59 protein-coding genes (2 of these 59 only partly in view) are annotated in these 57,395 nt (G+C 41.5%); 30 read left to right on the forward strand and 29 right to left on the reverse strand.

What is annotated here, in order from left to right; translation table 11 throughout:
- The 8 genes from AHMF7605_RS02660 to AHMF7605_RS02695 all read left to right on the forward strand — a co-directional run.
- Nucleotides 1-265 carry the 3' portion of an SDR family oxidoreductase gene (locus tag AHMF7605_RS02660; protein ID WP_106926185.1) on the forward strand. Its footprint begins 473 nt before the window's first position, so the window shows 265 of its 738 coding nt (coding positions 474-738); the start codon falls outside the window, past its left edge; its stop codon occupies nt 263-265.
- Nucleotides 266-462: 197 nt separating this feature from the next.
- On the forward strand, nt 463-1,497 hold the full coding sequence (dacB, locus tag AHMF7605_RS02665) for a D-alanyl-D-alanine carboxypeptidase/D-alanyl-D-alanine endopeptidase (RefSeq protein ID WP_106926187.1): 1,035 nt from the start codon (nt 463-465) through the stop codon (nt 1,495-1,497).
- Nucleotides 1,498-1,550: 53 nt separating this feature from the next.
- Complete coding sequence (locus tag AHMF7605_RS30755; protein WP_262512379.1) at nt 1,551-1,865, forward strand: D-alanyl-D-alanine carboxypeptidase; 315 nt, start codon at nt 1,551-1,553, stop codon at nt 1,863-1,865.
- A gap of 129 nt (nt 1,866-1,994) precedes the next feature.
- The gene (locus AHMF7605_RS02675; protein ID WP_106926191.1) at nt 1,995-3,545 is read left to right on the forward strand and encodes a sulfatase family protein; all 1,551 of its coding nucleotides are present in this window, start codon (nt 1,995-1,997) and stop codon (nt 3,543-3,545) included.
- A 733-nt stretch (nt 3,546-4,278) separates the two neighbouring features.
- Entirely contained in the window at nt 4,279-4,650 is a 372-nt protein-coding gene (locus tag AHMF7605_RS02680; protein ID WP_106926193.1) for a DUF3140 domain-containing protein, read from the forward strand.
- A gap of 202 nt (nt 4,651-4,852) precedes the next feature.
- Nucleotides 4,853-7,348, forward strand: coding sequence for a PIG-L family deacetylase (locus AHMF7605_RS02685; RefSeq protein WP_106933321.1), 2,496 nt, complete (start codon nt 4,853-4,855; stop codon nt 7,346-7,348).
- Between the two features lie 232 nt (nt 7,349-7,580).
- Nucleotides 7,581-9,278, forward strand: a complete 1,698-nt coding sequence (locus AHMF7605_RS02690) for a sodium:solute symporter (protein WP_106926195.1) — start codon at nt 7,581-7,583, stop codon at nt 9,276-9,278.
- 284 nt (nt 9,279-9,562) lie between these two features.
- Nucleotides 9,563-10,297: an SDR family NAD(P)-dependent oxidoreductase gene (locus AHMF7605_RS02695; protein WP_106926197.1), complete on the forward strand. Its 735-nt coding sequence runs from the start codon at nt 9,563-9,565 to the stop codon at nt 10,295-10,297.
- A 79-nt stretch (nt 10,298-10,376) separates the two neighbouring features.
- On the opposite strand, the gene AHMF7605_RS02700 is transcribed toward AHMF7605_RS02695, so the two are convergent.
- A complete protein-coding gene (locus AHMF7605_RS02700) occupies nt 10,377-11,654 on the reverse strand; it encodes an MFS transporter (protein WP_106926199.1) in 1,278 nt (425 codons plus the stop codon).
- Between the two features lie 302 nt (nt 11,655-11,956).
- Entirely contained in the window at nt 11,957-12,448 is a 492-nt protein-coding gene (locus AHMF7605_RS02705; protein ID WP_199200182.1) for a hypothetical protein, read from the reverse strand.
- A gap of 411 nt (nt 12,449-12,859) precedes the next feature.
- On the opposite strand from AHMF7605_RS02705, the gene AHMF7605_RS02710 reads away from it, so the two are divergent.
- The 5 genes from AHMF7605_RS02710 to AHMF7605_RS02730 all read left to right on the forward strand — a co-directional run bounded on the left by AHMF7605_RS02710 (nt 12,860) and on the right by AHMF7605_RS02730 (nt 18,779).
- Nucleotides 12,860-14,284, forward strand: a complete 1,425-nt coding sequence (locus AHMF7605_RS02710; RefSeq protein ID WP_106926201.1) for an MATE family efflux transporter — start codon at nt 12,860-12,862, stop codon at nt 14,282-14,284.
- 246 nt (nt 14,285-14,530) lie between these two features.
- On the forward strand, nt 14,531-15,082 hold the full coding sequence (locus AHMF7605_RS02715; protein WP_106926203.1) for a DinB family protein: 552 nt from the start codon (nt 14,531-14,533) through the stop codon (nt 15,080-15,082).
- Between the two features lie 139 nt (nt 15,083-15,221).
- Nucleotides 15,222-15,737: a hypothetical protein gene (locus tag AHMF7605_RS02720; RefSeq protein WP_106926205.1), complete on the forward strand. Its 516-nt coding sequence runs from the start codon at nt 15,222-15,224 to the stop codon at nt 15,735-15,737.
- Between the two features lie 371 nt (nt 15,738-16,108).
- Nucleotides 16,109-17,476 carry a M16 family metallopeptidase gene (locus AHMF7605_RS02725; RefSeq protein WP_106926207.1) on the forward strand — a complete coding sequence of 456 codons (1,368 nt, stop codon included), beginning with the start codon at nt 16,109-16,111 and terminating at the stop codon, nt 17,474-17,476.
- Between the two features lie 13 nt (nt 17,477-17,489).
- Complete coding sequence (locus tag AHMF7605_RS02730; RefSeq protein ID WP_106926209.1) at nt 17,490-18,779, forward strand: M16 family metallopeptidase; 1,290 nt, start codon at nt 17,490-17,492, stop codon at nt 18,777-18,779.
- Between the two features lie 510 nt (nt 18,780-19,289).
- Here AHMF7605_RS02730 and AHMF7605_RS02740 read toward each other — a convergent pair.
- Nucleotides 19,290-20,519, reverse strand: coding sequence for an MFS transporter (locus AHMF7605_RS02740; RefSeq protein WP_106926213.1), 1,230 nt, complete (start codon nt 20,517-20,519; stop codon nt 19,290-19,292).
- A gap of 537 nt (nt 20,520-21,056) precedes the next feature.
- Here AHMF7605_RS02740 and AHMF7605_RS02745 point away from each other — a divergent pair.
- Both AHMF7605_RS02745 and AHMF7605_RS02750 read left to right on the forward strand, forming a co-directional pair.
- Nucleotides 21,057-21,608: a carboxymuconolactone decarboxylase family protein gene (locus AHMF7605_RS02745; RefSeq protein ID WP_106926215.1), complete on the forward strand. Its 552-nt coding sequence runs from the start codon at nt 21,057-21,059 to the stop codon at nt 21,606-21,608.
- Nucleotides 21,609-21,643: 35 nt separating this feature from the next.
- Nucleotides 21,644-22,264 (forward strand): GNAT family N-acetyltransferase, encoded by a 621-nt coding sequence (locus AHMF7605_RS02750; RefSeq protein WP_106926217.1) that lies wholly within the window; start codon nt 21,644-21,646, stop codon nt 22,262-22,264.
- Between the two features lie 302 nt (nt 22,265-22,566).
- On the opposite strand, the gene AHMF7605_RS29605 is transcribed toward AHMF7605_RS02750, so the two are convergent.
- The gene (locus AHMF7605_RS29605) at nt 22,567-22,722 is read right to left on the reverse strand and encodes a hypothetical protein (RefSeq protein WP_158267440.1); all 156 of its coding nucleotides are present in this window, start codon (nt 22,720-22,722) and stop codon (nt 22,567-22,569) included.
- A 488-nt stretch (nt 22,723-23,210) separates the two neighbouring features.
- On the opposite strand from AHMF7605_RS29605, the gene AHMF7605_RS31070 reads away from it, so the two are divergent.
- The 3 genes from AHMF7605_RS31070 (at nt 23,211) to AHMF7605_RS29425 (ending at nt 24,485) form a co-directional block, all read left to right on the forward strand.
- Nucleotides 23,211-23,351 carry a hypothetical protein gene (locus tag AHMF7605_RS31070; protein WP_394336181.1) on the forward strand — a complete coding sequence of 47 codons (141 nt, stop codon included), beginning with the start codon at nt 23,211-23,213 and terminating at the stop codon, nt 23,349-23,351.
- Nucleotides 23,352-23,597: 246 nt separating this feature from the next.
- Nucleotides 23,598-24,128: a DUF4126 family protein gene (locus AHMF7605_RS02760; RefSeq protein ID WP_106926221.1), complete on the forward strand. Its 531-nt coding sequence runs from the start codon at nt 23,598-23,600 to the stop codon at nt 24,126-24,128.
- Nucleotides 24,129-24,188: 60 nt separating this feature from the next.
- Nucleotides 24,189-24,485, forward strand: a complete 297-nt coding sequence (locus AHMF7605_RS29425; protein ID WP_146153498.1) for a hypothetical protein — start codon at nt 24,189-24,191, stop codon at nt 24,483-24,485.
- A gap of 200 nt (nt 24,486-24,685) precedes the next feature.
- Here the strand turns inward: AHMF7605_RS29425 and AHMF7605_RS02770 are convergent, their stop codons facing one another.
- Nucleotides 24,686-25,087, reverse strand: coding sequence for a GlcG/HbpS family heme-binding protein (locus AHMF7605_RS02770; RefSeq protein WP_106926225.1), 402 nt, complete (start codon nt 25,085-25,087; stop codon nt 24,686-24,688).
- Nucleotides 25,088-25,653: 566 nt separating this feature from the next.
- Between AHMF7605_RS02770 and AHMF7605_RS02775 the strand changes: the two genes are divergently transcribed.
- A complete protein-coding gene (locus AHMF7605_RS02775) occupies nt 25,654-26,061 on the forward strand; it encodes a cupin domain-containing protein (protein WP_106926227.1) in 408 nt (135 codons plus the stop codon).
- Between the two features lie 61 nt (nt 26,062-26,122).
- Here AHMF7605_RS02775 and AHMF7605_RS02780 read toward each other — a convergent pair whose 3' ends face one another.
- From AHMF7605_RS02780 to AHMF7605_RS02805, 6 genes are all read right to left on the reverse strand, one after another.
- Entirely contained in the window at nt 26,123-26,926 is an 804-nt protein-coding gene (locus AHMF7605_RS02780; RefSeq protein WP_106926229.1) for an alpha/beta hydrolase, read from the reverse strand.
- Between the two features lie 34 nt (nt 26,927-26,960).
- Nucleotides 26,961-27,404, reverse strand: coding sequence for a hypothetical protein (locus AHMF7605_RS02785; RefSeq protein ID WP_106926231.1), 444 nt, complete (start codon nt 27,402-27,404; stop codon nt 26,961-26,963).
- Between the two features lie 20 nt (nt 27,405-27,424).
- Entirely contained in the window at nt 27,425-27,685 is a 261-nt protein-coding gene (locus tag AHMF7605_RS02790) for a hypothetical protein (protein WP_106926233.1), read from the reverse strand.
- A 222-nt stretch (nt 27,686-27,907) separates the two neighbouring features.
- The gene (locus AHMF7605_RS02795; RefSeq protein WP_106926235.1) at nt 27,908-28,321 is read right to left on the reverse strand and encodes a GntR family transcriptional regulator; all 414 of its coding nucleotides are present in this window, start codon (nt 28,319-28,321) and stop codon (nt 27,908-27,910) included.
- Nucleotides 28,322-28,337: 16 nt separating this feature from the next.
- Nucleotides 28,338-29,114, reverse strand: a complete 777-nt coding sequence (locus AHMF7605_RS02800) for a hypothetical protein (protein ID WP_106926237.1) — start codon at nt 29,112-29,114, stop codon at nt 28,338-28,340.
- Complete coding sequence (locus AHMF7605_RS02805) at nt 29,098-29,952, reverse strand: ABC transporter ATP-binding protein (protein ID WP_106926239.1); 855 nt, start codon at nt 29,950-29,952, stop codon at nt 29,098-29,100. The genes AHMF7605_RS02800 and AHMF7605_RS02805 overlap by 17 nt, the downstream gene beginning before the upstream one ends.
- Nucleotides 29,953-30,129: 177 nt before the next feature.
- Between AHMF7605_RS02805 and AHMF7605_RS02810 the strand changes: the two genes are divergently transcribed.
- Complete coding sequence (locus AHMF7605_RS02810) at nt 30,130-33,069, forward strand: FAD-binding and (Fe-S)-binding domain-containing protein (RefSeq protein ID WP_106926241.1); 2,940 nt, start codon at nt 30,130-30,132, stop codon at nt 33,067-33,069.
- A gap of 56 nt (nt 33,070-33,125) precedes the next feature.
- Here AHMF7605_RS02810 and AHMF7605_RS02815 read toward each other — a convergent pair whose 3' ends face one another.
- From AHMF7605_RS02815 to AHMF7605_RS02825, 3 genes are all read right to left on the reverse strand, one after another.
- Nucleotides 33,126-33,557 carry a DUF5675 family protein gene (locus AHMF7605_RS02815; RefSeq protein WP_106926243.1) on the reverse strand — a complete coding sequence of 144 codons (432 nt, stop codon included), beginning with the start codon at nt 33,555-33,557 and terminating at the stop codon, nt 33,126-33,128.
- A 506-nt stretch (nt 33,558-34,063) separates the two neighbouring features.
- Nucleotides 34,064-34,510 (reverse strand): DoxX family protein, encoded by a 447-nt coding sequence (locus tag AHMF7605_RS02820; protein WP_106926245.1) that lies wholly within the window; start codon nt 34,508-34,510, stop codon nt 34,064-34,066.
- A gap of 168 nt (nt 34,511-34,678) precedes the next feature.
- Nucleotides 34,679-35,365 carry a hypothetical protein gene (locus AHMF7605_RS02825; protein WP_106926247.1) on the reverse strand — a complete coding sequence of 229 codons (687 nt, stop codon included), beginning with the start codon at nt 35,363-35,365 and terminating at the stop codon, nt 34,679-34,681.
- 200 nt (nt 35,366-35,565) lie between these two features.
- Here AHMF7605_RS02825 and surE point away from each other — a divergent pair, with 200 nt between their 5' ends.
- Nucleotides 35,566-36,384 (forward strand): 5'/3'-nucleotidase SurE, encoded by an 819-nt coding sequence (gene surE, locus AHMF7605_RS02830; protein WP_106926249.1) that lies wholly within the window; start codon nt 35,566-35,568, stop codon nt 36,382-36,384.
- A gap of 93 nt (nt 36,385-36,477) precedes the next feature.
- On the opposite strand, the gene AHMF7605_RS02835 is transcribed toward surE, so the two are convergent.
- From AHMF7605_RS02835 to AHMF7605_RS02845, 3 genes are all read right to left on the reverse strand, one after another.
- Nucleotides 36,478-37,065, reverse strand: coding sequence for an energy transducer TonB (locus AHMF7605_RS02835; RefSeq protein WP_106926251.1), 588 nt, complete (start codon nt 37,063-37,065; stop codon nt 36,478-36,480).
- Nucleotides 37,066-37,525: 460 nt separating this feature from the next.
- Complete coding sequence (locus AHMF7605_RS02840) at nt 37,526-39,211, reverse strand: M56 family metallopeptidase (protein ID WP_106926253.1); 1,686 nt, start codon at nt 39,209-39,211, stop codon at nt 37,526-37,528.
- Nucleotides 39,204-39,581, reverse strand: a complete 378-nt coding sequence (locus AHMF7605_RS02845) for a BlaI/MecI/CopY family transcriptional regulator (RefSeq protein WP_106926255.1) — start codon at nt 39,579-39,581, stop codon at nt 39,204-39,206. The genes AHMF7605_RS02840 and AHMF7605_RS02845 overlap by 8 nt, the downstream gene beginning before the upstream one ends.
- Nucleotides 39,582-39,835: 254 nt before the next feature.
- On the opposite strand from AHMF7605_RS02845, the gene AHMF7605_RS02850 reads away from it, so the two are divergent.
- Nucleotides 39,836-41,230, forward strand: a complete 1,395-nt coding sequence (locus AHMF7605_RS02850) for a M20/M25/M40 family metallo-hydrolase (protein WP_106933323.1) — start codon at nt 39,836-39,838, stop codon at nt 41,228-41,230.
- Nucleotides 41,231-41,352: 122 nt separating this feature from the next.
- Here the strand turns inward: AHMF7605_RS02850 and AHMF7605_RS29430 are convergent, their stop codons facing one another.
- From AHMF7605_RS29430 to AHMF7605_RS02865, 4 genes are all read right to left on the reverse strand, one after another.
- Nucleotides 41,353-41,532: a hypothetical protein gene (locus tag AHMF7605_RS29430; protein WP_146153499.1), complete on the reverse strand. Its 180-nt coding sequence runs from the start codon at nt 41,530-41,532 to the stop codon at nt 41,353-41,355.
- A 197-nt stretch (nt 41,533-41,729) separates the two neighbouring features.
- The gene (locus tag AHMF7605_RS02855; RefSeq protein WP_106926257.1) at nt 41,730-42,851 is read right to left on the reverse strand and encodes a chorismate mutase; all 1,122 of its coding nucleotides are present in this window, start codon (nt 42,849-42,851) and stop codon (nt 41,730-41,732) included.
- Complete coding sequence (locus AHMF7605_RS02860; RefSeq protein WP_106926259.1) at nt 42,848-44,023, reverse strand: pyridoxal phosphate-dependent aminotransferase; 1,176 nt, start codon at nt 44,021-44,023, stop codon at nt 42,848-42,850. Before AHMF7605_RS02860 ends, AHMF7605_RS02855 begins: the two co-directional genes overlap by 4 nt.
- Nucleotides 44,020-44,853: a prephenate dehydratase gene (locus AHMF7605_RS02865; RefSeq protein WP_106926261.1), complete on the reverse strand. Its 834-nt coding sequence runs from the start codon at nt 44,851-44,853 to the stop codon at nt 44,020-44,022. Before AHMF7605_RS02865 ends, AHMF7605_RS02860 begins: the two co-directional genes overlap by 4 nt.
- Before the next feature lie 751 nt (nt 44,854-45,604).
- On the opposite strand from AHMF7605_RS02865, the gene AHMF7605_RS02870 reads away from it, so the two are divergent.
- The gene (locus AHMF7605_RS02870; RefSeq protein ID WP_146153500.1) at nt 45,605-46,150 is read left to right on the forward strand and encodes a hypothetical protein; all 546 of its coding nucleotides are present in this window, start codon (nt 45,605-45,607) and stop codon (nt 46,148-46,150) included.
- 79 nt (nt 46,151-46,229) lie between these two features.
- Here the strand turns inward: AHMF7605_RS02870 and AHMF7605_RS02875 are convergent, their stop codons facing one another.
- From AHMF7605_RS02875 to AHMF7605_RS02900, 6 genes are all read right to left on the reverse strand, one after another.
- Nucleotides 46,230-47,135 carry a prohibitin family protein gene (locus AHMF7605_RS02875; protein WP_106926265.1) on the reverse strand — a complete coding sequence of 302 codons (906 nt, stop codon included), beginning with the start codon at nt 47,133-47,135 and terminating at the stop codon, nt 46,230-46,232.
- Nucleotides 47,136-47,344: 209 nt separating this feature from the next.
- Nucleotides 47,345-48,556, reverse strand: a complete 1,212-nt coding sequence (locus AHMF7605_RS02880) for an S-adenosylmethionine:tRNA ribosyltransferase-isomerase (protein WP_106926267.1) — start codon at nt 48,554-48,556, stop codon at nt 47,345-47,347.
- Nucleotides 48,557-48,811: 255 nt separating this feature from the next.
- The gene (locus AHMF7605_RS02885) at nt 48,812-50,167 is read right to left on the reverse strand and encodes a M23 family metallopeptidase (protein ID WP_106926269.1); all 1,356 of its coding nucleotides are present in this window, start codon (nt 50,165-50,167) and stop codon (nt 48,812-48,814) included.
- Nucleotides 50,168-50,233: 66 nt separating this feature from the next.
- Nucleotides 50,234-51,340, reverse strand: a complete 1,107-nt coding sequence (locus AHMF7605_RS02890) for a hypothetical protein (RefSeq protein ID WP_106926271.1) — start codon at nt 51,338-51,340, stop codon at nt 50,234-50,236.
- A 116-nt stretch (nt 51,341-51,456) separates the two neighbouring features.
- Nucleotides 51,457-52,089 carry an ABC transporter ATP-binding protein gene (locus tag AHMF7605_RS02895; protein ID WP_106926273.1) on the reverse strand — a complete coding sequence of 211 codons (633 nt, stop codon included), beginning with the start codon at nt 52,087-52,089 and terminating at the stop codon, nt 51,457-51,459.
- 61 nt (nt 52,090-52,150) lie between these two features.
- The gene (locus AHMF7605_RS02900; protein ID WP_106933324.1) at nt 52,151-52,576 is read right to left on the reverse strand and encodes a DUF2721 domain-containing protein; all 426 of its coding nucleotides are present in this window, start codon (nt 52,574-52,576) and stop codon (nt 52,151-52,153) included.
- A gap of 247 nt (nt 52,577-52,823) precedes the next feature.
- Here AHMF7605_RS02900 and AHMF7605_RS02905 point away from each other — a divergent pair, with 247 nt between their 5' ends.
- The 7 genes from AHMF7605_RS02905 (at nt 52,824) to AHMF7605_RS02935 (ending at nt 56,059) form a co-directional block, all read left to right on the forward strand.
- Complete coding sequence (locus AHMF7605_RS02905; protein ID WP_146153501.1) at nt 52,824-53,069, forward strand: hypothetical protein; 246 nt, start codon at nt 52,824-52,826, stop codon at nt 53,067-53,069.
- A 528-nt stretch (nt 53,070-53,597) separates the two neighbouring features.
- Nucleotides 53,598-53,981, forward strand: a complete 384-nt coding sequence (locus AHMF7605_RS02910) for a S8/S53 family peptidase (protein ID WP_106926277.1) — start codon at nt 53,598-53,600, stop codon at nt 53,979-53,981.
- A 65-nt stretch (nt 53,982-54,046) separates the two neighbouring features.
- Nucleotides 54,047-54,349, forward strand: a complete 303-nt coding sequence (locus AHMF7605_RS02915; RefSeq protein WP_106926279.1) for a hypothetical protein — start codon at nt 54,047-54,049, stop codon at nt 54,347-54,349.
- Nucleotides 54,331-54,777 carry a S8 family serine peptidase gene (locus AHMF7605_RS02920; RefSeq protein ID WP_158267441.1) on the forward strand — a complete coding sequence of 149 codons (447 nt, stop codon included), beginning with the start codon at nt 54,331-54,333 and terminating at the stop codon, nt 54,775-54,777. The genes AHMF7605_RS02915 and AHMF7605_RS02920 overlap by 19 nt, the downstream gene beginning before the upstream one ends.
- A gap of 21 nt (nt 54,778-54,798) precedes the next feature.
- Nucleotides 54,799-54,990, forward strand: a complete 192-nt coding sequence (locus AHMF7605_RS02925) for a hypothetical protein (protein WP_106926283.1) — start codon at nt 54,799-54,801, stop codon at nt 54,988-54,990.
- 91 nt (nt 54,991-55,081) lie between these two features.
- Nucleotides 55,082-55,852 carry a hypothetical protein gene (locus tag AHMF7605_RS02930; RefSeq protein ID WP_106926285.1) on the forward strand — a complete coding sequence of 257 codons (771 nt, stop codon included), beginning with the start codon at nt 55,082-55,084 and terminating at the stop codon, nt 55,850-55,852.
- 18 nt (nt 55,853-55,870) lie between these two features.
- Entirely contained in the window at nt 55,871-56,059 is a 189-nt protein-coding gene (locus tag AHMF7605_RS02935) for a T9SS type A sorting domain-containing protein (RefSeq protein WP_106926287.1), read from the forward strand.
- A 127-nt stretch (nt 56,060-56,186) separates the two neighbouring features.
- On the opposite strand, the gene AHMF7605_RS02940 is transcribed toward AHMF7605_RS02935, so the two are convergent.
- On the reverse strand, nt 56,187-56,699 hold the full coding sequence (locus AHMF7605_RS02940; protein WP_106926289.1) for a hypothetical protein: 513 nt from the start codon (nt 56,697-56,699) through the stop codon (nt 56,187-56,189).
- Nucleotides 56,696-57,395 carry the 3' end of a thiol protease/hemagglutinin PrtT gene (locus AHMF7605_RS02945; protein ID WP_106926291.1) on the reverse strand. Its footprint extends 1,901 nt past the window's final position, so 700 of the gene's 2,601 nt are visible here — the last part of the coding sequence; the start codon falls outside the window, past its right edge; its stop codon occupies nt 56,696-56,698. The genes AHMF7605_RS02940 and AHMF7605_RS02945 overlap by 4 nt, the downstream gene beginning before the upstream one ends.

The following is a 57,395-nucleotide window of genomic DNA, read 5'->3' on the forward strand; positions in this document are numbered from 1 at the left end:
GAAGCCGGCTTGTTATGTTTCCTCTAAAGCGGCGCTCAATGCTTACACCATTGTGCTGGCCCACGACCTACGCGATACCTCATTTAAAATTAACGCCGTTGACCCGGGCTATACCGCCACCGATTTTAATAATCACTCGGGCCCCGGAACTGTGGCAGATGCTGCGGCTAGGGTAGTAAAAGCAGCTGTACTAGGTCCCGACGGTCCGACAGGTCAGTTCTTCAGTGATGACAATGCGCCGGAAACGGGAATAAGCCCCTGGTAAAATGCATTAGATTCATTCTTTTAATAAAGTAAATAGAAAGGATATCCAGCCCTCATTTCTAATTCATGATTTCTAATTTGACCAAGCACTAAGATTCAATGACTGGAGAAAGTGCAAAGGCTAATTAAGTAAAAGAAGAAAGTTGCGGATAATTTTTATCTTGTAAAAACTTTCTTCTTTTATTTCTTTAAAGGTAAATGGTACTCTTTTTCCGCTTTAACCGTATCCTGATTTTCTTTTTCAGTGCCATATTGCCCACCTACACCCAAGCCCAAATTGTTTCCGAAAAACTTACCGTTGCTTTTAAAAGCTTTGCGAATGATGCCCAATTGCGAAACGCCACTACGTCGTTATATGTGGTTGATGCTACTTCGGGGAAGGTAATTTTTGATAAAAACGGAAAGGTGGGATTAGTGCCCGCTTCTACTCAGAAAGTAATTACCAGTATCAGCGCTTACGAATTATTAGGGAAAAACTTTCAGTACCAAACCCAATTTGCTTATTCTAAAAACAAAGACGTAGCTTCTCTTCTGATTATTCCCAGCGGCGATCCTACTCTGGGAAGTTGGCGGTGGCCAGGTACTACCGAGCAAGCGATATTCAAAAAAGTAAGTCAAGCAATTACTAAAGCAGGTGTTTCCCAGATCCGGGAAGTACTGGTAGACCACGCAGGTTGGGAGGAAGAAGCAATTCCGGACGGTTGGATTTGGCAGGATATCGGCAATTATTACGGTGCCGGACCGAGTAAATTGAACTGGCACGAAAACCAGTTTGATATATTTCTAAAATCCGGCAAAAATAAAGGTGATCCGGTAAGTATTGTAAGTATAAAGCCTGTTTTACATGGTTACACTTTGCAATCGGAGGTAAAAGCCGCCGGTCCCGAAACCGGCGATAAAGCTTTTATTTACTTTCCGTTAAATGCCCCTGCCGGGGTTATTAGAGGTACTATTCCCGTAGATCAGAATAAATTTAAAATTTCGGGCGCTCTGCCGCAACCAACGCCTCAATTCGTAAGGACTTTATTGGATTCACTCGGTAAAGAAAGTGGAAAAGATTACAGCAAAGTGCCGGTGAAAAGTACCCGTAAAGTTTCGGCAACCGATTATATTACTTTGTGTACTCTAGTCTCCCCTCCATTAGATAGCCTTATTTTTTGGTTAAACCGTAAGAGCATTAATTTATACAGCGAAGCTTTAGTAAAAACCCTGGCTTTTAGAAATAAAAAGTAGCCGCTACCGATATTGGTTTAGAAATTATTCGCGATTTCTGGCAAGAAAAAAACATTCCCGAAGCGGAGTTAAACATGGTAGATGGTTCCGGACTTTCGCCTTTAAACCGGATTACCACGCAGGCGCAGGTAAGTATTTTACGCTATGCCATCAAACAAAACTGGTTCAAAAGTTTTTACACTAGTTTACCCGAACTTAACCACCTAAAAATGAAAAGCGGCACTATTCGCGGGGTTAAAGGATTTTGCGGCTATCATACGGCGCCCAACGGACACCAGTATGTATTTTCTTTCCTGGTGAATAATTACACTGGCTCCTCAACAGATTTAGTCCAAAAAATGTATAAAGTCCTGAATTCTTTAAAATAGCAACTTCTGATATTCGGTTTGATCGGAATAAAAGAAAAAATATTTTGCCTACCAGAGTAACCCATGTAAAGAGTAATTCTAATCTAACTATTTTAAGTATAATTGCAGGAAAAACACCTTTAAACTAATATGAAGTACGGGCGCCGAGTATTTGATTGGTCTTTAGTATTCATTTTAATTTTCTTTAGCCAATTAGTTTGGGCGCAGCGAACCGCAAGTAAACCAACGGCTACGAAACCCGCTAATGTTATTTTTATTTTAGCGGATGACCATCGCTACGATTTTATGGGTTTCACCGGTAAGGTTCCCGGTCTGCAAACGCCCAACATGGATCGGCTGGCGAAAGAAGGCGCGCACCTCCAGAATGCGTATGTAAGTACCGCACTTTGTTCCCCCAGTCGCGCTTCTATCTTAACCGGTCAATATGCTCACACCCATACTATTGTCGATAACCAAGCGCCGTTACCAAAAGGATTAACTTTTTTTCCGCAATACTTGCAGGAAGCCGGCTATAAAACGGCATTTTTTGGCAAGTGGCACATGGGCAATACCGAAGACGAGCCGCAGCCCGGCTTTAACCACTGGGAAAGTTTCCGGGGGCAAGGGGTGTATTATAATCCTACCCTAAATATAAACGGGCGCCAGGTTGCTTATAAAGATAGTACTTATATTTCCGATTTATTAACCCAACACGCCATTGATTGGATGAAGCAGCATGATAAGCAACAGCCATTCTTTCTGTATTTATCTCATAAAGGCGTGCACGCCGAATTTGAACCCGCCCAACGGCATCGGGGTCGTTATAAGAACATGCCCATTCATTATCCGGCTTCCATGTTCCTGACCGCTTCCGATACCAGCAATACTTGGCCTTTGCGCAATAAAATAGCCGTCAACCCCGAAATAAAAACCGAAGTAAACCTGGCGGGCATACCGGAGTGGGTAAAAAAGCAGCGTTATAGCTGGCACGGCGTGGATTATATGTATCACGGACGGATTAACTTCGACGATTTTTACCGTCGTTACTGCGAAACGCTGTTGGGCATAGATGAAAGTATTGGGCAGGTGCTGGATTATTTGAAAAAAGCGGGGCTGGATAAAAATACCCTGGTTATTTACATGGGCGATAATGGCTTCTCATTCGGGGAACACGGCCTAATTGATAAGCGCCACGCCTACGAAGAATCGATGCGGGTACCATTGCTAATGCGCTATCCCGAGGTAATTAAGCCCGGTACTAAAATAACCCAAGTCATTCAGAACATTGATATAGCGCCTACTATTTTAGCGGTAGCAGGTAAAGTAACGCCGTCGCAGATGCAAGGTAAATCTTTTTTGCCGCTATTGCAGGGCCGCCAAATTCCATGGCGCGATAAAGCTTTTTACGAGTACTATTGGGAGTATGATTTTCCGCAAACTCCTACCGTTTTTGCCGTACGCAGTGGCCGTTACAAATACATCCGCTACCATGGCATCTGGGACACCAACGAATTATTTGATTTACAAAACGACCCGCAGGAAGTAAATAACCTTATAGCTAAACCCGAGCACCAGCCATTGGTAAAACAATTAGCCGGCGAACTCTACGATTGGCTCGAAAGTACCGGTGGCATGCAAGTACCCTTGAAACGTACCATTAAAATGCGCGACGGCGATTACCTGCATCCCAATCAGTATTAATTAAAATTTAGGTTGTATAGGTAACTAACGCGTAATGAAACTTCTGTTAATGAATAAGTTATTTAAAATAGAATGTTAATTACTTTTATAAAACTATTCATTTTGAATTATTTAAATTAAGTAAGACGAAGAAAGTAGCCGAACAAAAATAAAATAAGTTATAAAAAACTATTCCCAGTTATTCTGGAAATATCTGACTGCAGCTAAGTCCTTTAATAAGAATGAATCTAGTTCTTCTACAAAAAAGATTTTGGAATAGGTCTTAGGTAGGAAGTATAATGAATGAGTATTTGGTTTTTCTTTCTACTTCATAATTTCTAATTTTTAATTTGACCAAGCCTAGTTGTGTTATGCTTTTTAGCTTTTGCAACAGCTAGGTCTACCTACCCGTTACATTCTTTTAATAGGATACTTGTTTACTTTAATGGGGAACTACTAATTAATCTCTAACAACAGAATCAAATCCTATTTTCTACTATTAACTCTATTGTTGCCTAACTCGTAAAAATACTACAAAGGATTTTTTCGTAAAATTGAATATAATATAGATTATTAATATATTAGTGTTTTCTTTGAAATACGTAAATAATAAGGTTAATCCTTACTGTTGGTAGAAAAGCAAATTAAAATTTTGCCAGCAGAATTGAACTATTAAGTGAAAAATAGAATTTCCTCTATAACCTGATAGTTTTCTTTTACACAAATTTCTTTTAATCACATTAATCTATGTAATATGTTACATCTACTAAAACTTTCTAAAACGGTTGTTAAAACAAAAGAACAGATTTACGCAGAATTTCGCGAGTTAATTAATATGGGGTCAGGCGAATTGGGAAAATGGCTTTATTCCAAAGAATCGAAATTAGTAGATGCCGAACCACTGGAAACGGATATAACCGCTCGTAAAGCAGGTGATCGCACCATCAAGATTTTGCGCAAAAAAAGATTTGAGTTGACTAAAAGTAATTTCGACCACATGGAGCGGGTTATTGCTTATCTTCCGAAAAAGTTAGCGGAACGTCCGGAAGGCGATATTTCTACCTCTATCTGGCGTTATACCCTAATGAGTTGGGGGCATGATCCTTTAAAAACACCAAAATTATAAAAGCATGATAATAAAATTACTATAATAAAAGCCTGGAAATACTCCAGGCTTTTTTAATTTATAGCTTCTAGTTTTTTCATTTATTTAAGTAGTTTTACAGGAACCGGCAACCACAAGTTTAATCAAGGTAAATACTACGCTTTAAGAAATAAAGGTGGTCCGGCGTTCACAGTAAAACGGCTCTTTCTATTTCATGCTTTTTATGCGAAACCTTTATTCGTTGCGCTACCTATGTTCTGGTTTTATTTTTTATCTGATTTCCGGCATTGTTCGGGCCCAGGCACCTATCCAATATACCGGCTCCGACATTCAAAAAGAGATTGCTAAATTAAATGTGTTGGGTACGGCCCTTTATATGGCAGCCCATCCGGATGATGAAAATACCCGATTAATTGCCTGGCTGGCAAATGAAAAATTACTTAACACCGGTTATTTGTCTTTAACCCGCGGCGACGGGGGGCAGAATTTAATTGGGCCGGAAATACGGGAACAATTAGGCGTAATTCGCACGCAGGAACTTTTGCAAGCCCGCCGGATAGATGGCGGGAAGCAGTTCTTCTCTAGGGCTAATGATTTTGGGTTTTCTAAAGATTGGCAGGAAACGGTACGTATCTGGGACAAAGAACAGGTTTTAGCCGATATGGTTTGGACCATCCGCAAGTTTAAGCCCGATGTATTGATTACACGTTTTTCTCCTACTCCGGGCGGTACTCATGGGCACCATACCACTTCCGCCATTCTGGCCGTAGAAGCTTTTACCGCGGCCGGGGATAAAAACCGCTTTCCGGAGCAACTAAATACGGTAGAAGTATGGCAGCCGAAGCGAATACTTTGGAATACTTCTTCCTTTTTTTATGGACAAAATCAAAAGTTTGATGAAACCGGTAAAGTAATCGTGGATGTGGGCGGCTATAATGCTTTACTCGGAAAATCGTACGGGGAACTGGCCGCAGAAAGCCGCAGCATGCACAAAAGCCAAGGATTTGGTAGCGGTGGAGTTCGTGGCAGTTCGAAAGAATATTTCGAAAATTTAAAAGGAGATAAAGCCACTACTGATTTATTGGAAGGAGTTGATATTTCCTGGAAACGGGTAAAAGGCAGTGAAAAAGTAAGTAAATTACTAGCTAAAGTAACGGCTAGCTTTAACCCGGCTAAACCGGCGGCGAGCATCCCCGATTTATTGACCCTGCGAACCGCTTTACAAGCTTTACCCGCCTCGTATTACCGCGATTTAAAACTTACCGAGTTAGATACTATTATTAAAGCTTGCTTGGGCCTTTACCTGGAAGCGGTAGCTTCTGATCCTACTGGTATTCCGGGTACTCCTCTCGGGGTAAATATAGAAGGAATAAACCGGTCGGAGATTCCGGTGCAATGGCAGAAATTGAAATTTTTGCCGGTTGGCCAGGATTCTACTTTAAATGCGATATTACCTAATAATCAACCTTTCATTATAAAAAGTAAACTTGCCATTCCGGTTAATACCCCTTATTCTCAACCTTATTGGCTCCAGAAGCCGGGCACTACGGGTATGTTTACCGTAGAAGATCGTAACTTAATCGGACGTCCGGAAAACCCACCGGCGGTCTCGGTAATGTGTGATTTATTGATTAATAAACAAGCTTTTACCTTTACCATACCGGTTGTATATAAACGCACGGACCCAGTTGCCGGGGAGGTGTACCGGCCTTTTGAGATTACCCCACCGGTTTTTGTGAGTCTACGGGAAAAAGTATTTGTTTTTGCTGATGATCAACCTAAACCAGTTAATGTACGGGTAAAATCAGGTCAGGCAGCTATTTCCGGGGATGTTACGCTCTTGGTTCCGGCTGGTTGGCGGGTAGAACCGCAACGTATTCCTTTTGAACTAACTCAAAAAGGGGAAGAGGCAAGCTATACGTTTACGGTTTATCCCAGCAAAAACCAAAGCGAAGGGGAGTTAAAAGCTACGGCCATTGTGGACGGTAAAACCTATCAACAAAGTTTAATTTCTATCACGTATCCGCATATTCCGACGCAAACTTTATTGCCTCTTGCATCGGCTAGAGTAACCAAACTCGACTTAAAAATAAAAGGGCAGCAAATAGCTTACCTTATGGGTGCCGGCGATGAGGTAGCGGCCAGTTTAGCCCAGATTGGTTACCAGGTAACCATGCTCCAGGACCGGGATATTAACGCGAAAGACTTAGCTAAATTTGATGCGGTTGTAGTTGGAGTTCGGGCGTATAATACCCATGACCAGCTAAGGTTTTTACAAAATCAATTAATGGATTACGTTAAAAACGGCGGCACATTGGTAGTTCAGTATAACGTAAATAATGGTTTAGTTACTAATAAATTAGGGCCTTATCCGTTTAACCTTTCCCGCGATCGAATTACCGACGAAACGGCTCCCGTCCAATTCTTACATCCGGAACACCCGGTCTTAAATTCTCCGAATAAAATTACTACTAAAGATTTTGAAGGTTGGGTACAGGAAAGAGGGTTATATTTTCCGGATAAATGGGATAAAAACTACGAAGCTATTTTAGCGGCACATGATCCTGGCGAGCCTGCCCAAAACGGAGGTTTACTGGTAGCTAAATACGGCAAAGGGTATTACATCTATACGGGTTATGCCTGGTTCCGGCAATTACCGGCTGGAGTATCCGGTGCTTACCGGATATTTAGTAATATACTAGCCCTCGGGAAGAAATAAGCATTGCCCTTTAGGCGTTCTTCTAATAATTGCAAAAGTTCTCTATATTTTACTTAATTCAGTAACACGAATCATCTTCCAATATAAAATACTAAATGTCTGATTCAACCCCCGAAAAAATTACCATAGGAAGACCGCCTTTTTTTAAATCCTGGAATGGAATGTACTGGCTGGTAATTGTAAGTTTAGCGGGGCAGATTTTAGTATTTTACCTTATAACCCAAATGTATAAATGAGTTCTACGGATTGGTTAGTACTAATCGGAACCCTGGCGTTTATTGTTATTTACGGAGTTTGGAAAACCCGGCAAGCCGATAAGAATATAGAAGGTTACCTGAAAGGAGATAATAAGGAACGCTGGTGGATGATGGGGCTCTCCATAATGGCTACTCAAGCCAGTGCCATTACTTTTCTGTCTACCCCGGGGCAAGCCTACGAAGACGGTATGCGGTTTATTCAATTTTATTTAGGCTTGCCGCTCGCCATGATTATTATTGCCGCTACTATTATTCCTAATTATTACCGCTTAAAAGTTTATACCGCCTACGAATACCTGGAGAGCCGCTTCGATTTAAAGTGCCGTTTACTGGCGGCTTTTCTGTTTCTGGTGCAGCGGGGCTTGTCTACGGGGATAACTATTTATGCGCCTTCCATTATTTTATCTACCATATTGGGGTGGAGCCTGCAAATTACCATTCTGGTGATGGGGCTGCTGGTAACTATTTATACGGTTTCTGGGGGCACCCGGGCGGTAAGTGTTACCCACCAGCAGCAAATGGCAATAATGTTATGTGGGATGGTACTCGCCGGCATAACCGTCATGTACATGCTACCAGATACTATTTCTTTTGGCCAGGCGGTGCAGGTGGCGGGTAAAATGGGGAAACTCAACCTGATAGATTTTAAATTTAATTGGGATGACCGGTATAATTTCTGGTCCGGAATTTTAGGCGGATCGTTTGTGGCTTTGTCTTATTTCGGGGCCGATCAATCGCAGGTAGGCCGGTATTTATCCGGAGAATCTATTACCCAAAGCCGCTTGAGCGTATTATTTAATGGCTTGTTAAAAATACCCATGCAATTCCTAATCTTATTTATCGGGGTGCTGGTGTTTTTATTTTATCAGTTTCATCAACCACCTATATTTTTTAATCAGGTAGAGAAAAATAAACTAATCAGCTCCGAACATGCGCCGGTCTTACAACAACTGGAAGCAGAATATTCTACTAACTTCCGGCAAAAACAACAGCAAGTAAACCAATTGGTAGAAGCTCTAAAAACAAATAATGAACCGCAGGTAGCAGCCGTTCAACAAGCCCTAATTGCTACCGAAAAGCAAGGGAAAGACCTCCGCAAACAAGTTAGTAGCCTTTTACAGAAAGTGGACCCAAAAGGTGAAACCAGAGATACCGATTATGTTTTTATTAACTTTATTATTACCTACCTGCCCCACGGGCTTATTGGTTTATTAATTGCCGTTATTTTTAGTGCGGGTATGTCGTCTACAGCCGCCGGCCTTAATTCTTTAGGGTCTACCACCGTTATAGATTTTTATAAACGGACGATCCGGCCAGAGGCTACTTCTCAGCATTATGTTTTTATGTCGAAAGTTTTTACGGTGGGTTGGGCCATTACCGGAGTTTTGTTTGCGACCTTGGCTTCGCAGTTAGAAAACTTAATTCAGGCCGTTAACCTGCTAGGCTCTTACTTTTATGGACCTATACTCGGTATTTTTATTGTAGCTTTTTACGTAAAGTATATCCAGTCCCATGCTGCTTTCTGGGGAGCTATATTAGCCCAAGCCGCTGTAATCTTAGTTTCGGTAACTACTAAAATGGCTTATTTGTGGTGGAACCCCATTGGCTGCGGATTAGTAATAGTCTTCGGGTTAGTTATTCAGTTTTTACTTAATAAACAACCCAAAAGGTAAAAAAGTGTACTAATTACAAGCAGTAATGTGGTAGTTTTACGTAATTACCACTAGCATTTAGTAAAGCATATTCAGACTTTTACCTGGAGTTTAATTAAACAACTGTTTTTAAAAGCACTATGCCTGAGTCAATTTAAGGAGAGGCTTGCCAGAAAAAGCTTCCTGTCTCTTGATCGCATTGGGTTTAGCAGTGTTTGATTAGAAAGACTTCTGATGATTAAAAGTATGCTTAAAGCGGGTTAATTACTTATCTATACTTATGGTGTCGCTCCAAAAAAAATACTATGAACTACTACATCATTACAGGAACCAGTAAAGGAATTGGAAAAGCCTTGGCCGAGGCCTTATTGCAGGAAGAGCAAAATTACGTGTATGGTGTCTCGCGCAATTGTTCCATTACCCATTCCCGCTACCATCACCAGCCGTTAAACTTATCGGATATTGTGGCTCTGGAAAATAACCTGCACAAAGTATTCCCGGTTTTGAAAAATGCAGAAAGGATTGTACTAATAAACAATGCCGGGGTAGTAGGAGAAGTGGCTTACATGGGCAGTCAGGCCACGCATAATTTCTCGTACGTGTTTGATGTAAACGTAATGGCTCCGGCCATTCTAATAAATACCTTTCTGAGCGCGTACCATACGGAGAATTGCCCTAAAATTATTTTAAATATCTCTTCCGGTGCGGGTAAAAGGCCCGTCGATGGCTGGTCGGCGTATTGTGCATCTAAAGCCGCTCTGGATATGCTTTCGTTAACCGTGCAGCAAGAACAATTGCTCCTGAATAGTAATGTGCGGGTTTTTTCCATATCGCCGGGTGTGGTAGATACGGCTATGCAAGACCACATTCGAGACTTGGAAGAAAGTCAGTTCAGTGAAGTAGAAAAATTTAAGAAGTATAAAAACGACGGGGCTTTACGGCCACCGGAAGAGGTAGCCGAAAGAATGAAACGCTTCCTGGAGAATTATCAGCAATATAAAGACGTTGTATTCCGGATTGAGTCGATTGAGCAGCACTAGAACTAATCATTTTTTTACTCCCTAACTCAACTATTTTTCTTGGACCAGGATTTTTATTGTGGCTGTGTTTACTAAAGTTTTATACCGCCTGCTTAATTGGTTCAGGAGTTTTGGTGCGGGTGCCTCTTACTGCGTATAAGGTTATTAAAGCAGATAACAACAGCGAGCCTGCCATAAAGAGGTAAGAAGCGCCAAAGCTCTTGGTAGAGCTGTTTAAGTAACCCACAATATAGGCTCCGGCAAAAGAACCCAAAGCCCCCATACTATTTATTAAAGCCATGGCGCCACCCGCCACATTACGGGGTAAAAGTTCGGGGATAATAGCGAAGAAAGGACCGTAAGGAGCGTACATGGCCCCACCCGCCAAAATCAGTAAAACAAACGATAACCAAAAATTATCGGAACCAATGGCGTAGGAGCCATAAAAAGCCAAAGCCCCGATTAACAAAAACGGCCACACAAAAGCTTTGCGGTTTAAGGTTTTATCGGAGAAGTAAGAGGCGCTGAACATGCCAATTATAGCCAACACATAGGGCACCGACGAAAGCCAGCCGGTTTTAACAATATCCATGTTTGGGGCAGCTTTAATAATAGACGGTAACCACATTACAAAACCGTAAACGCCAATGCTCCAAAAGGCATATTGAAAACTTAATAAGATAACTGTTCGGGATTTAAATGCTTCGGCGTAATTTTTAACGGGTTTTATACCTTGTTGTTCGGCCTGTAATTGTTCGGCTAAGGCTCGTTTTTCCGGTTCAGTCAGCCAAGAGGCTTTGGTAGGTTTATCGTCAACCAATCGCCACCAGAAAAAGGCCCATACTACGGCCGGTAATCCTTCCAGAATAAACATCCAGCGCCAACCTACGGCATTTATTAAGTAACCTGATAATATGGACATCCAAAGAATAGTGGCCGGATTACCTAGAATTAAAAAAGTATTTGCCCGGGAACGTTCGGTTTTAGTAAACCAATTACTTAGTAAAATAAGCATGGCAGGCATTACAGCACTTTCTACTACCCCTAACATAAAACGAATTACAATCAATAAATTCACATTACTAACTAAGCCGGTAGCGGTGGCCAAACCTCCCCAAAGAATTAAAGACCAGAAAATTAACTTTTTTGCACTGTTATGAGCGGCGTAATGCGCACCCGGAACCTGGAAAAAGAAATAACCTAAAAAAAACAAAGAGCCTAACAACGAAGACGTGGCAGGAGTAATATTTAAATCGGTAGCCATGCTGCTGGCAGCGCCAAAGCCAAAATTTGCCCGGTCGAGGTAAGCCAGACTATACGTAATAAAAGCAACCGGAATTAAGCGATACCACCGCGAAGCAGCCAATGTTCTTTTCATGGTAAAATAATAAGGCAGTTGTTATTTTTGATTCTTAAATAAGCGAATCAAAATAAAGTATTTTTTGCCAAGCTGCAAGCAGTTGGTATTTTCCAGCGAAATAAGATGGCGGAACGAGGTTGTAACTTAACTAAGAGACAAGTTAAATTTGAATAAAATTAATAAGGAAGATGCGTTTTGCTGTTGTCCGGGTTTGTTTGGAAAGGTACAGTATACCAAATGGAAACAACGAATAGGTGTTTATTACATTAATGAATGATTTCTGGTAGAACATGCCTACCCAATTGCATCAAAAATTGGTTTTAAGGCTTTTTTCCAACTGTCCAGCCTGCACGAGGTACAGGTTCGCTGGCTGGACCGGCAATAAGCCGGTCGGCAACAATACCGGTAGTAAAGGCATATATTCCTTTGTGGATCAAATCAATTACTTGTTCATCTTTGGGCCAGGTCCAGGGTAAGGCGCCTACGCCCGTAACATTTTCCAGGGTTTGGTCACTCAGCAAACGGACATTCATGAATAAAAACGAACCTACCGGACCACGTACCCCTAACTCGGCCATAAGGCCACGAACAACACCCATCAGAATACCCTGACCCCAGTGCATTGTCCAATTTAAACCTAGACGTTCCTCGTCGGGTTTATGCGGTAATCCTAGTAAGCGCTCCAAAGTATGGGCGGGTACATAGGAGTCTGGTCGATGCGTAAATAATTGCTCTATTTTCTCGGCCAAAGTCATGGCGGCAACACCGGCTAAACCTGCTGCTAATCCATTTATAATTGCCTTGCTCGTCATAATAATTCTTTCCTCCTAAATCCTGAATAGATATGGTACTACTAAAAAATTTAATTAGGTATCTGCCTTCAGTATTTATAAATAAGTAAATAACTCCGGCAAAATGTTTCTGCTTTTACGATTGCCATACAGGATAGTTCTCCCGTTCTACCTGTATGGCTTTATAGAATTAGAGTTAAAAACAGAGAAGTAATTCGTTGGTTTTTGGTTTGTAGAAATACTCCAAAAATTTAAAAGAATTATCTTGCATGTTGATAATGAAGTAGTTTATATTTGTGCGTCAATTGCGAAGGTCCATGATTGTTTTAGCAGCCCCCACCTTTATTTAGGGCTCCATTCCTTTCTTAATAATTCTTTAGGCCATGCATCTGCATCGTGCCTCATTATTTTTTAATTTTTTTCTTTTTAATCATGTCGCAAACTGTCAAAACTCAGCGAAAGCAAGCTGCTTTCTTTTCATTACTTAAAGAATCCTTACACGGAGGCGAAATAGATTATACCGTTGGCAGTATCCGCCGGTCTGTTATTTTGCTGGCCATACCAATGGTGCTCGAAATGATACTGGAGTCGGTATTTGCTTTGGTTGATCTGTATTTTGTGGGCCATTTGCACAATAGTAGCTACGCCATTCAAACGGTAGGTTTAACCGAATCGGTTTTAACGGTTATTTACTCATTAGCCATTGGTATAAGCATGGCGGCTACGGCCGTAGTAGCCCGGCGCATCGGAGAAAAAGAGCCGGTAGCGGCGGCTAAGGCAGGGATGCAAGCCATTTTAATTTCGGTTGGGCTGAACATTCTCATCAGTATTCTAGGATTGGTGTTTGCCACTAACATATTGTTATGGATGGGTGCTTCGCCGGAAGTAGCGCAACGTGGTACACCTTTTATGCAGATTATGATGGGCAGCAGCATCTTTATTATGTTACTGTTCCTGATTAATGGCATTTTCCGAGGAGCGGGTAACGCGGCTATCGCCATGAAAAGTTTGTGGGTAGCCAATGCCACCAATATAATTTTATGCCCGGTTTTTATTAACGGTTTCGGACCGATACCCGCTTTTGGGCTTTCTGGAGCAGCTATTGCTACTACTTTGGGTCGCGGATTAGGCGTATTGTACCAGATATACCATTTAGTTAATGGTAAACATACCTTAAAAGTATTAGCCAGCCACTTTATTCCGGATTGGGCACAAATGAAAGCTTTAGTAAAAATTGCTTCACCGGCTGTTTTGCAATTCGTAATTGCTTCGTGCAGCTGGATTTTTCTGGCGCAGTTAGTGGCAACCACCGGTGGTGATCATGGTTCGGCGGGTTACCAGACGGCCTTACGACTCCTGATGTTTTTTATGCTACCCGCTTGGGGCCTGAGTAACGCAGCTTCTACGCTAGTCGGTCAGAATTTGGGTGCTAAAGAAATCCAGCGGGCCGAGGACTCCGTAATAAAAACGGCTAAATACAATGTGTTGTTTATGGCGGTTATTACGGTACTTAGTTTGGCTGGAGCGCGGGTATTTGTTTCTTTTTTTACGAACGATCTGCAAATTCAGGAAGTCGCTATTCAAGCCATCCAGATTATGAGCTTGGGCTATATTTTTTACGGAATGGGTATGGTATTAATCAATGCTTTTAACGGGGCCGGTGATACTTGGACACCCACTTGGGTAAATCTTTTTGGTTTCTGGTTTTTTCAGATTCCCCTGGCTTATTTACTGGCAAAGGTTTTTCAAATGGGACCAACCGGGGTATTTATTGCTATTCCGGTATCCGAAACAGCTATTACCTTAGCCAGCATTGTTCTTTTCCGGAGAGGCAAATGGAAAAAGATAAAAGTTTAACCCTCGGGATGAACGGTGTTTTTTAAGTATCTTATTAAAATTTGCGTTAGGTTGACCCGGTAGGTTTTAAACTTACCGGGTCTTTCTTATGATGCAAAATCAAATAAGAAACAGAGTATACCAAAAAGTTAATTTATCATAAGTATTTTGAAAGGCCTGATGCGTTCAATAAAAATAATAGTGCTTATTAGGGCAAAGTAGATTAGTGGAGTTTTTAGTAAATCGCCTTTATTACTCTTTAATTACATGGAACACCAGCAATACCCAATTGGCCGTTTTCAACCTAAATCAGATTATACCCGCCCGGAGATTTTAGCGCTGCTGCAATGGCTGGAACAAGCCCCTGCTCGTTACGAAGAGCTTTTAACTTGTCTTTCCGAAACCGACTTAGCTCAAACTTACCGGCCGGGTTCCTGGACAGTGCGGCAGTTAACCCATCACGTAGCAGATATTCATTCGCTTAACTTTTTGCGATTTAAAAAAGCACTCACCGAACTAAATTACGAGGCTACTCTCATACAAATGAACGATTGGGCTGCTTTGCCTGACTCCGAACAGGCGCCCATCCAAGGTTCTCTGCTAGTATTTAAGGGAGTAAACCAACGCCTGATATACCTGGTGAATGGCTTAGATGAATCTACCCTGGGTAAAACCATCTATCATCCCGCCCGACAAATTAATCTAAGCCTGAAACAATTGTTCTATATGGCAACTTGGCACGTAGCCCATCATTTTGGGCATATTGAATTGGCCTTAGGTAAGCAACCGCAAGAATTTAAGGTGAATTCTGACTCATAATTTCCCAGTACAAATCTAAAAGTGTGCTTATTGGAATAGATACAATTATAAAATATGAGGGCTGGGTTTTAATTTTCTGGATTGCTTTCTAATTCTTTTACAGACTATTAGTTGTAAGTTGTGCTTAATATTAGAAACATTGGAAAGAACAATATTTTACTTTAAAGAACTAAGAACTTGGGATATAGTAACAATCCTTCTTTATTCGTTTATTTCATTGGGTCTTTACTTTTTTTATACAAGTACAGAATCGGTAGTCCAAAAGAAAGATATTTTATTCTGGTATCCTTTAGGAACTCAAGTATTTTTCTATTTCTTAAACTACAAGTCTCTTAGAAATTTAACAGTTTATTTTATTTGGTTTTTCTTTAGCTTAATTCATTTCTATATCTATCTCCAACTAATTACTATTCCACTACTGGAAGGAGTGAAAGTTCATGCAGCTATTGGATTGAGAAATACAGCTCTTCTTCTTATATTATTTCAAATATTAAGGTTTATAAGTACAAAAGTTCAAGGAAAAGAATTAGTATGCCCTAGCAGAGGTGGAACGGACATATTGGAAGAAAGAAATGTAACCTTAGTAGATTTTGCCCTTTTTGTTATTTACCTGTTCTTTTTAGTTGTTCTTGGACTTAACTTCCATTTTAATTGATAAATCAGTTGAGATAAAAATACTCAGCACAACAAAAGTTAAATCCCATTAAAGTGCTCTTAGCTGAGCCGTTAAGCCAATAGAATTACAAATTGCTTTATAAGATTTGCAGGACATTCCATTAAGTAATGTAAAACATTACTTTTCAAAAAAATTGGGATTCTTCTTAATTATGGTCTGGAGAGTGAATTTTTGCTCACTTAAAAACCTTTTATATATCTCCTTTCTGACACAAAATATTGTCTAAGAGCATTGTTTGACCACCCGTGTTTAAATATTAAAAATAATATATGTATTCTTAAAGTTCGGAGCGTTTTTTGAAACGCATCGGCAAAACTTACTTCACCTCTAAAAATTACTAGTATTTGCTTATGCGTAAAATTTTTACTCTTAGTGTTATTTTCTGCTTGTTGATGGGAGCTGCCGAAGCCCAGCAAAAATTGCCACCCAACATGTTTTTTCAAAAGCTACCGAATGGCCTGGAAATTCTGGTTTTAGAAGACCATACGGTGCCGATGGTTACTATTGAAATTGCCTGCAAAAACGGCTCTTTTACCGAACCACCCGAGTTTAATGGCTTAAGCCACTTGTACGAACACTTATTTTTTAAAGCTAACAAACACTACCCCAATCAGGCGGCTTATCATAACCGGGTAAACGAACTGGATATTGATTATAACGGCACTACCCGCGAGGAACTGGTTAACTATTACTTTTCGCTCCCCAAAGAAAATTTAGTACAAGGCTTTAAGTTTATGAATTCGGCCATCCGCTATCCTAAATTTAAAAAGGAAGATATGCTGCAGGAAAATGAAATTGTAAATGCCGAATTCCAGCGGAAAGAATCCAACCCGTATTATGCTTTAAAAGATGCCGTGGATCATCATCTGTGGGGCGATTTATACTCCCGCAAGCACGTAATTGGTGATCATAATATTATTTTGTCGGCCACGCCCGATAAAATGGAAGCTATTAAAAGCAAATACTACTATCCCAACAATTCTATTTTAGTAGTAGCCGGTGATGTTAACCACGAAGAGGCCTTTACGGAAGCCGCCAAAGTTTTTGGCAGCTGGAATGCTTCTAAGTTTGACATTTTTCAGAAATGGCCGGTGCCGGAGTTTAGCCCATTAACCAAAACAGATTATTTTGTAATTGAATCAGACATTGCCCAGGTGCCCAGTATTATGTTTTCGTGGCAGGGACCTGATACGCGTAATGATGTAGCCGGTACTTTTGCCGCCGATGTTTTTTCTTTTATTGTAAATCAAAAAGCTTCGCGATTATTTGAAGCTCTCGAAGCCTCTGGTTTAGCCTTAAATACCGGAGTAAATTATTATACTCAGAAGTACGTGGGACCAATCAGTTTTTACGTAACGCCCAACCCCGATCGGATTCAGGAATGTTTGGCTGAAATGAAAAAGCAAATTGCCTTGTGGGATTCCGAAGATTACTTTACCGATAAGCAAATGGAACGGGCCAAACGTTTGCTAGCCATTGAGCAAGTTCAACGAAACGAAATTACGGAAGAATATGCGCATACCTTATCGTTCTGGTGGGCTTCGTCGTCGGTGGATTATTATACTACTTACCAGGAAAACCTGAACAAGGTAACCAAAGCCGATTTGCAGGCCTACGTGCGAAAATACATTAAAAATAAGCCTTATTGTGCCGGTTTGCTCATTAACAGCACGATGAACCGGGAGCTTAAATCAACCCAATTTTTTAAAGAAAATTAATACCCTAAAGGGCATGAAAAATATTTGTTTAATCCTTTTTATCAGCCTGCTTTCCTTTACCGCAGGCGCTCAATCGGCCACCACTACTTTCACCGTAAATGGCCTAAAAGTAATTTTTAAACCTACCCAGAAAGAAACCATTAGTGTAAGAATGTTTTACCGGGGTGGCGTTACCAACTTTTCTTTAGCGCAGGCCGGTTTAGAAAACTTAACCTTAGCTGCGGCTACTACTGGTGGCACGCAAAAATATAAGGAAGAAACTTTCCGGGATATGGCCGACGAATACGGCATTGACATATCGGGGTATTCGGAGTACGATTACGGCACGATTAACCTGGATTGCGTGGCTGATTATTTTAACGAAGGCTGGAATTTGTGGAGTCAGGCGATTTTAAAGCCCACTTTTGATTCAAAATGCTTTGCTATGCAACGGGATAAAATAATGGCCGCTATCCGGGAAAGAAGTGCCGATCCGGAAGATCGGCTGGAAGAATTAGCCATTGGTTTGAGTTTTGCCGGCACTCCTTACGCTAAAAGCCCGCTCGGCGAAGAAGAAACCCTCTCAAAATTTACCGCTGATAGTGTAAAAAATTATTATTACCACCACCTGTTAAATAAAAACCGCATGTTTCTGGTGGTAGCAGGTAAGATTTCGCGGGAAGATTTAGAGCGAAAAATCAAAGAATCATTTTCCGGGTTGCCAGATAAACCTTATACTCCTTTTGTTTATACCAACGCGTTATTCCAGGAGCAACGACTGGTTTGGGAACAACGCGAGCTAGCTACAAATTATATGTGCGGCTTAATTAATGCACCCGCCATGAACAGCCCGGATTTTCCGGCTTATTTGTTAACCATTAAAGCTTTGAGTGGCCGGATTTTTCAGGAAGTAAGAATGAAACAAAATCTTTCCTACGATCCGGGCGCAACGCTTACCATGCGCCAATTGCCTTATGCTACTCTTTACGCTAGTTCCACCAATCCTAAAGCTACCTTACTAACCATTGCCACCGAATACGTGCGCATGCGCCAGAACCAGGTATCAGCGGAGTTGCTAACTCTATTAAAGAAAAGTGTAAAACAAGGGTATTACCATACCCTGGAAAGCTCCCAGTCTTTAGTGGAAAGTTTAGGAGAAGCTGAAATTTTTGGCGATTGGAAACTGAGCGAAGACATGATTAACAAAATAAATAATGTTACTACCCAAGAAATGAACGCGGCTTTTCAAAAATACACCAAAGGTATCCGTTGGGCCTATTTAGGCGATAAACAACTAGCCCAAGAAGCTTTTAATCAAAAATAAAAATTTAAATTTAAATAGAAATGTAAAAGGCTGGCTTTAATCAAAAGTCAGCCTTTTTATTTAATTAAATGGTATAAAGCGTAAATTCAGTAGTTAATTTTTTATTCTCCCTCTTATGTTAATCTTCATAGTCTTTATAAAACTTAGATGCTTTATAATCTTTCCGGAAAATAATTCTGTCAAAGGTTATTAGGGGTAAATTGATTGAATTTAGTGTGGGAGAACAAAAGAAAAAGTAATTATATGGATACTGTGATTTTTTTGCTGAGTATTTTTTGGATTGCTGTTGGGTGGATAGCAATGGTAAAGCATAAATTTTGGAAGCTTGACACTAGCAATGCTTTTTTGGTCAGAGATAAATATCTTTGTGGGTGGTTTAATTTTTCTTCTCCTTGGCTGCTACTGTTTCGTTTCGGAAATACTAAAGCTTCTCAAATAGAATTTATCCGTATAAAATGAAGGTATTGCTCCGGCTCAATGTGAGTAATCTTAAAAAAAGGTATTCATTTATTAATGTTTAATTTTATTCTTCTCCAGATTTGGTAAAAAGAAGGTTAATAACCCGATTAACGGTAAGAAAGAGCAAATTTTAAAAACAAAATCAATACTGGTTTGGTCCGCCACTTTACCGAGTATGGCTGAACCAATACCGGCAATACCAAAGGCAAATCCGAAGAATAAGCCGGCAATTAGACCCACTTTACCTGGTACCAGTTCCTGGGCATATACTAAAATAGCCGAAAAAGCAGAAGAAAGAATAACGCCGATACACACAATTAAAACGGCGGTCCAGAATAAATTGGCGTAGGGCAGAAGCAAGGTAAACGGCGCTACTCCTAAAATAGAACCCCAAATAACGTATTTGCGCCCAAACCGGTCGCCAATTGGGCCACCAATAAAAGTACCCGCTGCCACCGAAAATAAAAACACAAACAGATACATCTGGGAGCTTTGTACCGACACGTGGAATTTATCGATCAGGTAAAAAGTAAAATAACTGGTCATGCTGGCTAGGTACACGTGTTTCGAAAATATTAATATAAGCAAAATTACCAGCGACATGATAACCTTGTTGCGCGATAAGGCTAGATGCGTTTCGGCGGGAACGGCTACTATTTTCTTTTTGATTAAAGCCGTATGATTTTTTTGCCAATTGCCCACCCAACCCAGTACCAACATAGCGAGTAAAGCAGCTAACGAAAACCATCCCAGATTCCCTTGACCGTAGGGTACAATAATTAAGGCCGCTAAAATAGGACCCAGTGAGCTGCCGGCGTTACCACCCAACTGAAACAAGGATTGCGCCATACCCCGCCGACCACCAGAAGCCAAATGGGCCATTCTGGAAGCTTCCGGATGAAAGATAGAAGAACCCACCCCCACTAAACCTACCGCCAGCAATATTAGCCCGAAGTTAGCCACCTGGGATAAAAGCAGCAAACCAATCAAAGTAAACCCCATACCAATTACCAAAGCGTATGGTTGTGGTTTTTTATCGGTATAAAGCCCCACAAAAGGTTGCAAAATAGAGGCCGTCAACTGGTTGGTGAGCGTTATTAAGCCAATCTGGGCAAAGTCTAAGCGAAAGGAAGATTTTAGGATCGGGTATATTGCCGGAATCAGCGATTGCATCGTATCGTTGAGCAAATGCGAGAAGCTAATGGCAAAAAGAATCGGGAAAACCGTTTGCTGCGCAATTTGTTTGGTCAAAGTGGTTTCTTCGGTAAGGGTATTCTTCATAGCAAAAAAATATTCTGGTTATACGGCAGGAAGAACCAATAGGGCAATTCATCCGGACTGGATATTAAATGTTTTCTTTAAGTTTAAGATGAATTTCTAACATCATGCATTAAAAAGAGCTGCAAAGTTATTATAAAAAAATACCCCAACTAAATTTTTCAGCCGGGGTAAGATAGGTAGTAAGTCAAAATCTAAATTAGGAAAAAACTTTGTCCGGGGTTATAGTAAAGGCCAGTAGAAAAGAAGCGTAACGCATGTTTTACTAATTTAAATTTTTCAATAGTTTAGGTCAGAACAAACAGGTAATTAAAAATTATCTATAACACCTTAAAAAATTATCTATAACACCTTAAACCGGCATACCAGACTTACCACTAAGTTGGACCTGCTTAAAACAAATAAAAGGGAGATTCAAAAGTTTTCGAGGAGTATAACTAAGCAGAGTAAAGAATAATATGTAAAGATTAAGAGCTTACTATTTTGATGTATTAGAATTAAAGACAGTGGTCTTTTCCCGTTATTAACTTCTAATAAGCCATGAAACTAAAGCCAGTTGATAAGCCTAAATCTATTTTGTTAAAGATTGCTTATTTCTTGAGTAAAAGAGAATTCGGGAAAGTAATTGCCCCTTTACGGTACATCTACGCCCGCAGCACGCCCATCATGATGGCTTCGTACAAAATTATTACCACCGAAAATAAGCTGCGCTTGCCCAAAGAAATCAAAATTTTAATCCGGTATTATACGGCGCACTTAAACGAATGTACGTTTTGCTCCAATGCGCAGGAATTCGGGGCCGCTAAGGAAAAACTGAAAATTCAGAAATTGAAAGAATTGTTCAACTTTCGGGAAAGCACAAATTTCACCCCTAAAGAAAAAAGCCTCTTACTGTACCTGGAAGAAGTGAATTTGACAAAAACCGCAAGTGAACAAACCTTCGAAAATCTAAGAAGCTATTTTAACGAAACCGAAATTGTAAAAATTACCTGGATAAATGCCACCGAGAATTATTTTAACTTAATGGCTAAACCGCTGAGGCTTACTTCCGACGAATTAAAATTCCCAAGTTCTAAAAAAATAAAAACCTAGAAAATATATTTGCTCCACGAAACAAAGCAAATTAAATGGATTTTAGTACGTTTTTTCCGCCTAATATTACCTTGGAAACGGACAAAGTAAAGCTCCGCATTCTGCAGCCAACGGATACTGTTAATTTTCATCCATTAACTCAGGACAAAGAACTTTGGCGTTATTTTACCAAAGAATTAAACGAACTACCCCAATTAAAAGCTTGGGTGGAAGAAGCCGAAACAGACTATGCCTCTGCCCGCCGCGTGCCTTTTACTATTATTCAGAAAGAAACGGGTTTGGTATGTGGCAGTACCAGCTATGGCAATATCTCTTTTTACGATAAACGCCTCGAAATAGGCTGGAGTTGGTTAGGTGCTACTTTTCGGGGTACTCAAATTAATCGGCATTGTAAATTTGCTTTGCTGCAATACGCTTTTGAAACCATGCAAATGGAACGGGTTGAAATTAAAACCGATAACTTAAACGAACGTGCCAAGGCCGCTCTGGTAAAAATTGGGGCTACCGCCGAAGGAGTGCTTCGTAGCCACATGCTGATGCCGGGTGGCCGGCGCCGCGATTCTATTTACTTCAGCATTATTAAAACCGAATGGCTGGCTATCCGGCAAACTATTTTTGCGGATGTTGCTCCGGTTAAGGTTTGTTTTGAAAGCTAACTATTTTTATCGAAAGTTAATGAAGTGTACTGGTTTTAGCCGGTTATAAGTAGAAATGGACTGATCAATTTGATTTAAGCGAACATTTACCACCGAGTTATTAGTAGAACCAAAGGTATAATTAATGCCTATTTGAGAATAATACGAAAACTTGGCGGGCAATTGGTGTTCGCCTAAAAAATGGCTTCTTCCAGAGCTCGTTTTTTAAATTTTAAGGTAATTTCATCGGCTAGTTCGATTCGGGCCAGATAGCAGATTAAACCTTGTTTGAGTTTTTGAATAAGTTGCTTTTGAATAATGGCTTAGGTGTCGGAAGCTTTGGTCGAAAACGTGAGCGTATCGTGAAGCTCCTGAAAATGATTCTGCCCAATAAAAGTTAAAGGATACAGCTTTCCGCCGCCAGCGTTATCGGCATCAATAATAAGTACTTGAATGTCGGCTTGGGCTTGGTCGCGCACCACATCAAACAGCGTAAGCTCGGTTTAACAAAATCCGGAAAGCAGTTGCCGGGGTAGTTGAGAAATAATTTAGGTGGATTCGTTTTAGAAGTATCGGCCGTTTGTGCCCACAAAGAATGTCCGTAAAATAAGGAAAGAAATACCAATAGTAATTTTTTGTTTCATACCCCCGTCTCCATCTGGCTCCAGCATGTAACGGTTTATCTTATAACTTGTTATAATAACTATCCTAACTTTTAAAAATGGTTTTAGGAAGCAAGATGAAAAAGATATTGGAAACAAACCGGTTAATTTTATTTCCTTTCGAACCGGAAGATGGAACAGTATTGCACCTTACTTTCACGAATCCGTTTGTCCGGGAATATTTGTGAGATAATCAGATTATTGCGCGGGAACAAACCGAAGCTATTTTATAAACCAACGAAGAATATTTTAAGCAAGACAATTGGGGGCTATGGAAAATAATTCGGAAGGAAGACCAAACTTACTTGGGTTTTGCGGGCTTGTGGTTCTTTTTTGAGGAAGACCAGCCGCATTTATTATATGGATTGTTACCGGAATACACTAAATCCGGTTTAGCTACGGAAGCGGCTCGGGCGGTTCGAGACCTTTACACAATTACATTTTAAGTACTTGGCTACTGCTTGCAATACCCCGCATCAGGCTTCTAAAAAGGTATGTGAGCGGTTGGATATGCAAATTGATGCTGAGAAAATTAGCAACGATCAGCCAACCATTTTTTACCGGATAGAAGCAAAAGGTAAGCGAAAGATCTTACCAGTTTAGATTTCAGATTTTCTTTTCTTATAATTTACCATTTTAAGTAGTCAAATTGTCTGGTTACCGTATACAAGCATCTGTAATCTTTATGAAACATGGCAACTAAAACATATACCGTTAATGGACAAGCTTTCGCTTGGGGAGTAATGGCGGGCATGCGTAGCTTATCGGCTCCTGCTTTTTCCAGTCATCTTTTTGCTCACATGCCGGATGCAGGTCTGTCAGGGTCCTTTTTAAGTTTTCTACAATCAAGTCGGGTGGCTACTACTTTAAAAATTTTGGCCGCTTCTGAAGTTGTTGGCGATAAATTACCGGGTGCCCCAAATAGAATTGCCGCGCCGGTATTAGTAGTAAGACTTTTATCGGGTGCTTTGGTAGGAACAGCCTGGAGTGAGCATAACGGCCAATCTAAAGAAGTGGGTGCTTTACTGGGCGGTGTGGGTGCATTGGCTGCCTCTTACGGTTTCTATTACCTTCGCACCAGATTAAGCCAGAAAACTCCCGTTCCCGATTTGGTTTGGGCTCTCCTGGAAGATGGACTTGTGGCAACTTTAGGCATAAGTCTGGCTAAAGCATCCTTAAATACTGAAGTTATGGCCAATGTAAAGAATTTAACTGCATCTTAATTATTAAAGTACTGAGATGCTACGTAATAGTATTATTTACATAAGAGCGATTTACTTTCGGTGAAGAAAGAAAAAATGAATTCTAAGATAGTTTGGTTATACTATTTAATTGCTTTCACTATTACATCAATTTTAGGTTTTAAATTAGGCTTTTCTCATAGTCATACACCGCCTGCTTCATTTATTTTAGGTTTTGTATTCACGCTTATTGGGGTTATTTGGTTATTAGTTGATTTAATAAAAGCGGCGATTAAGAAGACAAACTCCAAAGAAAGAATGGTTGCCCATGTCATAGGATTATTGGCAAATGGAGTTGTTATAATCTTCATATTAAACTTAGCTTTACATTTTTTATAATATAGAATAAAGAAATACAGTCTATAACAAAAGGTAAAAAATACTAGGGCGCTTTTTAGCAGCGGCCCGAAAAACAAGATTTGCTTTAAACGTATTACCCCTGTATATTCTAATCAGTTGGGAAAAGATTGTTGCTTTTTCAAATGATACGTTCAGGTAGAGATGTTGCAGGAGGCACCTCTACCTGAACGTATGTTTTTTTATTGGATAGCCTGAATTCCTGCTTCTGCCACCGTGTGGTCATTTTCTACGGTGTCGCCGGATACACCAATGGCGCCAATAATTTCATCGGACTTGTTGCGAATAGGAATGCCGCCCGGAAACGAAATTAAACCATTGTTAGAATGCTCGATGTTATAAAGCGGACCTCCAGGTTGGGAGAGTTTGCCAATTTCACCGGTATTCATATCGAAAAAGCGAGCCGTTTTGGCTTTTTTAATGGATATATCCAGGGAACCTAGCCAGGCCCCATCCATGCGGGCGAAAGCAGTTACATTTGCGCCGGCATCTACCACGGCAATATTCATTTTCACGCCCAGTTCTTGGGCTTTTTGTTGGGCAGCCTGAATAGCTGCTTCTGCTTGTTTTAAGGTTAGGCTCATCTTTTATTTTAGTAATAAGTTTAACAAGATAGTAGAGGCACTGTAAATTTTCATCAAAGGAACAAAAAATGCTTTAAAGAAAAGGCGGTTTGGTTTTAATAAGTAAATCAGCAATTTATTCGCTTAATTATCAAATATGTCAGGTTTCTTCTTGTTTATTTTTCTCCTATTCTATCTTGGTGAGCAAGCAGTTTACCTAAAATATGAAATTTGGGTTCTAACAGACAGAGTTGTAGCGTTGTCCGGAGGATTAATCGAGTGGGAAGAAATAAAATAGAGTACTACAACCAAGTAGCAGGCTATTAAATTTTGCTTAATCTAAAAATTTTGTAGTGATAATTTTTTTGAAATAATAGTGGCATTGAATGTAGTAAATAATTTTTGTCCGGTTACTTATGAAAATCAATATTGCTTTTAACGGATAATCCATTATATTTCCTGAGCTGAAAGGGACAATGAATCTTGAAAACTGCCTTTCAGAAAAGTTATTGCTGCTAATTTCTAATTTAACGCGGCGCAGGTGTATTTTATCTTTATCTGTAAACCTTAATGTTGAAGAGAGTCTTATGAATACTACCGATATCCTTTTAGCCCCCATGTCGGGTGCCGAACACCGCTTAGTAGGTGGTGTACAGCTAGATTTTATGCAAACCGGGGCAGCCCGGGTAAAACGGGTTATTTACCCGATTGGCTTCCGGTGGTCTACGGATATGAAACCCATAATTGGTACGGATTTGTGCATGCATGCCCATGCCGGTTTTCTGGCAAAAGGACATTTGCGGATTCAATACGAGGATGGTTTTACCGAAGATTTCATTGCTCCGCAGGTAGTAGCCATTGAGCCCGGACACGATGGCTGGGTAGTAGGCGAGGAGCCGGCTGTGCTGATTGAGTTTGATTTTCAGGGTGAAACTGTTCAGCAACTGCAAATTCCGGAAGTGCACTCGCAACGCGCAACTCCACCAGCCTCTTAGGTGGGCTATACAGTTACAAGTTGGAGCAGGAATATACCCCATTAACGGTATACGGCGACTGCTATTTCAATACCTTGGCAATTATTTTAGCCGTAGTGTTATGGGTTAAAATGGTTTCGTGGGTAGCTCCTTTTATTTGGAAGAAAGTACCCTTGTTTTGCCGGAGTGGTTTCAATTGATGCGAAAGGCTATTGGGATTTTCGGTGGCGATAATAACCACTGGCGATTTCGCTTTCCGGATATCCGTTTCCGTCTGAAACAAAAAATTATTAGTTAAGGGCAGGGGATAATACATGGCTTCGAAAAATCTTTCACTAAAATCTCCGGTAGTAGAGGCGGCATCAATTAATATAGTTAGCCGCGGTAAATTACTGGCTGCCAAATGAGCCGCAATCCGGCCACCCAAAGAATAGCCGGTAATTACAATTTTATTCTCGGGATATCTTTTCTTCAAAGCATCGTATACCGTTTGAGCGTCCGAATAAAAATTTTCTAAGGATATGCTTCCTTGGCTTTTGCCGTGTTGCCGGTAATCGGTAATAAAAATATCGTAATTTAATTTCAAAAAGTGCGGCGCAATTTCTCCCCAGTTCTTTAAAGTTCCTCCGTTGCCCTTCCAAAAGCAAATAACGCCTTTAGAATGATCCACTCTAAACAACAAAGAATTAAGTAGCCCGCCATTTTTTGAGGGAAAGTTTAACTCCTCAAAATTGGAATTGAGAGAATATTTAAAATCAGCGGGCAGTTTTTGACTCTTGAAAATATTTCCTTGTTCTTCTTTAATGGATTGCAAAAAGCCGTAAATACCAAAATAAACTAAAATTATCAGGGAAATTAAGATTAAAATAAGTTTACTATTATTCATCCTGGTGGCAAAGGATAAGTAAAGAATGAACTAACTATTGAGCGATAACTCCCAAAGCAGAACCGGAAAAAGTTACCCGGGCACTATCCGAAAATTGGTATTTAAGCTTAGGTATCTTTACATTCTCTATTATTAATTCGCTCTCATTCCGGATATCCAGGTCCGCTTCCTGAATAGAATTTGTTTTGTCTATTTGCAACCGGGAATTACTCAAGGTACTCCAACCTACAATGGCGTCTAACCGGTTAATTGAATTGCCCGATAAATTCACGGCACTGGCTTTATCTTGCTGCAAGTTTAGATTGGCTTGTTTAAATCCCTGCAGGGTTAACGAATAGTTGTGATTGGTTTCTGTGGAATTTACTTTTTTTCCTTTTAGGGTATAAAAAGCATTTGTTTTTAAATTTTTAATCTCCGGGCAGGTAATCACTACAATTTCCTGCCAGTGGAAGGCTTCCTTATCTTGCGGGTAAACCAAATCTACTTGCAGGCGTTGACCTATTTTTTAATTTTTACCAAATCAGTGGCGTGTGGGTGAACCTGTACACTAAAAGGACCCGCTTTAATTTTTACATTCATTTCGGTAGCCGGGTTAATTTCAACCTGGTCAAAATCGCGGTAGTTTAAGGTAATGTAATTATGGTAAGGATCTTTGTACGTGCCCTTGTTGTATTCATTTTTTAAGGCCATGTTGTAAGCCGCTAGTGAACCAAGCAGAATTAAAAAAGCCGTTAGAAGTAAAACAGTACTGGTCTTCATGGTTTTATAAAAAATAAAAGTTTACGTTTAAGATAAATCGGCTAAGTGTTTTTACTCGCAATAGTTTTTACCAAAGGTTCCCTCCTGTAAAGTTGGGTCTAGGTGGTTACTTACTTTTCCATAGGATTCTTTTTTGCAGAGGTAAGATAGGTAACGGAAGAATACAGATTATTTTAAGGCTAATATCCTGTACTCGCTTGTCTTGATTTACTTTGTAGCCTTCTAAGTTGCCGATCCGTTTTTACTTAATCCGTTGCCGTTGCTGGAATTAAAATTTTCTGCTTTAAAGCGTTCGTAGCGTTGCTGAATTTCTTCAAGGTTAATGTCCAGCAGAAAAATATTACGAAAAAACTCGGGCAAGTCTTGTTGTAAAAAGCGTTCTTTGCGGTAACTTTTAATTTTCTTATCTCCGGCGGGGGCCACAAAAAAACCAATTCCTCTTTTGTTATAAATTACTTCCTGGTTCTGCAGAAACTCATACGTGCGCATTACAGTATTGGGGTTTACTTGTAATTCTACGGCTAAATCCCGCACCGATGGTATTTTATCCTCTGTGAGCCATTTACCTAACAGAATATTTTCGCTCACGTAGGCCGCTATCTGCAGGTAAATTGCTTCGTTTTCTCTAAATTCCATAATCCATTCTCCTCCTCTAAACTTGCTTTTCTTTCAAACCAAAAAAAGCCGTAATCCATAAAATAATTGCTAATACTAAAGGCAATAAAAAAGTTAAACTATGCTGCGCCTCCGGCAACTCAACTAAATAATATTGTTTTTTATCATGAAAACCGATAGACCCAAAAGGTACGGCTACGGCTAAATCTTTATTAAATAGTACTTCCAGCCATTGCAGATTGAAAAAAATAACCAGCAGAAAAACGATAAAAAAGGCAAAAGCAGTTTTAATAAGGTGTAGCCGTTGGAAGTAGATAGATCCCCAGATAGCAATGGCGTGGACCATCGCATAAAGCAGAAATACCAGATAAATTCTATTGGTCGGGGAAAAAATATTGAGCAATTTTGTCGGCTCAGGTCCTTGGTTATCCAAACTAATAATGGTTATCACTACCAGGTAAAAGCTGGCGGTAAATACCAGTATAAAAATCAGGAAAGAATAAATCCAGCCTACCAGGTATTTTTCAAAATGGGAGGCGGGTAAGGTTAGGGCGGCAATAGCTTGTTTTTTATCGCCTAAGTGGGCAAATACAATACTGGTAAAAATAGAGCCAGCCCCTAGTATACCAAAAATAAAAATTAAAGACTGTTCCTCTAAGTCAATGGGGTAGCTTTGCATGTAGGCCACAAAACCCAGCATCAAACTCATGGCGCCAATAAGTACGGCGGTAGCCATCAGGTACCATTTTATATGTTCGGCGGTGTGCTTGCCAAATAGTCGCGCGAAACGGCTGAAATTAAAATGATTTTTCATATACCGGCTGGTTTAAAAGCTTAATAATTTGTTGATTACCGCTGATGATGGCGTTAAAAAGTAATTCCATGTCTACTTTACTGTAATGGGTGCCTGTATTAGGTAAAATAACCTGCTTGCCCCGTACGGAGTCTTCGGCGTATAGTACTTCTGAACCTGACGAATTGGCCGCATGAGTAAACAGCAGTTGTTCCGAAATTTTATCTAGTTCCTGATTTACTACGATCTCCCGGTTATGTAAAATTACCACCGTATCAATCAGGCTATCTAAATCACGAACCTGGTGCGTGGAGATAATCATGCAGCGGTCCTCGGTTAAAGCCGAAGCCATTATTTTCCGGAACTGTACTTTTGAGGGAATATCCAGACCGTTGGTAGGTTCGTCCATAATCAGGTAGCGAGTGTTTGAGGCCAAACCAAATGCTACCATAAATTTTTTCTGTTGCCCAAAAGAAAGCTTATCTAAAATAGCTTCCCGGGGTACATCCAATTCTTGCAGATAATGGTAAAACTGCGTTTGATTAAACTTGGGATAAAAGCCGGCCGTGTACCTTAAAAATTGGTCGGCTGTTAAGGTGGGTACATAAATCTCTTCCGGAATAAAATATAATTCTTCTAGAACCGAAGGCAAACGATCCACCGCGGAATGGCTATCTACCTGGCAAGTGCCCGAGTGAGGAAAAGCTAGTCCGACCATGTTTTTGAGCAAGGTAGATTTGCCCGCTCCGTTTTTCCCGAGCAACCCATAAATATGCCCTTCGGCTAAGGTTAAATTTAAATTCTCGAAGAGCAACGACTTGCGGGAGTAGCCAAAACTTAAACTGTTGATGCGGATCATAGTCCTGTTGTTATAGTGTATTAGTGACATAGTACACTACAAATGTAGAATTTAAATTAGCAATACAAAATTTTATTAAATATTTTTTATAATTGGTCATTCGCTTCTGATTCGCCGCTAGCTTTAGCAAGAGGAAACTTTTGTATTTTTGTTAAGAAATTAGTTTATTTTAACCCCATGACAAACAGCCTTTCGGAATTAAAAGCAGCTTTACAAGGTGAATTTTATTATCAGAATACGGGATTAGATAATGCCATGCGCCTGGTTTATGCCTCGGATGCTTCTATTTACCAGGAAAAACCCTTGGCGGTAGCTTTGCCCAAAAACGAGGCTGATTTAAAAACGCTTATCCAGTTTGCCGCTGCGGCCCGTGTAACGCTTATTCCGCGGGCGGCCGGTACTTCCTTGGCCGGGCAAGTAGTGGGTAACGGTATCGTAGTAGATATTTCAAAGTACTTCGATCAGATTCTGGAAATTAACCCTACCGAAAAATGGGTGCGGGTGCAACCCGGCGTAATTCGCGACGACCTGAATAAAAAATTAAAACCGTTTGGCCTGATGTTCGGCCCCGAAACTTCTACGGCTAGTAGGGCTATGATTGGGGGAATGGTTGGCAATAATTCCTGCGGTTTGCACAGTATTCGTTGGGGCTCTACCCGCGACCATTTACTGGCAGCGAAAGTTCTATTAAGCAACGGCGAAGAAGCTACAATTGGCGCCCTTACCGAACCTGAACTAAGCCAAGTACTGGCTGACAACAGCTATTTAGGTACTATTTATAAAAACTTGTTTCAGCTGCTGCACAAACCGGAAAACCAATCTTTTATTCAGGAAAAATTTCCGCATAAAAATATTACCCGCCGCAATTCCGGTTATGCCTTAGATGCCTTATTGGACACAGTGCCTTTCTCACCGAACCATACGCCTTTTAATTTGTGTAAATTAATTGCCGGTTCCGAAGGTACGCTTTGCTTTTTAACGGAACTGAAGCTGCAATTAATGGAGCTGCCTCCCTCGGAAAACGCCTTGTTGTGCATTCATTGCACAAGTATAGGCGAGGCGCTGCAAGCCAACCTGGTGGCAATGCGCCACGATGTGTATGCTTCGGAATTGGTAGACAAGCGCATCCTGGATTTTACCAAAGATAACCTGAGTCAATTGCCGAATCGGTTTTTTATTCAGAGCGATCCGGAAGCTATTTTAATGGTTGAGTTTTTTGCTGATGACCGCGATCAATGCCAAGTTATGGCCGAAGCCTTGATTCAAGAGTTGAAACAAAAGGGTCTGGGTTATGCTTTTCCGGTGTTATTTGGCAGTGATGCGGTAAAAGCCTGGGACGTGCGCAAGGGGGGATTGGGTTTGCTGCGTAATATGCCCGGCGACGAACAACCGGTTAACCTCATCGAAGATTGCGCGGTAGCCATTGAAGATTTACCCCAGTACGTGATGGATCTCGACCAATTATTGTACCGGCACGGATTAGTCGCCTCGTATTACGCCCACGCGGGAGCCGGCGAATTGCACGTAGAACCCATGCTTAACTTAAAAACAGCGGCTGGTAAAACTCTTTTCCGGACGGTACTGGCCGAAACCGTAGACTTGGTAAAAAAATACAATGGCTCGTTAAGCGGCGAACACGGCGATGGTCGTCTGCGGGGCGAGTTTATTCCCGAAATTATGGGTCCGGAGGTTTACGAATTATTCCGGGAGGTAAAACGCATCTTCGACCCGAATTTTATATTTAACGCCGGTAAAATCGTGGATACTCCGCCCATGGACGAATACCTGCGCTACGTGCCCGATCAACCTAATCCAAAAATTAATACAGTTTTCAGTTTTGCGGGCCAGGGAAGTATTTTGCGGTTAGCCGAGAAATGTTCGGGTTCCGGCGATTGCCGTAAAACGCACCTTACCGGCGGCGTGATGTGCCCCAGTTACATGGCTACCCGCCAGGAAAAAGATACTACCCGGGCTCGGGCCAATATTCTGCGCCAGTTTCTCACCCAGGAAGGCAATGTAAACGGCTTTAATCACGAGGAAATAAAAGACGTGATGGATTTATGCATTAGCTGCAAAGGTTGTAAATCGGAGTGTCCGTCGGGGGTGGATATTGCTAAAATGAAAGCTGAGTTTTTACAACATTACTACGATGCCAACGGCACTCCTTTACGCACCCGCCTGATTGGGAATTTTACCCGACTGAATGCTTTAGCTTCTACCATGCCTTGGGCGTATAATTTTGTAATGGGGAAAGGCGTAACCGGGAAATTAGCCAAACAAATAGTGGGCTTTGCCCCGCAGCGTTCGCTTCCGGTTCTGGCTAAAACTACCCTGCATAGCTGGTATAAAAAATGGAAAAAAAATAATCCTGATTTAAATTCAGGGCGAAAAATATTCTTTTTTAACGATGAGTTTACCAATTACAACGATGTTGAGATTGGCATAAAAGGTATTCAACTACTGACAGCTTTAGGCTACAATGTTATAATTCCCGAACACGTAGAAAGCGGCCGTACTTACTTATCGAAAGGTTTGGTGCGCAACGCCCAGAAAATTGCTGTTCGCAATGTGGAGTTATTAAGTAAAGTGGTTACGAAAGAAGCCCCCATTGTAGGACTGGAACCATCGGCTATTTTAACCTTACGCGATGAATACCTGGATTTAGTACCGGATTCTTTATTATCCCAGGCAACCGCTTTGGCCCGCCATAGCTTTTACCTCGATGATTTTCTGGCGGCGGAAGTAGCCCTTGGTTTTATTCGTCCGGAGCAATTTACATTAACTGCCCGGCACATTAAACTACACGGGCATTGTCATCAGAAAGCTTTAACTTCGCAAACTACTACGGTTACATTGCTGGCCTTGCCCGCTAATTACCAGGTAAGCATTATTCCGTCGGGTTGCTGCGGCATGGCGGGTTCGTTTGGGTACGAAGCCGAGCATTACGAGGTTTCCATGCAAATTGGGGAACTAGTTTTGTTTCCGGCCGTGCGTGAAGCAGGACCCGACGTGTTAATTGCCGCTCCCGGAACTTCTTGCCGGCACCAAATTAAAGATGGTACTTCGCGGCAAGCCTTGCATCCGGTAGAAATTTTGTGGGAAGCTCTGCTTAAATAAGTTTTTTTAACTGGGTAGATTTTGAGAAATGCCAAGTTTTGCGCTTTGAAATTTTATCAGGCAATAGCGGCTTCTTTCTCGATCTCGATCCAGATTTTTTCTTTTTTCTCGACCGATTTTAATAAAGCTACTAAACTACTTACTTTGCTGGCGCAGTTCCAGATTTTATCTTGCATGTTGCTATGTTCTCCAATTAAAATACAACCCAGGGAATCTTGGCAAGTATTTCCCCCGTGAATCCGGATGCCTTCAAAGCAAGGAACGTTGAGTAACAGCGGTAAATACTTCTGAAAATTATTACTAAAACTAAGTACTACCGGGTAAGTGCCACTATCAATGGCCGTTTGACTTTTTTGCTTTTTCCGGCACTCGCCTTTTAGGTTTCTATCCGTGTCTTCTAAGGTAAAAGCGAAGAACTCGTTATTGATAAACATTTTGCCTAAGGTAGAGGTAGGCGTGTACACCGAGCGAACAACTTTTATTTGCATACATAATTAGATTTAAAGGGTAGATTTCTGTCTTTTTAGCTATTTAAAGCTATTGAGTACCGCCGGTAAATATCTAATCAATGATAAGTTTTCGCAATACTGATTTTTCAGTATTTTTTCATTATTTGATTGATGATGAATAGTTTATATTTAGAAATGCTGCAAATTAGTTGTAATTGCACCATCGCAAAATTAATAAATGTTCCCTTTGGAAGCTAGGGCCGTTAAGTTCTATAAAAAACTACTTTCGCGAGTGTCCTCGCTCGTGTTGCGCATCGTCCGGACTCTGGACGGTAAACATTTAACTATCTTATTTTACATTTTCACAAAGTCTTATGGGTTCGCCCGGCCAGAGGCCTGCCAGATAGTCTTCACGAGCATAGACGCTCGCGAAAGTAGTTTTTTATAGAACTTAGTAAAAATTTGTTTTCCGGAAAATAAGCGTTAAGCCAATCCTTCCTTTCTGAAGCAAACTAAAATCTTACAGACAATTCGTTAGAGAAAACTTAATTGCTTAACCGCCGGGATTGATCGGGCACGCTAAATAGCTTATTATCCAGGCTGATTTTTCCCGGACCAATAAAGTATAGGCTAAGGAACAAAATAGCAGATTCCAAAGCGTGCGAATAGGTATTAAAATCATCACCCTTACTTATATGCATGGTAGTTGCTACGCACATGGTAAAAAATAATAAAAGCGTAGCCGGCCGGAAGAACAAACCTAATAACAACAAAAAGCCACCCCCAAACTCCGCAAAAGCTCCCATAAATCCCCAAAAAACAGGAGCAAAGGTTATCCCTAAATTACCCATCGCGCCACCAATTTGCTCCCAGAATTCAGGACCACCTTTAATTTTCGGAAACCCGTGCATCATAAAAGCCCAACCAATCCCTACGCGTAACAGAAGTAAACCAAAATTTCGGGTGGGATAAAAGTTGCGGAAAAAATTCATCTTAATCGGTACGTTTAGGGTTTAGAAGTTAAAACAAATATAAGATAACTGCTGATAGTAGCGATAGCCTAAGAGGAGTCTGTCTGGTCGAGCCCCAGGTAAAAAATTGATTATAAAAGTTTTGCGCGAAGAAATTTTTTTAAAAAGCTAACTCAGGAACGAATGAATTTATAATAGCAGCATCCCGATTATGGGGGTATTATCGGGCGTATTTTTTAGATTCAAGTGCGGCACTTGTTTAGGGGGAACCTTGCTCACGTTGAGCATAAAAGTAAGCTTAGCTTCGTCGGATACAGCGACAATTTCGGTTTCGCCGGCGCCCAGGTAAGTAATTTTATAATGTTTTTTCACTTCGCCCAGAGTAGACCCAATCCCCAAACCTTCTTTGGTTTTATAAGCCGGGTCTTGCACCAGAACCCGCCATACTTTACAGGTTGGTTCACAAGTTTCTTCTACGCGTAAGCCGGCTTGGGTATTTTTTTCGGAATGTCGGATTTCGTAAGCGTGGTAACCTCTTCCTTCTCTCGTAATAGCTACTTCTTTTACTAACTGAGTCGGTATTGTTTTTCGCATCTCGTTCACCGGCATACCTATCCGGATAGGACCAATCTGACGGCGGGTAATTTGCCAATTATTCGCGGAACCTGCATTTTCGGAAACCAAGTTAGGTGCCGGAGAAGAAGCGGCTTCGCCAACAGAATCAAGACGAGTTACCGTCCGGTCCGGCGGTACTACTTCGGAGTTCGCAGAATCCGCCGCTATTGCCGCAGTACTAGTAGTTTGTTCTTCGGATTTTTTAGGTTGACAATTTAGTAAAGTGAGGCTCAGTACTAGTAGAAACAAATTTATTTTCATGAACAGATCCTTGTTAAAGCGAGTTATTCTGCCTTCTTTAACTAATTTGCATCCCGTAAGGTTATAAAAATACTGTATGGGAAAGGAAAATGGCAGTTTGGTTAACCCTTGGATTATTTACTAGTATGGATAATGAAAGGATTGTTAATACAACGCTGATGTATTTCTCTTAATTTGCCGCCTTATTTATTTGATCTCTTATGACTCCGAAAAAACCTTTAATATTAATATCTAACGACGACGGCATTACCGCCCCGGGTATTCGCACCTTAGTAAAAGTAATGAAACGAATTGGTGAAGTGGTAGTAGTTGCGCCGGATAGTCCTCAATCGGGCATGGGACACGCCATTACCGTAGCCAATACTTTGCGGTTAGATAAATCAACTGCTTTTGCCGATGTAGAAGCGTATGAATGTTCCGGCACTCCCGCGGATTGCGTAAAGCTGGCGAAGCACCACGTCCTTAAAAATCGGCAGCCCGATTTAGTAGTGAGCGGCATTAATCATGGTTCTAACTCCAGCATTAGTGTTTTGTATTCGGGTACCATGTCGGCCGCAATTGAAGCCGCGATTGAGGGTTTGCCAGCTATTGGTTTCTCGCTGTGCGACTACGGCCACGAAGCCGATTTTTCGCATACCGAACCGTACGTAGAACAAATTGTGCGGCAAGCTTTAAAACACGGCATACCGGTAAATACCGCTTTAAACGTAAATATTCCCAAAAAATCGGAAAAAGGAATTGCGGGAATCAAAGTTTGCCGCCAGGCGCATGCCCGCTGGCAGGAAGAATTCGACGAACGTTTAGACCCCAATAAGCGGCGCTACTTCTGGATGACCGGGAGCTTCGTAAACCCCGACAAAGGCGAAGATACCGATGAGTGGGCACTGGCGCATAACTACGTTTCCGTGGTGCCGTGTCAGTACGATATGACCGCTTATCACGCCATTGCTCAAATCAATAATGAGTGGCAGTTAGAAAAGGAAAACAAACCGGAAATACTTAAAAAGGCTCTTGAATAAAGAGCCTTTTTAAGTATTACGGCCTAGCAAGATTAAATTCATCATCTAGCTACTGCTCCAAATATTAGAAGCAGATTAGCTTAATTTTACTTTTTATTTGGTGTCTGATATAAATTGAAATCTCAAGGGCAAGGTGTATTTTACATTTACCGGTTTACCATTTTGTTTACCCGGAATCCAATCGGGCATACGGGAAATTAAATTTTTGGCCTCTTGGTCAGCGTCCTTATTTAAGCCTTTTACAATTTTTATATCCGAAATTTTGCCTACTTTATTTACTATAAACTGGGCATAAACCGTTCCCCGGGCGTTAGAAAATCGGTGGTCAAATCTTAAATTTCTTACTGTAAAATTGGTCAATTCTTCCATGCCGCCCGGGAAACTAGGTGGTTGTTCCACAATGGTAAATACTGCATCGTCTTGATTATTGGCAGGTATAGTATCCTTTGCACTTATAGTAGGATTAATTAATCTTGTAATAGGGCTTCCTGCCCCGATGAAAGGATTTAATTTATTTACCTTCTCTGCTTTTAAGTTCGAAGAAGTAGGAGCCGGTTTTATTACACTAGTACTAAAAGCAACAGTATTCATGGAGAGCAGAAATACTAAGGTTGTAAAAACCAGTAAGGCGGAAAAGTGATCTGATATATGAAAGTTGTTAAAGTTTTTCGGTGTTCTCATATTTTATTTGAATAAGGGATAGAATGAAGTAGGTATCAATTAAAAATTCCAGGCCAAGGGAAAACTGTTTTACCAGTAAGGAAGAGTGTAGGATTAGGTCGCAGCTTCGCTGTTGTATGACAGCGCCTAACCGTTCATAAAGGAGATGTAAAATACTGATTCTTAACCAGAAATCAGTGCTAATTTTAAAAGGAGTAGCTAAGATCATTTTCGTTGTTATTGAATTACAATGGAGTATAGAATTTATCATACTTCAAAAGTTGATTGCAACTGAAGGAAAAGGTTAACCAGAAGTATTGTCTTTTATTTTTAACCATTTACCAGTAAGCCGCACTGCTGAGCTTACCTCTTCACAAACCCGAATAGATTGGCTAAAAATTAAAAAGCACAAACCCGGTAGTTCGGCCGAACTACCGGGTTTGTGCTTTTTATAATTCTGTATAACGCGTTTAAGTATTTCCTAGCAATTATTCTGTAAGGGGGTTGCCCAGTGAATATAACCGGTTTGGATCGGGGCAGATTTAGTGCCTAAAGAAAACTGGAGCGGCAGGGTATATTGCACGTTTACTGGTTTACCATTTTGTTTGCCGGGAGTCCAGTTGGGCATTAATTTAATTACCCGAAGCGCCTCAGCGTTTGTTTCAGCCGTTAAGCCTTTTAAAATATGAACATCTTTAATAGCACCCTCATCCGTTACTACAAACTGAACCACAACCGTTCCTTCTACCTTTGCTTTATGAGCAGCTTCGGGATACTTCATATTTTTACCCAGAAAGGAATACATTTTTTCTAAACCACCCGGGAATTGGGGCACTACTTCTACTTGCGTAAAAACAGGTTTGTTTAGGTTATTTTGCTCTTGAGGATTATCTCCAGCTTGTATGAATCGCGCAAAAGAAAAACGAATGGGAAAAGTATATCTTACATTTAATGGTTTACCATCTTGTGTACCAGGTTCCCAATCGGGCATTAAAGAAATAACTCGTTTCGCCTCCGCATCCGCATCCGGATTTAAACTTTGCACAATAGCTACATCGGTAATTTTACCTGTTTTTGTAACTACAAATCGAGCGATAACCATACCTTGTAGACCAGCATTCTTGGCACCTTCAGGGTATTTTATGGTTTGACCTAAAAAAGCAAACATCTTTTCCGTGCCACCCGGGAAACTTGGGGGTTGTTCCACAAAAGTGAATATTTCGTCATTATCAATGCTTAATGTATTCGTTTTACTATTATTACTCTCTTCAGAAGATTGGTTTGAAGGTTTTTCCGGTTCGACACAAGAAAGTACGAACAATAAAATTCCTAAGACGGGTAAAGCAGCTAATGGCTTCCATTTACTCGGTCGGCGATGGGTTTGTTGAATCATTTTCATGCGTTTTAAAGTGAGTGACTTATTAAAGTAATTACCAAAAGAAAACTCCAGGCGGTGCAGCACTTGTTTTGCTAGTAAGCTGGCGTATGTGTCGGGTTCAGTAGTGCGCAACACCGCCGAATCGGCAATAAATTCGTGGGTACTAACTAAAGCTCGCTGGAAAAGATAAAGCAGAGGGTTAAACCAGAAAATAATCCGCAGAAGTTCCAGATAAAGAATATCCAGGCTGTGTTTTTGCCGGATATGAACGGATTCATGCAGCAATATCCGTTCTTTTTCCGTGTCGCTGAGTACTTGACTATTATCCCAAAAAATCCGGCTCCCGAATGAAAAAGTAGGTTGCGTGCCTTGGGTTTTATGTACCGGTATGTTTTGGTAATAGAAAAAGTCGGCTCGCGTTTTTAAAGCAAATCGGTACAAAAAATAAAGCTGCCGGACCAATCGTAAACTGAAAATAACAATACCAGCTGCGTACAGTAATAGTAATCCGGTTTGCCAATGAAATACAGAATTGCTGGCAATAGGGGAGGCGGTAGCGGTTACTGTAATAGGTGCTAGTTGCTCCGATACAAAAATGGTGAGTGGTTCGGGTTGTTGTAAAAAAGGCAGTTCTATGAAAGGAATGATAAACGACAGCAGGGGAGTGAGCAATAAATAAAACCGGTTGTACGGAAAACAATTTTCCCTTTTCAGGAGCAGGAAATACAAGAGATAAAATACGAGCAGGCAAATGCCCGATTCCAGCAGGTAAAAAAATATTCTATTCATCTGGCGAATCGTTTAAGTCTTTGCGCACGTGCTTCAGCATTTCTTCCAGCTCCCGGATATCCATGTTTTTCTCTTTAGCAAAAAACGAAACCAGTTTTTCGAAGGAACCCCCAAAATAACCACTCACTAGGTTCTTTAAATTATAGCTGCTGTATTGCTCTTTCGAAACCAGCGGATAATACTCGTGCGTTTTTCCGTAAGCGATATATCCGACAAACCCTTTCTTCTCCAGCAGGCGCACGATGGTAGAAACCGTGTTATAAGCCGGTTTGGGCTCCGGTAATTTTTCGAGGAAGTCTTTTACAAATCCTTTTTTAAGCTCCCAGATAATCTGCATTACCTGTTCTTCGGCTTTGGTTAATTCTTTCATAAAAATATTTAGAATGATGGTCGTTGAATTTAGATACTATAAGAGGCATTATTTACTTGGATAAACGTATAACTAAAACTTTAGTTATACAACTAAATTAATAGTTTTATTTTTGTTCCTGTTTTGTTATATCATAACTTATTGTTTTTTAAATATTTATATAATATGTAAAAATTTATTTGGATAGATAGACCGAAAATATGGGGCAATTTTTTTTACTTCAGCCAATAAACACTTCTTGCTATTTTAATTTTATGGGATTGAAACTCGCCCTTTTCTTTGGCTCCACCTTACTAGTTACTTGGAGCAGTTCGGCTCAAACTTTACCTGATTCAGTTTTTATCCGGAAAATCTACGACGAAGCTTTAACGAGCGGACAGAGTTATAAAAATCTGGATTACCTAAGTAATAAAATTGGCGGTCGGTTAAGTGGCTCCCCGGAAGCGGAAAAAGCGGTTCAGTGGACGAAGCAATTAATGGAAAGCTACCATTTTGATAAAGTTTATTTGCAGGAAGTACTAGTGCCGCATTGGGTCCGGGGCGCCAAAGAAAAAGCCAGTATCCAATCGGGCAAAACTAAAACCGAAGTTCCTATCTGCGCTTTAGGTGGTTCGGTAGGTACCGGTAAACAAGCCTTAACGGCCAATATACTGGAAGTAAAAACTTTCGATGAATTAAAAAGCTTAGGTCGGGAGAAGGTACAAGGTAAAATCGTATTCTTCAATCGGCCCATGGATCCGCGGCAAGTTTCTACTTTTGTGGCCTACAGCGGAGCCGGTGACCAGCGGCGGCAAGGAGCCTCCGAAGCCGCTAAATTAGGCGCAATTGGGATAGTCGTGCGGTCTTTGAACTTATTCCAGGACGATCTGCCGCATACCGGTTCTTTGCGGTACGACGAAACAGTTAACAAGATACCCGCCGCCGCTATTAGCACCAACGGGGCTGATAAATTGAGCCAAATGCTAAAAGCCGATCCGAATGTAAAATTTTCCTATGAAATGCATTGCGAAACTTTACCCGATGTAAAATCTTACAATGTTATCGGGGAGTTACGCGGTAGTGAAACGCCCAATGAAATTATTGCGGTAGGAGGCCATTTAGATTCCTGGGATTTAGCGGATGGTTCCCATGATGATGGTACCGGCTGCATGCAATCCATAGAAGTGCTGCGGTTATTTAAAACGTTAAATTATCGTCCTAAACGTACTATTCGGGCGGTATTATTCATGAACGAAGAAAATGGCGCTCGGGGCGGACGTAAATACGCCGAACTAGCTAAATCAAACCACGAAAATCATGTAGCCGCGATTGAATCCGATGCCGGTGGATTTACCCCACGCGGGTTCGGTATAGAAGCTGATTTAACCAAAATAAAAGTTATCCAGAAATGGAAGCCCTTACTTGCGCCGTACGGCCTGCACGATATTGGCCCCGGGCATTCTGGTACCGACATTGAACCGTTGGGGGAAGTAGACAAAAATGCAGCTCTTATCGGCTTCACTCCCGATTCTCAACGTTATTTTCAGTACCATCATGCCTCCAACGACACCTTTGATAAAGTAAACAAACGGGAACTGGAATTAGGCGGAGCCTCCATGGCGGCTCTCGTTTATTTGCTGGATAAATATGGTTTAGATGTTAGTAAATAATTTATGCTGGCATAATTGGTTTCAAATCTTGTTTTACTAGTAATTAAGCTGTTTAATTAGATAGAGCTTTTTCTTGCTGGTGGTAACCTAAATGAGGTTATAATTTCTTAAGCTATATTAGTTTAAAGCAGAAAGCAGTAACTATCCTCAACTGACACCAGTTTGGCTATGGAGGTTCTTTTAGCGTTCCGGTGCTGCGAAGCACCAGGGTGTAAGGGAGTGAGCCAAGGTTCGCTAAACAGTCCGAGAGAGCCAAACGAGGCCCGCCGGCCATGAGGCAAACAAGGGCTGTTGAACCGCATCAGCACTGTTCATTGGAAACTGGAAAGGCTCTAAGTAAAGAAAAAAAAATACACTCTACTACCTTAAGCGCAAGAGGAGAGTCGGAGTAAACAGTAATTCTATTAATAATTGCAATAAAAATAGAAAACAACCTTTTAAAACAAAAATGGCAGCTTTCATTAAGCTGCCATTTTTGCTTATAAGAGAAACAAACAGCTTACGCTTTTGCTTCTTGCTCTTTTTTATTCAGAATATCGGTTTGTATGTTAATAGAATATTGGTGGATGCTTTGCAGAACAGATTTCATAAATTGCTCATCCAAGCCGTTTTTACGGGCATGTTCCAACCGATCCGCAATAATTTGGTCCCAGCGTTTTACCTGATAAATGGTCATGTTGTGCGCTTTTTTGTACTCGCCAATTTTGCGGGATAAACGAGCCCGGCGGGCAAATACTTCTACCATTTCGTCGTCTAATTCGTCAATTTGCTTCCGCATTTCTTCCAGTAGGTGGTGATCCTCTTCGGCTAATTCTTCGCCTTCCGGTTTCCGGAAACGAATGCCGGCTAACATTTTACCTAAATTTTCGGGGGTTACCTGCTGGGCGGCATCGCTTAACGCTACTGATGGATCGATGTGCGTTTCGATCATTAAACCGTCCATGGCTAAGTCCATCGCTTTTTGCGCCACCGGCAGTAACAACTCGCGGTTACCGGCAATGTGGCTCGGGTCGCAAATCAACGGAATTTCGGGTAATAAACGCTTGAACTCAATGGCGCTGTTCCATTTTGGTAAGTTGCGGTAAGGCGCGTTATCGAAAGTAGAGAAGCCGCGGTGAATGGCGCCAATCTGGCGCAAACCCGCCTGGTTTAAACGCTCAATGGCACCAATCCACAACTGCAAATCGGGGTTAACCGGGTTTTTAACTAATACCGGAATATCAGTGCCGCGCAACGCATCGGCAATTTCCTGTACCGTGAAAGGGTTAACCGTAGTCCGGGCGCCAATCCACATAACATCTATACCCGCTTTTAACGATTCGTAAACGTGCATGGCATTCGCCACTTCTACGGCTACGCGTAAACCAGTTTCTGCTTTTACCCTTTTTAACCATTTGAGTCCGGGTACACCCACACCTTCAAATGAATTTGGGCGGGTACGGGGTTTCCAGATACCGGCCCGATATATATTTACCCCCGGAATAGCTTTAATACCGTTGGCCGTAGCCATTACTTGTTCCTCCGACTCGGCACTGCAAGGGCCGGCAATTATAAGCGGAGAGCCGTCTGCATTTATTAAAGCAGATTCGGCCAGGACATCGATTTGAGGTTTAGGACTCATTTTGTAACAGTTAAAAAGTGATGAATATTTTGAATTGCTTGGGTTATACTTTCTTCGGGAGCGCATACCGATACGCGCACGTACCGTTCGCCATTTGATCCAAAAATTTTGCCTGGGGTTAGAAACACGTGGGCTTCGTAGAGTATGGAATCTAAATAAGCTTCTACATCGCTAATGTCATCGGGCACCCGGGCCCAGACAAACATACCGGTAGCTTCGGTAGAATATTGACAGCCTAGTAAATCCAGTAACTGGTAAATTAAATGGCGCCGACGGTGATACACTGCATTACGCTCGGCGTGCCAAGAAGCCGGGTTTTGTAAGGCCTCAATAGCCGCTTGCTGTACCGGTAGAAACATCCCGGAATCCAGGTTACTTTTTACCGTAATAACAGCGTCTAGGTAATCTTTCTGACCTAACACCATACCTACCCGCCAACCGGCCATATTAAACGATTTGCTTAAGGAGTTAAGTTCCAGGCAACAATCCATTGCGCCGGGTACGTGCAAAATACTTACCGGTGGTTGGGTGTTCAGTACTAAGCTGTAAGGATTATCGTGGACAATTAAAATCTGATGCGCCCGCGCGAAATCAATTATTCTGGCAAAATCAGCTTCGGTAGCTAAAGCACCCGTGGGCATGTTCGGGTAATTCAGCCACATTAACTTTACTCCGCTTAAATCTTGCTCTATTAAGGCATCTAAATCAGGTAGCCAGTTGTTTTCGGCGGTTAAATCAAAGTAGACCGGTTCGGCGCCTACTAATTTAGTAACGGCCGCGTATGCCGGGTAGCCAGGATTCGGGATTAAAACTTTATCGCTCGGGTTTAAAAAGGCCAACGAAATGTGAAATACGCCTTCTTTAGAACCTAGTAAGGGTAGTACTTCTGTTTCCGGATTTAGCTTTACGTCGTAAGTTTGGGCGTACCAATCGGCCATAGCAGTACGCAAGGCCGGAATAGAACGGTAAGGTTGGTAACCGTGGCTAGTAGGTAATTGGGCCGAAGCCGTTAGAGCCTGTACCGTATTTCCCGAAGCTGGTAAATCCGGATCGCCAATGCCCAGGTTTATTATTTTTTTACCTTGCGCCATTAAAGCACGTACTTCGGCCAGTTTACGGACAAAATAATATTCCTGTACTTCGTTCAGCCGGTTTGCTTTGGCAATAATCATCTTTTTCCTCTTTGGTAAATTCCCAATATTTTCATTTCCACAATCAGCGGCGTAATTAAACTGATGGCTTCTTCAAACGTGGCATAATCTTCCCATTCCAGATCTAATAAAATAGCGAACTCGGTGGGTTGGCTCAGGATAGGAATAGACTGGATTAAAGACAAGTTAATGAATAAATCCCGGAAAACATCTAATATTTTAGCTAGCTCGCCCGCGCGGTGGTGCAACGTGAAAATAACGGAAGCCTTGTTTGCCTGGCTTTTATCGGCGAGTGGCTTCCGCGAAATAATCATAAACCGAGTATAATTTTCTTTGTAGTTCTCTACGCGTTCTTCCACAATTTCCAGCTCGTAGCGTTGGGCCGCCATGCGGCTGGCAATGGCTCCTACCCCCACTAAATTATTTTCTCGGATTTCCCGGGCGCTTTCCGCCGTATCCGCCGATTCTAAAGCCTGAATGTGCGGATTTTCTTCCAGGAAGTTGGTGCATTGCAGTAAAGCCATGGGGTGCGAACGCACTAATTTAATATCGGCAAGCGATTGGCCCGGCAGAGCTAGTAAGTTCTGCTCAATGGGTAAATACGCTTCACCGATAATAGAAACCGGATAATCCTGCAGAAGCGAATAGTTATTTAGAATACTGCCGGCTAAAGCATTTTCAATGGCCATGACGCCAAAATCCGCTTCCCGGCTTTTAACGGCGGCACAAACCCGCTGAAAAGTCATGCACGGCACAATCGCAATGACTTGACCGGCAAAATATTGCTGGGCCACTACATCGTGGAATGAGGCCGGACCGCCTTGAATCGCTACTTTTAAATGGTTACTCATAGTGTAAAAAAAAAGCCCCGAGTTTTCGGGGCTTTGGAGTTTTATATTTTGTTATTTCAAACGCAATACTATTCTCTTAAGACCCCGGAGAGGTGCTAAAAAAGTAATAGTAAAAGTAAAAAGCGTTTGTTATTCGTTTCATTATCATTTACTTGATGCCCCAATATTAAAAAACGAATTCTTAAGAAGCAAAACTTTCTGAAAAAAAATAAATATTTTCTTTTTTTCTGGCTCTCCTTATTGCTTATATAACCCGGTCGGTATTAGTCATTCATTTCAGAAACCAAAAATTCTTGGTAAAGAATCTATTCAAATTTAATTGAATGAAGTTAACTAACTATTTATCACAATAAGGAGTTTATTATTGTACTATAATGAGGTATTCTAATATATTGGATTTAAAATGCCATCTGAATAAATTACTATTTTGAAGTGGTTTATGCTTGAAATATATTTGCCGCAGGTAAATTAATCAATGTTTTCATAAAATTGAGTAGAAATTTTGGTTGATTTATTCTAATTGTAAAAATATTTGTTGTCTGGTATTTAATAGTAAAATATTGTTTTTAAACGCTCGCTATATTATTGTATATGAAAAGAAATTTACGAATCCTTTTACTAACGCCCTTTTCTCTTAGCGCTACTTTTAATCGTTATTTTCTTTAAAGAAATGGTTTTTCAGAAAATATTCCGTGGTTTTGCGGCCGGAGTAATGTATACTTCCTTTTTTCTTTTTACAGCAACCAGTTGCATGCGGACTCCAGTAACGAAAAGTGCGACAATTTCGGCCAGCGAAGAGTTTTACCAATCTTTAGGAAATCTGCAAGGTAGAATGGTGCAAGGCCAGACGATTTACCCCGAAGGAAAGTGGACGCCCTTTGCCGGTCAGCCTATTTCTTTAGAAGTAACAAGCCATACTAAAAGTAAAATGCGGATTCCTATTTACATTGGCGGAAAAGTATACAGCACTTTAATTTTGGAACGTACGCCCACCGGATTTTTGCTAAAACACGAAAACAAAACAGAAAATGGGCAATCTCACGAAATAAATTTATATGGTGGGCATACTAATAATAATGGAACGGCATTCATGCAATTCTTCCCGGCCGATACTTATACCAAAAACTTGATGCGGTTATCTTCCCCCAGCGTGTGGACTTTAGCTTTTAGCAGCGACCGTTCTACCTTTAGTTACCTGGTGGAAAGCGACGGGAAATTGCAAATGCAAATTGATTTTAACTTAAACGATTACCTGGCAACTAATAGTAATAAAACCGAACAGCGGAGTAGGAGGTAGTTTTTAAAGTATTCGGTTACATGTGATATAAAGCAGCTTAGGGAAATACCTAAGCTGCTTTTTTATTTTAATTTTTATTTTATTTATCCGATAGCAATAGCTGCGCACCTCTGTTATTGCCCATGATTATAACTTTACTGTTCGGCGATAAGGCAATTTCTTTATTTGCTTTAATAGTTTCGTACTGCAGTAATTTATCGGATAATTCGTTATTGATAATGCGCTGGTAATCGGCTATGCCCTGGGCTTCAATGCGGCGGCGCTCGGCTTCCTGTTTTTCTTTTTGCAGCACAAACTGCATTTTCTGGGCTTCCTGCTCCGCGTTTATTTTAGATTCTATGGTAGTTTTTACCGAGCGTGGCAAGGTAATATTGCGGACTAAAAGTTGTTCTAATAATAATCCCCGTTGCCGAAAATTGGCTTCAATGCTTTTATAGATCCGATCCTGAAATTCATCGCGTTTAGAGGAGTAAAGGGCTACCGCATCGTAATAAACCGCGTTATCGCGAATTTTGGTGCGGGTAATGGGCCGGACAATGGTGTTGCGGTAATCTAAGCCAATTTGCCGGTAAATACGAGCCGCCTCCGTGGGCAAAACACGATACAATACCGTTAAATCTATCACCACTTCCAGACCATCGGCTGATAGAACCCGAATGGCGTCATCGCCCTGCTTCTCACCCTCGTCCGTAACACCCGACATAGTGTAATTTTGCGTTTTAATATCAATGTGCTTAACTTCTACGAACGGATTAACAATGTTTAATCCGCTTTGCAGAATGCGGGGCTGTACTTTCCCGAATAAAGTCTGCACACCTACTTCGCCGGCTTCTACTTGTACCAACATCGAGAAAAGCAAACCAAATAAAATTAATAAGCCACCTAAACCTTTTAGAATTGAGCCGGAACGGGAAAAAGGACCGACGAATTTAGAAGTATTTAAACCCAGCACCAGTAAAAAGATGCCAATAAAAAGCAGTATCATGTGGGAGGATAGTTAGAGGTAAATTGTAGCTGCAAGCTAAGTTAAATATACTAAGAAAGACAGACATTTACGCAGGCTTTTCCTTTTTATTACCAAACGGCTTCATAAAAGATTTAGCTTATTAATTTGGCAGCTATTCTTCTATTTACCGGAATCTTCATTCATTTTAAATAAAAAACTTTAAATTTTTGCTGGAATACGGTATAAAACTAAGGGAGAAGTAAAGAACTGTCGCCGTAGCTCAAAAAGCGGTATTGATGCTGAAGTGCGTGCTCGTACACAACTCGCCATTTCTCCCCAATTAGAGCCGAAATTAGTAACAAAAGGGTACTTTCCGGTTGGTGAAAGTTAGTAATCAGGCCGGAGCATATTTTAAAGGAATAACCCGGCGCTATTAATAGTTGCGTCGTGGCCCGTAGATAATCGCGCTGAGTAGCTTGTACGTAATTGCTTAAAGCTTGCAAAGCAGCAGTTGGGGTAGGTAAAGTAGCACCGGCTTCGTATGGTAACCATTGCGGCACGTGTAAATTCTCGGTTTCCGGATTTTGCGCTACTAAAACTCCCAACCAGTACAGACTTTCGAGAGTGCGCAGCGAAGTGGTACCTACCGGAATCACCGGCGCCGCTAAATGCGTTTGTATCTGGTGAATACTATCGGCGGATACGTATATTTCTTCGGCGTGCATCTGGTGGTCGGCCATTGCGGAGGCTTTTACCGGTTTAAACGTACCGGCTCCTACGTGTAACGTTACTTTTACCTGGGCAATCTGGCGTTGTGTAAGCGCTGATAAAACTTCTTCGGTGAAATGCAAACCGGCGGTGGGAGCCGCCACTGCACCAGCCGAAACAGCGTAAATAGTTTGGTACCGGTTTTTATCCGTTTCCTCCGCGGTCCGGTTTACGTAAGGCGGTAACGGTATTTTACCCACTTTTTCGAGAATCTCGGCAAAAGTTAAGTTTTGGGGCTGCCAACTAAATTTAATTAAATACGCATCAGCAACTCGCTCCTGTAATTCCGCTTGCAGGGTAACCTCCGGTAAACGAAGCTGTAAAGTACCCGATTTCCATCTTTTAGCGTTACCCACCAGGCATTGCCAGGTGCAAAAACCCGTTTGCAGCATAGCCTGCTGCATTTCGGTATGAGGGAATACAGGTTCCAGACAAAAAATTTCAATTGTACCGCCGGTTGGTTTGGTAAATAATAGCCGGGCTTGCACTACTTTGGTATCGTTAAAGACTAGCAGCGAGTGCGAGGGCAGTAAATCCGGAATTTCCCAAAAAATATGATCGGATAAAGCTCCTTGGTGGTAAACCAACAACTTAGATTCATCGCGGTTAACTAAAGGATACTGGGCAATTGCTGCATCTGGTAAATGATACCGGAAATCTTGAATAGTTAAGTTCTTGGGGTTATCCGTCATGGATGGAAGCGCATGGGGAATGATAAATGAAGGGGCAAAATTAAGTAAACTCTCTCAAGAATCTCGCCTAACCGTTAAATTTAGTAGCAATAAGTAAACAAACACAAGTAGCAAGATAGTAGATAAAAGACTTTTTAGAAATTAATTCATTAGCAAGTCCTAATTACCACAATCTTGACGTCAGGTAGATCGAATTCATTTTGTCCCGTTACTTAATAGCTTAAAATTGAAATATAAAGAACCAACCAACTTCTACTACACAACTAATAACCAGCCCAGCGTGCCATCGTCGGTTTTAACTAACAAGTACTGGCTATAATTGGCTAATACCGTTACATTGCTATTGGCTTTTACCTGGTCAATGGGGGTGCCATCAACAAAAGGTTCTTCTAAAATTTCGGTAGTAACCGGTATTTTTAAACTTTTCAGGGGTTTTTGGACCGATTCAAGGTAACTAGCCTGAATGTATCCTTCCTGGCCGGTTGGCAATTGAATTCGGTACCAGTTGGCGTTGCCTCCTACAATCTGGAGAGCGGTATTTTGGTCTAAAGTTGTGAGTAATATGGCTTTTTTATCCGGCGATAAGCGTACATTCACTTCTTTTTTACTCGTTCGGGCCCATTTGCCTAAATGTGCTTCGTTTATTTGCAAAGGCAAAGCTTTTTGGGTAGGCGTATAAACAAAAGGATAGGGGTCCACGGCCCCCCGACCAAACCGGTAAATGCCAAAATGCAAATGAGGGGCGGTGGTGCGGGCGTTGCCGGTATTACCCACTAAACCCAAAACCTGGCCGGGAACTACCTGTTGTCCGGATTGTACCAGTTGCGTATCCAGGTGGGCGTAATATAAATGTTGATTAGCGGCATCGTCGGATAGCCACACTACTTTGCCGCCAATAGGCGTTTCGTCCACCCGGGTTACGGTTCCTTTGGTGGCGGCTATGGCCGGGGTGCCACGAGGGGCAAAAATATCAATTCCTTCGTGCCGGCGGGCGCCGTTATCACGCGCCTGGCCCCACACACTTTGAATGGCGCTGTTACCTTTGCCTTGCACCGGGAAACCCAGGGAAGGTTGGCTGCTAATAGAAATAGTATAACTGCCGCTGCGCAGCAATTCGGGTTGCAAACGTACCAGGTAGGTTAAATCTTCTTTTACCCGGTAGTTTATTTGTAAAGTAGCCGTATCTGCCGATTCCAGGTGTTTAACTTTGCGGGGATAACCGTTTTCTACTTCGAATAAATCGAGAAACAATTTTACCTCTTCGCGGGCTTTCAGATGAGCGGCAATCCGGATAGATTCCCCCTCGCGGGCTTTAAAATTGTAGCTGAAAGCAATTGGTTTTTCGGCCCGAAAATAACCGGTTTCTTCAAAAGGAATGGGTAAGAGCAAAGAATCCTGCAAAACTTTAGTACCTGCTTGTAACCAAGCTTGGCCCAGACCAGATTGGTGCAGTTTCGCCATACGCAGTGATTGAACGTATTTTTCGTAAGGCGTTTGTTTGCCGAGCAAAGCTTTGAGGGTGGGTTTGCCTCCGCACGAAACGGCCAAGCCAGTTAATAGAGTAAAGCTGAGAATATAAAATACTCTCCTAATATATACTTGATTCTTCATTGCGGATTAAAAAAATACTTTCCTTATAACGGAAAAGGATAAAAAAAAGTGCGGATAATTAACCCCTTACCAGGTAGCTTCGAAACGGTAATAATAACGGTTCAGCAGGCTTAAACTAAATCCAATTCCTAGGACAGCTAATATCCATAATGGCACGGAAAACAAAATCAGAAACAGTAAACTAATGAACAAATAGAAAATTTGCCGGTAGTATTTTTCCTGGGTTATCGGGCGGTACAGTAAGGTGTGAAGCAATAATAAAAAGCTTAAACCAAAGCCATAAAACGTTATCACTCCCCAAATTGAAAAATGAATACGGGTAAAGGAGATAAAAAATAGTACTTCAGGTAAGAGAATAAAGCCATAAGTTAGTAGCAGGAGCCAAAAACGTTGCCTGGTGCGAAAGGGTAATTGCCGCAAAAGTAACAAACGCTCTTCTTCGAACACATGCGTACGAAACACCAATAAGCCATGACCAACCAAACCCATTAAAAAGCCAACGGCAACGGGCCGAATACCATACTCGGATGGAGGATATACTTTCAGAAAAGACCAAGTTAGGAGAAGAGTAAATACTTTTGAAAGCAGGAAAACGCTCTTGGCTTCGTACCAGCTATATTTACTTAAAACAAAAAAATAATGATTAAAGGCCGGCGATACCCGGAAATTCCGCGACAAATAATACGTTTTTTCAATTTTTAATTGACGATGCAGAATTGTAAAATAACCGGTAAATAAAACGGCGAGTACCAAGCCAAAACTTGCCAAGCCGAAACTAATAAAATTAGTTTTTAATAGTAAGGAGGACCGGGTTAATAAGCCTAAATAAAAGAAAGCCGGGGCATACAAACAACCGAAAACCAGCAACCAGCTAAGCCAAACTTTCTTTGGTGGTAATTGGGAAGTAACAAACAAAAACTCGTTTTCCGGCTGAACTAATTTAGTTTTAACGTATTGATAACACTTTAAAAAATATAAGAAAAGCGCGCCCAGAATAACCGCTAAAACTACGGGCGTTTGGATGACGGCTGATAAAAAAGGTTCGGTGAACAAACGGTTACCCGGATTTTGAAACACTACCAGCAGCATTGTCCAGAAAAAGAAAAAGCCGGTATTATCGCGGTAAAACGGGTAAATAATTACTTTCTGCCAAATTACCAGCAAAGGCCGCATAAATAGGATTAAGTAGTTGTTTGTTGCTTGATTATAATTATTTGGTAATCAGTCAGCTACTTTAAATACTAAACTTAACTAATTTCGTCGTAGTACTTAAGTTAAATTAGTTTTGTTTAAACAAACGAAAGAGTTTTATTTTCCAGCAATAGCGTAGCTGTAACCGGTAAATCGTGAGTAATAAAATTTTGGTGCGACGACAGCAAAAAGCTAATTTCCTGCTTTTGATAATATTCCATAATAAGTTGGTTCACCGTAGTAATAGCCGCGGCATCCAGCGTAATAAGCGGTTCATCCAGAATTATAAGAGTTGGTTTGCCCAAAAAAGCCAGCAAAATAGATAATTTCTTGAGCATGCCCGACGAGTACGATCCGATTGGTTGGGCTAGAAAAGCGCTTACCTGCAAACGTTCGGTTAATTCGTTTACCTGAGCCGGAGAAGGTTTTTTAGCCGCTGCTACCAGGTTAACTAATTCCTGACCCGTTAAAAAAGTAGGATATAAGGGTTCGGCTTCGCTGTAATTTATTAATTGCCGGTGCCGAATTAGGGCTTGTTTTAATTCCGTTTCTCCCCGAAGAAAAATTTGTCCTTGGTAAGGTAATAAGCCGGCCAAAACTTTAAAAAGAGTAGTTTTACCTGCCCCGTTTATTCCTTTAATCCAGTAAATACCTGTATTCAATTGCAAGTCCGGAATATCTAGAATTACGGTGTTACCGTATTTTTTTAATAGGTTACGCAGTTGCAGCATGCGTTAAAAGTAAAAGTGAACAACTCTTTATTTATGATTAAATAGAATTTTAAAATTATAGTTATCGGGCCGGATGATACGTCTTTCGCTCGTCTTCCTGGTTTTCTAAATCGCTTAGTTCTAGGCGCAAAGCATTTACCGATATTTGAATTTCGCGAAAAGATAAGGCCAGCGAAGCTAACAGCAGCAACAGACTAATACCAAATAAGTACTTGCCGGCTACTTGATTTTCGGAAAAAAGTACGAACATACATAGCACGCACAAAAACATACTGGCAATACCCAGAGCCTGCATATTCCGGATTAAAAATAAACGCTCGCGTAAATTACTAATCTGCCCCATTAGCAAACTGTTGTGCGTTCGGGTATACTGTTCTTTCAAATTACGGATGAGAGAAGCCAGCGCGATAAACCGGTTGGTATACGCCAAAAGCAGCATGGAGATGGCCGGAAACAACAGGGCAGGCGTAGTAAGCGTAATTTCCATAGGCGCAGTATAAGAGATTAAAGGTAGTAAGTCCGGCAATTTTAGAATAGCAAATATATTTAAAATTATTTGCTTAAAAGGCTTTAAACACCCAACCTGGCGTTCGAACATATTATATATACAAAAACCGGATAATTACAAAATTATCCGGCTAATTCAGCAATACAGGGGGCATATTTAAGTACTTCGAGAAAATTATACCACTTAGTAAGAAGAACATTGCGTAGGATGAAGCTGTTGTTGAGGTATGGGGAGAGTAAAAAAGCTAGAGATCCAGGAGAGTGCCACCGAGTTGCTAAAGTGGATGCGAGCCGAAAACCGCTCCTTGGGGCAAGCCTGGTGGCAGGCCTTGTACGCTCCCCAGGTCAACACGCTCTTCTTCGAAGCCTTCTTGCAAGAGTTTGCGGTGGATAAGATGATCTTTTTAGATAAAGCGGGCCAAGCAGTAGCAGGGGCCGGAGAAGATCCGGTTGGTGTACCTGCCTTCTGCTAATCCGGAGCTTAAACCCGCTAGAAAGGTTCTGGCGCGACAGGAAAGATGGCTTTTCACAACTTTAAAGAGGAACTCGAAGCGTAGCTGACTAACACTACCAACGCCTACGCCAAAGAACAAATTGCGTCTCTTACCGCCTATAAGTACATTATTAATGCTGTCCAGCAGGCTAAAACTACTAGGGAAATACCTTACTATTATTCGGTTTTACTTTTCGGACTGCTACTGAGTTATTTAAATCAATTACTTATTAATTTTTATATTATAAATTTTTACCGTTTGGTCTTAGTGCTCCTACTATTGTTCGGCCCGATTTCTTTTAAAATTTTCGTTCAAACTTCACCTGCTAACTCACCCACGAATAAGCAGCCATCCAAAAAAGTAAATACCGGCATTTTATAGAAAGAAGCCAAAACTGCCCGGAGAAATTACCGCCGGAAATACCGCCGGGCAATACGGATTGTCCGGGAAAATAATATGCCCATCCGGAAAGTAGATGCCAATGGTAAAGTGATTGAATTATAAGGCTTGGATGCTAATGACCAACCCCGGTACTATACTACTTTCGATGATAGTAAAAATAACGCAAAAACTACTTTCGCCATCGATGCCGCTTCTACTACCAGCACCGACGAATTATGGCAAGGTGGTTTACTGGGCTTAGAACTAGCCGGCAGCAGTACCGGCATAAAAGGAAAACTGGGAATTTGGAACGGGGGAGCCGTACGAAATACCCACTACGAACTTACCAGCCGAATAACGCAACAAGATAAACCAACTAGTCAGGATGGGCAAGACCACGCCACCCACGTTGCCGGAATTATGGTAGGAGCCGGCGTAAACCCGCGAGCCAGAGAAATGGCCTTTAAATCTGTAAAGCCTGCGACTGGAATAACGATATTTCGGAAATAACATCTGCTGCTGCCAGTGGTTTAAGTTTATCGAATCATTTGTATGGGTTGGGGTACGTGGGCTAGGTGTATAATCCGGATCGGACGAGAACCATTAAATGGGAATGGCACGGCGATACCAAAATAAGTAAAACCGAAGATTACCGCTCCGGCTATTACGACGAAGAAGCGCAACAAGTAGATAAACCGGCCTATAATGCACCGGGGTATTTAATGGTAGTTGCCGCCGGAAATAACCGTACCGAAAGTGGCCGGCCAAAGGCTCTGCTTATTACCTGGAATTCACGAATCAAACCAGTACCGTTTCCCGCCGCACCCAGGATGATTACGATTTATGGAGTGCTTCTGGAGTGGCCAAAAACGTATTAACAATTGGCGCCGTTTCGGCGGTAACGGGTGGATACCAGAATCCGGAGGAGGTAAAAAGCGCTTATTTTAGTTCCTGGGGATCAACCGATGATGGCCGCACTAGGCCCGATTTAGTAGGCAATGGCGTAGGCGTTTTTTCTTCGGTGGCTACTAGCGATGCCGCCTACGATTCTTATGATGGCACTTCGATGGCGGCGCCGAATATTACGTGTTCTATGTTTTTACTACAGGAGCAATACGCTAAGCTGCACCAAAATGCAACCATGCGGGCAGCTACCCTTAAAGGCTTAGTTATTCATACTGCCGATGAGGTGGGTAAAGCGGCTGGTCCGGATTATATCTACGGCTGGAGCTTGCTGAATACCGCAAAGGCGGCGGCTCTTATTCTTAATTCCGATGCTACTCATTTACTAGCTGAAAAGAATTAAACCCAGGGAAAAACCGATACGTTGCAGGTTATTGCTTCCGGTAAAGGTCCGTTGATAGCTACCATCAGCTGGACTGACCCCGAAGCTGATCCCTTAAAAATAGATAGTACCGTGGTAAATAAGCGTACCCTCGTACTGGATAGTGCCCGTTTGTACATTGGCCACACAGGTAAATTAACTTTTACCGTAGAAACTCCTACGTCCTACGGATAGTATTGTAGCTAGTACTATCCTATCCGTAAAGGCCACCCGTACCCAAGACGTTACCGGTGATGCCGATGACGATACGAATGACCAAGGTGCCATGTATCCCTTAAAACTTGCTATTCCCAAACCGGGTAATTACCGGGTTCGCGTTTCCTATGCTGAGGATGCTACCATTTTCCGGAGCAACGTAAATGTAAAAGGCAATCCTTTTTCGATACCGAATGTAATAGCCCTGAACGGCGCTAGCTTCGAAGACGATACTTTAACCACTGCCTATTATTACCTGTATAACCAGCAAGTGAAAGCCCTGAATTGCCCCAGTGAACGAGTGGCGGTGGTGGCGCAATTAATTTCCACTATTCAGGCCACCGTAAGAGCCACTGGTTCTGCTACTATTTGTCCAGGCGATAAGGTAATTCTGGCGGCGAACTTTCCGGCGGGGGTATCTTTTCAGTGGCAAAAAGACGATGTACTTATTCCGGGTGCCACGCAGCTTACGTATCCGGCAACCCAGTCGGGCAAGTATTCATTGGCCGTTTTTACCGGAGAATGCGTTTTACCTTCCACTAACTCAATTCAAGTAACAGTTAATGCCTTAACCAAACCCAGCATTTCGGTGCTTGATACTACACTATTAACTTCCAGCAATACCAGCAAAAACCAATGGTTTTTGGATGGGGTAGCCATCAGTGGCGCTACGTCCGCCACTTGGGTAGCTAAAAAAGCCGGAAATTATTCCGTTATGGTAACTAATAATAATTGTTCCGTTGTTTCCGAACTGGTTTACGTGTTTGTAGAAGAACCTCCTATCATTCAGAACTTGACGTTGTATCCTAATCCGGCTATTAGCAATTATATAATTATTTAATACAATTCCCTTAATGACCTGACTAGTGTTAAAGGCGAGGTACGAGATGTACTAGGGCGTAAAATTCAGTCGGTGGCGTTCCTCCAAAAAGAAAAGGGATTGTACACGTACCAAATGGATTTAACCAATATAGCCACGGGTCTTTACGTTGTACAGGTGAAAGATGGCGAGCAGGTGTTAGTAGCTAAGTATGTTAAGCAAAATTAAAAACCCAGCAAAAAGCCCTGGTTTCGGAAAAATTTATCCGGAACCAGGGCTGATATAAATCATGTAATGGGTGAATTTTATTGCGTTTTAACCGGAAAATTAAATAAAAAGTAGACCGCATTTTAGCTTAGTGCAGCGGTTTACAAGGAGCCAATTTTTGCGCAATTAAATCGTTCATGGTAGCTTCCAGGGAAGTAAATTGGTTGCGGTTGCCGCAATGGCACATGAACTGCAACGGTTCTTTATCAATTATCCGCGATTTTAATTCTTCCATACTAGGCGTTTGTGGTAAAGCGGCGTATTGCTCAAAGGTATAACTGGTGAACGCTACGTTCTGGTTAATTCCCTGATTATCGAGTAAGTACCCATCGGCCAATAACAATGGCTGCACCTTATTTCCCCGCTTGGCAATGTCTTGCGGATGTGGGTAAGAGGCTATTTCGGTTTTATCGGGCGTAAGAATTACCGCTACTTTATTCGTATAGTCTTGTTTGGTTTTATACACAATGGTGGGCGGTCCCGCCGAAAAATCCAGATCTTGATTAACAGTTTTGGCAGTAGTATTTTTCATGCTTTCTTTCGGGCTTTGGCAGCCGCCGGCCAGTAAGCCGACAACTGCCAGACAACTAACTACTCTCATTGCTTCACAATTTTTTGTACCTGGTAGCCGGTTTTTGTAAGAGTACGGAGCAGGTAAATACCGTTGGGTAAAGAAGAAAGATCTACCTGAGTTGTGCCTTTCGGAATAGTCAGGACGGCCTTGCCGGTTAAGTTGGTTAACTCATAACGGGTATATTCTTTCTTTTCGTGCAGGTGGAGCAGGCCGGAGGTAGGGTTCGGATATGCCTGTACCGCCAGTTCTTCGTAGTCGTCTTTGGTACCGGTGGGCGTTAATTGTTTTACGGTCATTTCCAGCAAGTAGGTACCCGTTTCACCCTGGAAGTAAGGCGATAGGAAAGCATAGATGGTTTTACCACCTTCTACTTCCACGGCCCCCATTTCCTGATCGTAGGCATCGGTCCAGTTTTCTCCATCATCTGAAAGCGAGAACAGCACATCGTTGGTGTAGGTTTTGCCGTCGTTGGATTCGTAAGAGTCGTTTACCCGGGTACTGATTTCGTATTTACGGCCAGCCGGTAAAGTTATTTTATAATAATCGTAATCCGTACCCACGTGAATGTTGGCTTCGGGCGTAGTTACCCGGGCAGTATTGCCAATAAAATTCAAAGCTAAGGGAGTCGCATCAATTACGGTATTATTATCTTCGTATTTATCCCCGCCAATGGGAGCGGCCTGCACTACCACTCGAATCGGGTTCACGTAATCTTCGGAGCCG

Origin of the sequence: Adhaeribacter arboris (genome assembly GCF_003023845.1) — a bacterium.
GTDB lineage: Bacteria > Bacteroidota > Bacteroidia > Cytophagales > Hymenobacteraceae > Adhaeribacter > Adhaeribacter arboris.

Bases quoted from the DNA above. Each gene is read 5' to 3' on its own strand.
- dacB (WP_106926187.1), top strand. From the start codon at position 463: ATGGTACTCTTTTTCCGCTTTAACCGTATCCTGATTTTCTTTTTCAGT.
- AHMF7605_RS02675 (WP_106926191.1), top strand. From the start codon at position 1,995: ATGAAGTACGGGCGCCGAGTATTTGATTGGTCTTTAGTATTCATTTTA.
- AHMF7605_RS02680 (WP_106926193.1), top strand. From the start codon at position 4,279: ATGTTACATCTACTAAAACTTTCTAAAACGGTTGTTAAAACAAAAGAA.
- AHMF7605_RS02685 (WP_106933321.1), top strand. From the start codon at position 4,853: ATGCGAAACCTTTATTCGTTGCGCTACCTATGTTCTGGTTTTATTTTT.
- AHMF7605_RS02690 (WP_106926195.1), top strand. From the start codon at position 7,581: ATGAGTTCTACGGATTGGTTAGTACTAATCGGAACCCTGGCGTTTATT.
- AHMF7605_RS02695 (WP_106926197.1), top strand. From the start codon at position 9,563: ATGAACTACTACATCATTACAGGAACCAGTAAAGGAATTGGAAAAGCC.
- AHMF7605_RS02700 (WP_106926199.1), bottom strand. From the start codon at position 11,654: ATGAAAAGAACATTGGCTGCTTCGCGGTGGTATCGCTTAATTCCGGTT.
- AHMF7605_RS02705 (WP_199200182.1), bottom strand. From the start codon at position 12,448: ATGACGAGCAAGGCAATTATAAATGGATTAGCAGCAGGTTTAGCCGGT.
- AHMF7605_RS02710 (WP_106926201.1), top strand. From the start codon at position 12,860: ATGTCGCAAACTGTCAAAACTCAGCGAAAGCAAGCTGCTTTCTTTTCA.
- AHMF7605_RS02715 (WP_106926203.1), top strand. From the start codon at position 14,531: ATGGAACACCAGCAATACCCAATTGGCCGTTTTCAACCTAAATCAGAT.
- AHMF7605_RS02725 (WP_106926207.1), top strand. From the start codon at position 16,109: ATGCGTAAAATTTTTACTCTTAGTGTTATTTTCTGCTTGTTGATGGGA.
- AHMF7605_RS02730 (WP_106926209.1), top strand. From the start codon at position 17,490: ATGAAAAATATTTGTTTAATCCTTTTTATCAGCCTGCTTTCCTTTACC.
- AHMF7605_RS02740 (WP_106926213.1), bottom strand. From the start codon at position 20,519: ATGAAGAATACCCTTACCGAAGAAACCACTTTGACCAAACAAATTGCG.
- AHMF7605_RS02745 (WP_106926215.1), top strand. From the start codon at position 21,057: ATGAAACTAAAGCCAGTTGATAAGCCTAAATCTATTTTGTTAAAGATT.
- AHMF7605_RS02750 (WP_106926217.1), top strand. From the start codon at position 21,644: ATGGATTTTAGTACGTTTTTTCCGCCTAATATTACCTTGGAAACGGAC.
- AHMF7605_RS02760 (WP_106926221.1), top strand. From the start codon at position 23,598: ATGGCAACTAAAACATATACCGTTAATGGACAAGCTTTCGCTTGGGGA.
- AHMF7605_RS02770 (WP_106926225.1), bottom strand. From the start codon at position 25,087: ATGAGCCTAACCTTAAAACAAGCAGAAGCAGCTATTCAGGCTGCCCAA.
- AHMF7605_RS02775 (WP_106926227.1), top strand. From the start codon at position 25,654: ATGAATACTACCGATATCCTTTTAGCCCCCATGTCGGGTGCCGAACAC.
- AHMF7605_RS02780 (WP_106926229.1), bottom strand. From the start codon at position 26,926: ATGAATAATAGTAAACTTATTTTAATCTTAATTTCCCTGATAATTTTA.
- AHMF7605_RS02790 (WP_106926233.1), bottom strand. From the start codon at position 27,685: ATGAAGACCAGTACTGTTTTACTTCTAACGGCTTTTTTAATTCTGCTT.
- AHMF7605_RS02795 (WP_106926235.1), bottom strand. From the start codon at position 28,321: ATGGAATTTAGAGAAAACGAAGCAATTTACCTGCAGATAGCGGCCTAC.
- AHMF7605_RS02800 (WP_106926237.1), bottom strand. From the start codon at position 29,114: ATGAAAAATCATTTTAATTTCAGCCGTTTCGCGCGACTATTTGGCAAG.
- AHMF7605_RS02805 (WP_106926239.1), bottom strand. From the start codon at position 29,952: ATGATCCGCATCAACAGTTTAAGTTTTGGCTACTCCCGCAAGTCGTTG.
- AHMF7605_RS02810 (WP_106926241.1), top strand. From the start codon at position 30,130: ATGACAAACAGCCTTTCGGAATTAAAAGCAGCTTTACAAGGTGAATTT.
- AHMF7605_RS02815 (WP_106926243.1), bottom strand. From the start codon at position 33,557: ATGCAAATAAAAGTTGTTCGCTCGGTGTACACGCCTACCTCTACCTTA.
- AHMF7605_RS02820 (WP_106926245.1), bottom strand. From the start codon at position 34,510: ATGAATTTTTTCCGCAACTTTTATCCCACCCGAAATTTTGGTTTACTT.
- AHMF7605_RS02825 (WP_106926247.1), bottom strand. From the start codon at position 35,365: ATGAAAATAAATTTGTTTCTACTAGTACTGAGCCTCACTTTACTAAAT.
- surE (WP_106926249.1), top strand. From the start codon at position 35,566: ATGACTCCGAAAAAACCTTTAATATTAATATCTAACGACGACGGCATT.
- AHMF7605_RS02835 (WP_106926251.1), bottom strand. From the start codon at position 37,065: ATGAGAACACCGAAAAACTTTAACAACTTTCATATATCAGATCACTTT.
- AHMF7605_RS02840 (WP_106926253.1), bottom strand. From the start codon at position 39,211: ATGAATAGAATATTTTTTTACCTGCTGGAATCGGGCATTTGCCTGCTC.
- AHMF7605_RS02845 (WP_106926255.1), bottom strand. From the start codon at position 39,581: ATGAAAGAATTAACCAAAGCCGAAGAACAGGTAATGCAGATTATCTGG.
- AHMF7605_RS02850 (WP_106933323.1), top strand. From the start codon at position 39,836: ATGGGATTGAAACTCGCCCTTTTCTTTGGCTCCACCTTACTAGTTACT.
- AHMF7605_RS29430 (WP_146153499.1), bottom strand. From the start codon at position 41,532: ATGCGGTTCAACAGCCCTTGTTTGCCTCATGGCCGGCGGGCCTCGTTT.
- AHMF7605_RS02855 (WP_106926257.1), bottom strand. From the start codon at position 42,851: ATGAGTCCTAAACCTCAAATCGATGTCCTGGCCGAATCTGCTTTAATA.
- AHMF7605_RS02860 (WP_106926259.1), bottom strand. From the start codon at position 44,023: ATGATTATTGCCAAAGCAAACCGGCTGAACGAAGTACAGGAATATTAT.
- AHMF7605_RS02865 (WP_106926261.1), bottom strand. From the start codon at position 44,853: ATGAGTAACCATTTAAAAGTAGCGATTCAAGGCGGTCCGGCCTCATTC.
- AHMF7605_RS02870 (WP_146153500.1), top strand. From the start codon at position 45,605: ATGCGGACTCCAGTAACGAAAAGTGCGACAATTTCGGCCAGCGAAGAG.
- AHMF7605_RS02875 (WP_106926265.1), bottom strand. From the start codon at position 47,135: ATGATACTGCTTTTTATTGGCATCTTTTTACTGGTGCTGGGTTTAAAT.
- AHMF7605_RS02880 (WP_106926267.1), bottom strand. From the start codon at position 48,556: ATGACGGATAACCCCAAGAACTTAACTATTCAAGATTTCCGGTATCAT.
- AHMF7605_RS02885 (WP_106926269.1), bottom strand. From the start codon at position 50,167: ATGAAGAATCAAGTATATATTAGGAGAGTATTTTATATTCTCAGCTTT.
- AHMF7605_RS02890 (WP_106926271.1), bottom strand. From the start codon at position 51,340: ATGCGGCCTTTGCTGGTAATTTGGCAGAAAGTAATTATTTACCCGTTT.
- AHMF7605_RS02895 (WP_106926273.1), bottom strand. From the start codon at position 52,089: ATGCTGCAACTGCGTAACCTATTAAAAAAATACGGTAACACCGTAATT.
- AHMF7605_RS02900 (WP_106933324.1), bottom strand. From the start codon at position 52,576: ATGGAAATTACGCTTACTACGCCTGCCCTGTTGTTTCCGGCCATCTCC.
- AHMF7605_RS02905 (WP_146153501.1), top strand. From the start codon at position 52,824: ATGGGGAGAGTAAAAAAGCTAGAGATCCAGGAGAGTGCCACCGAGTTG.
- AHMF7605_RS02930 (WP_106926285.1), top strand. From the start codon at position 55,082: ATGTATCCCTTAAAACTTGCTATTCCCAAACCGGGTAATTACCGGGTT.
- AHMF7605_RS02940 (WP_106926289.1), bottom strand. From the start codon at position 56,699: ATGAGAGTAGTTAGTTGTCTGGCAGTTGTCGGCTTACTGGCCGGCGGC.